The organism is Pseudoflavonifractor sp. (assembly GCF_050943825.1).
GTDB lineage: Bacteria > Bacillota > Clostridia > Oscillospirales > Oscillospiraceae > Pseudoflavonifractor.
Genome location: NZ_JBMNPX010000001.1, coordinates 1 through 55758, shown reverse-complemented (window position 1 = coordinate 55758; position 55758 = coordinate 1). Strand labels below are relative to the sequence as shown.

60 protein-coding genes and 2 tRNA genes (1 of these 62 only partly in view) are annotated in these 55758 nt (G+C 58.9%); 5 read left to right on the top strand and 57 right to left on the bottom strand.

Going from position 1 to position 55758, the window contains the following annotated elements; genetic code table 11:
* From rsmB to rplS, 43 genes are all read right to left on the bottom strand, one after another.
* On the bottom strand, nt 1-870 hold the 5' portion of the coding sequence (gene rsmB / locus ACOX7T_RS00310; RefSeq protein ID WP_433438753.1) for a 16S rRNA (cytosine(967)-C(5))-methyltransferase RsmB. 474 nt of this gene lie to the left of the window's left edge; 870 of the gene's 1344 nt are visible here — the first part of the coding sequence; it begins with the start codon at nt 868-870; its stop codon lies off the left edge, out of view.
* A gap of 36 nt (nt 871-906) precedes the next feature.
* Nucleotides 907-1842 carry a methionyl-tRNA formyltransferase gene (fmt, locus tag ACOX7T_RS00305; RefSeq protein WP_433438751.1) on the bottom strand — a complete coding sequence of 312 codons (936 nt, stop codon included), beginning with the start codon at nt 1840-1842 and terminating at the stop codon, nt 907-909.
* Nucleotides 1839-2333 (bottom strand): peptide deformylase, encoded by a 495-nt coding sequence (gene def, locus ACOX7T_RS00300; RefSeq protein ID WP_433438749.1) that lies wholly within the window; start codon nt 2331-2333, stop codon nt 1839-1841. Before def ends, fmt begins: the two co-directional genes overlap by 4 nt.
* Before the next feature lie 13 nt (nt 2334-2346).
* Nucleotides 2347-4821: a primosomal protein N' gene (priA, locus tag ACOX7T_RS00295; RefSeq protein ID WP_433438747.1), complete on the bottom strand. Its 2475-nt coding sequence runs from the start codon at nt 4819-4821 to the stop codon at nt 2347-2349.
* Nucleotides 4822-4926: 105 nt separating this feature from the next.
* Nucleotides 4927-5130, bottom strand: coding sequence for a DNA-directed RNA polymerase subunit omega (rpoZ, locus tag ACOX7T_RS00290; RefSeq protein WP_433438745.1), 204 nt, complete (start codon nt 5128-5130; stop codon nt 4927-4929).
* Nucleotides 5131-5205: 75 nt separating this feature from the next.
* A complete protein-coding gene (gmk, locus tag ACOX7T_RS00285) occupies nt 5206-5817 on the bottom strand; it encodes a guanylate kinase (protein ID WP_433438743.1) in 612 nt (203 codons plus the stop codon).
* Nucleotides 5814-6089 (bottom strand): extracellular matrix/biofilm regulator RemA, encoded by a 276-nt coding sequence (remA, locus tag ACOX7T_RS00280; RefSeq protein ID WP_006572496.1) that lies wholly within the window; start codon nt 6087-6089, stop codon nt 5814-5816. Before remA ends, gmk begins: the two co-directional genes overlap by 4 nt.
* A gap of 14 nt (nt 6090-6103) precedes the next feature.
* Entirely contained in the window at nt 6104-6970 is an 867-nt protein-coding gene (locus ACOX7T_RS00275; protein ID WP_433439564.1) for a YicC/YloC family endoribonuclease, read from the bottom strand.
* 82 nt (nt 6971-7052) lie between these two features.
* The gene (locus ACOX7T_RS00270) at nt 7053-7583 is read right to left on the bottom strand and encodes a hypothetical protein (protein ID WP_433438740.1); all 531 of its coding nucleotides are present in this window, start codon (nt 7581-7583) and stop codon (nt 7053-7055) included.
* Nucleotide 7584: 1 nt separating this feature from the next.
* A complete protein-coding gene (locus ACOX7T_RS00265; RefSeq protein WP_433438738.1) occupies nt 7585-8199 on the bottom strand; it encodes a DnaJ domain-containing protein in 615 nt (204 codons plus the stop codon).
* 33 nt (nt 8200-8232) lie between these two features.
* Nucleotides 8233-9132 (bottom strand): DUF5685 family protein, encoded by a 900-nt coding sequence (locus tag ACOX7T_RS00260; RefSeq protein WP_433438736.1) that lies wholly within the window; start codon nt 9130-9132, stop codon nt 8233-8235.
* Nucleotides 9133-9149: 17 nt separating this feature from the next.
* A complete protein-coding gene (locus tag ACOX7T_RS00255; protein ID WP_433438734.1) occupies nt 9150-10415 on the bottom strand; it encodes a CdaR family protein in 1266 nt (421 codons plus the stop codon).
* Nucleotides 10390-11283, bottom strand: coding sequence for a diadenylate cyclase CdaA (cdaA, locus tag ACOX7T_RS00250; RefSeq protein WP_433438732.1), 894 nt, complete (start codon nt 11281-11283; stop codon nt 10390-10392). The genes ACOX7T_RS00255 and cdaA overlap by 26 nt, the downstream gene beginning before the upstream one ends.
* Nucleotides 11284-11514: 231 nt before the next feature.
* A complete protein-coding gene (locus ACOX7T_RS00245) occupies nt 11515-12660 on the bottom strand; it encodes an aminotransferase class V-fold PLP-dependent enzyme (RefSeq protein ID WP_433438730.1) in 1146 nt (381 codons plus the stop codon).
* Nucleotides 12657-12914: a DUF3343 domain-containing protein gene (locus ACOX7T_RS00240; protein WP_433439562.1), complete on the bottom strand. Its 258-nt coding sequence runs from the start codon at nt 12912-12914 to the stop codon at nt 12657-12659. The genes ACOX7T_RS00245 and ACOX7T_RS00240 overlap by 4 nt, the downstream gene beginning before the upstream one ends.
* Nucleotides 12915-13125: 211 nt before the next feature.
* Nucleotides 13126-13599, bottom strand: a complete 474-nt coding sequence (gene ispF / locus ACOX7T_RS00235) for a 2-C-methyl-D-erythritol 2,4-cyclodiphosphate synthase (protein ID WP_433438728.1) — start codon at nt 13597-13599, stop codon at nt 13126-13128.
* A gap of 28 nt (nt 13600-13627) precedes the next feature.
* Nucleotides 13628-14266 carry a 2-C-methyl-D-erythritol 4-phosphate cytidylyltransferase gene (gene ispD, locus ACOX7T_RS00230; protein WP_433438726.1) on the bottom strand — a complete coding sequence of 213 codons (639 nt, stop codon included), beginning with the start codon at nt 14264-14266 and terminating at the stop codon, nt 13628-13630.
* 275 nt (nt 14267-14541) lie between these two features.
* The gene (locus tag ACOX7T_RS00225) at nt 14542-15018 is read right to left on the bottom strand and encodes a CarD family transcriptional regulator (protein ID WP_433438724.1); all 477 of its coding nucleotides are present in this window, start codon (nt 15016-15018) and stop codon (nt 14542-14544) included.
* A 175-nt stretch (nt 15019-15193) separates the two neighbouring features.
* Complete coding sequence (locus ACOX7T_RS00220; RefSeq protein ID WP_433438722.1) at nt 15194-17155, bottom strand: bifunctional 4-hydroxy-3-methylbut-2-enyl diphosphate reductase/30S ribosomal protein S1; 1962 nt, start codon at nt 17153-17155, stop codon at nt 15194-15196.
* Nucleotides 17152-17769, bottom strand: a complete 618-nt coding sequence (locus ACOX7T_RS00215; protein WP_433438720.1) for a lysophospholipid acyltransferase family protein — start codon at nt 17767-17769, stop codon at nt 17152-17154. Before ACOX7T_RS00215 ends, ACOX7T_RS00220 begins: the two co-directional genes overlap by 4 nt.
* The gene (gene cmk / locus ACOX7T_RS00210; RefSeq protein ID WP_433438718.1) at nt 17766-18443 is read right to left on the bottom strand and encodes a (d)CMP kinase; all 678 of its coding nucleotides are present in this window, start codon (nt 18441-18443) and stop codon (nt 17766-17768) included. Before cmk ends, ACOX7T_RS00215 begins: the two co-directional genes overlap by 4 nt.
* Nucleotides 18440-19702, bottom strand: a complete 1263-nt coding sequence (locus ACOX7T_RS00205) for an NAD(P)/FAD-dependent oxidoreductase (RefSeq protein ID WP_433438716.1) — start codon at nt 19700-19702, stop codon at nt 18440-18442. The genes cmk and ACOX7T_RS00205 overlap by 4 nt, the downstream gene beginning before the upstream one ends.
* The gene (locus ACOX7T_RS00200) at nt 19699-20586 is read right to left on the bottom strand and encodes a MurR/RpiR family transcriptional regulator (RefSeq protein WP_433438714.1); all 888 of its coding nucleotides are present in this window, start codon (nt 20584-20586) and stop codon (nt 19699-19701) included. The genes ACOX7T_RS00205 and ACOX7T_RS00200 overlap by 4 nt, the downstream gene beginning before the upstream one ends.
* A gap of 291 nt (nt 20587-20877) precedes the next feature.
* Complete coding sequence (locus ACOX7T_RS00195) at nt 20878-21603, bottom strand: pseudouridine synthase (RefSeq protein WP_433438712.1); 726 nt, start codon at nt 21601-21603, stop codon at nt 20878-20880.
* Nucleotides 21604-21614: 11 nt separating this feature from the next.
* The gene (locus ACOX7T_RS00190) at nt 21615-22787 is read right to left on the bottom strand and encodes a D-alanyl-D-alanine carboxypeptidase family protein (protein WP_433438711.1); all 1173 of its coding nucleotides are present in this window, start codon (nt 22785-22787) and stop codon (nt 21615-21617) included.
* Nucleotides 22788-22877: 90 nt separating this feature from the next.
* Entirely contained in the window at nt 22878-23294 is a 417-nt protein-coding gene (ytfJ, locus tag ACOX7T_RS00185; RefSeq protein WP_433438709.1) for a GerW family sporulation protein, read from the bottom strand.
* A gap of 65 nt (nt 23295-23359) precedes the next feature.
* On the bottom strand, nt 23360-23914 hold the full coding sequence (locus ACOX7T_RS00180) for a DUF2953 domain-containing protein (protein WP_433438707.1): 555 nt from the start codon (nt 23912-23914) through the stop codon (nt 23360-23362).
* Nucleotides 23915-23918: 4 nt separating this feature from the next.
* Nucleotides 23919-24554, bottom strand: coding sequence for an SMC-Scp complex subunit ScpB (gene scpB, locus ACOX7T_RS00175; protein ID WP_433438705.1), 636 nt, complete (start codon nt 24552-24554; stop codon nt 23919-23921).
* A 20-nt stretch (nt 24555-24574) separates the two neighbouring features.
* Complete coding sequence (locus ACOX7T_RS00170; protein WP_433438703.1) at nt 24575-25381, bottom strand: segregation and condensation protein A; 807 nt, start codon at nt 25379-25381, stop codon at nt 24575-24577.
* On the bottom strand, nt 25378-26088 hold the full coding sequence (locus tag ACOX7T_RS00165) for a site-2 protease family protein (protein WP_433438701.1): 711 nt from the start codon (nt 26086-26088) through the stop codon (nt 25378-25380). The genes ACOX7T_RS00170 and ACOX7T_RS00165 overlap by 4 nt, the downstream gene beginning before the upstream one ends.
* 226 nt (nt 26089-26314) lie before the next feature.
* Nucleotides 26315-27067 (bottom strand): fumarylacetoacetate hydrolase family protein, encoded by a 753-nt coding sequence (locus ACOX7T_RS00160; protein WP_433438699.1) that lies wholly within the window; start codon nt 27065-27067, stop codon nt 26315-26317.
* Nucleotides 27064-27663, bottom strand: a complete 600-nt coding sequence (gene yihA, locus ACOX7T_RS00155) for a ribosome biogenesis GTP-binding protein YihA/YsxC (RefSeq protein ID WP_433438697.1) — start codon at nt 27661-27663, stop codon at nt 27064-27066. The genes ACOX7T_RS00160 and yihA overlap by 4 nt, the downstream gene beginning before the upstream one ends.
* 15 nt (nt 27664-27678) lie before the next feature.
* Nucleotides 27679-30084: an endopeptidase La gene (lon, locus tag ACOX7T_RS00150; protein ID WP_433438695.1), complete on the bottom strand. Its 2406-nt coding sequence runs from the start codon at nt 30082-30084 to the stop codon at nt 27679-27681.
* A gap of 107 nt (nt 30085-30191) precedes the next feature.
* A complete protein-coding gene (gene clpX / locus ACOX7T_RS00145; RefSeq protein ID WP_433438693.1) occupies nt 30192-31508 on the bottom strand; it encodes an ATP-dependent Clp protease ATP-binding subunit ClpX in 1317 nt (438 codons plus the stop codon).
* A gap of 150 nt (nt 31509-31658) precedes the next feature.
* Entirely contained in the window at nt 31659-32240 is a 582-nt protein-coding gene (clpP, locus tag ACOX7T_RS00140; protein ID WP_433438691.1) for an ATP-dependent Clp endopeptidase proteolytic subunit ClpP, read from the bottom strand.
* Between the two features lie 149 nt (nt 32241-32389).
* Entirely contained in the window at nt 32390-33784 is a 1395-nt protein-coding gene (gene tig / locus ACOX7T_RS00135) for a trigger factor (RefSeq protein WP_433438689.1), read from the bottom strand.
* Nucleotides 33785-33899: 115 nt separating this feature from the next.
* On the bottom strand, nt 33900-34589 hold the full coding sequence (locus ACOX7T_RS00130) for a metallophosphoesterase (RefSeq protein ID WP_433438687.1): 690 nt from the start codon (nt 34587-34589) through the stop codon (nt 33900-33902).
* Between the two features lie 24 nt (nt 34590-34613).
* Complete coding sequence (gene thrC / locus ACOX7T_RS00125) at nt 34614-36101, bottom strand: threonine synthase (RefSeq protein ID WP_433438685.1); 1488 nt, start codon at nt 36099-36101, stop codon at nt 34614-34616.
* Nucleotides 36089-37042, bottom strand: a complete 954-nt coding sequence (locus ACOX7T_RS00120) for a dipeptidase (RefSeq protein ID WP_433438683.1) — start codon at nt 37040-37042, stop codon at nt 36089-36091. Before ACOX7T_RS00120 ends, thrC begins: the two co-directional genes overlap by 13 nt.
* A gap of 28 nt (nt 37043-37070) precedes the next feature.
* Nucleotides 37071-37430 (bottom strand): YraN family protein, encoded by a 360-nt coding sequence (locus tag ACOX7T_RS00115; RefSeq protein ID WP_433438681.1) that lies wholly within the window; start codon nt 37428-37430, stop codon nt 37071-37073.
* A gap of 40 nt (nt 37431-37470) precedes the next feature.
* A complete protein-coding gene (locus ACOX7T_RS00110) occupies nt 37471-38103 on the bottom strand; it encodes a ribonuclease HII (RefSeq protein ID WP_433438679.1) in 633 nt (210 codons plus the stop codon).
* Entirely contained in the window at nt 38100-38990 is an 891-nt protein-coding gene (ylqF, locus tag ACOX7T_RS00105; protein ID WP_433438677.1) for a ribosome biogenesis GTPase YlqF, read from the bottom strand. Before ylqF ends, ACOX7T_RS00110 begins: the two co-directional genes overlap by 4 nt.
* A 189-nt stretch (nt 38991-39179) precedes the next feature.
* A complete protein-coding gene (rplS, locus tag ACOX7T_RS00100) occupies nt 39180-39521 on the bottom strand; it encodes a 50S ribosomal protein L19 (protein ID WP_433438675.1) in 342 nt (113 codons plus the stop codon).
* 251 nt (nt 39522-39772) lie between these two features.
* Between rplS and ACOX7T_RS00095 the strand changes: the two genes are divergently transcribed.
* The 4 genes from ACOX7T_RS00095 (at nt 39773) to ACOX7T_RS00080 (ending at nt 42524) form a co-directional block, all read left to right on the top strand.
* Nucleotides 39773-40516, top strand: a complete 744-nt coding sequence (locus ACOX7T_RS00095; RefSeq protein WP_433438673.1) for an SH3 domain-containing protein — start codon at nt 39773-39775, stop codon at nt 40514-40516.
* Between the two features lie 15 nt (nt 40517-40531).
* The gene (locus ACOX7T_RS00090; RefSeq protein WP_433438671.1) at nt 40532-41812 is read left to right on the top strand and encodes a LysM peptidoglycan-binding domain-containing protein; all 1281 of its coding nucleotides are present in this window, start codon (nt 40532-40534) and stop codon (nt 41810-41812) included.
* Nucleotides 41813-42223: 411 nt separating this feature from the next.
* Nucleotides 42224-42300: transfer RNA gene (locus ACOX7T_RS00085), tRNA-Arg, on the top strand.
* Between the two features lie 147 nt (nt 42301-42447).
* Nucleotides 42448-42524: transfer RNA gene (locus tag ACOX7T_RS00080), tRNA-Arg, on the top strand.
* A gap of 88 nt (nt 42525-42612) precedes the next feature.
* On the opposite strand, the gene ACOX7T_RS00075 is transcribed toward ACOX7T_RS00080, so the two are convergent.
* Nucleotides 42613-44403, bottom strand: coding sequence for an ABC-F family ATP-binding cassette domain-containing protein (locus ACOX7T_RS00075; RefSeq protein ID WP_433438669.1), 1791 nt, complete (start codon nt 44401-44403; stop codon nt 42613-42615).
* Between the two features lie 29 nt (nt 44404-44432).
* Nucleotides 44433-46586 (bottom strand): ATP-dependent helicase, encoded by a 2154-nt coding sequence (locus ACOX7T_RS00070; protein ID WP_433438667.1) that lies wholly within the window; start codon nt 46584-46586, stop codon nt 44433-44435.
* A gap of 905 nt (nt 46587-47491) precedes the next feature.
* Here ACOX7T_RS00070 and ACOX7T_RS00065 point away from each other — a divergent pair.
* Nucleotides 47492-48061 (top strand): hypothetical protein, encoded by a 570-nt coding sequence (locus tag ACOX7T_RS00065; protein WP_433438665.1) that lies wholly within the window; start codon nt 47492-47494, stop codon nt 48059-48061.
* A gap of 345 nt (nt 48062-48406) precedes the next feature.
* On the opposite strand, the gene ACOX7T_RS00060 is transcribed toward ACOX7T_RS00065, so the two are convergent.
* The 12 genes from ACOX7T_RS00060 to ACOX7T_RS00005 all read right to left on the bottom strand — a co-directional run.
* Nucleotides 48407-49285 (bottom strand): DUF4261 domain-containing protein, encoded by an 879-nt coding sequence (locus ACOX7T_RS00060; RefSeq protein WP_433438663.1) that lies wholly within the window; start codon nt 49283-49285, stop codon nt 48407-48409.
* Nucleotides 49282-49995, bottom strand: coding sequence for a hypothetical protein (locus tag ACOX7T_RS00055; protein WP_433438661.1), 714 nt, complete (start codon nt 49993-49995; stop codon nt 49282-49284). Before ACOX7T_RS00055 ends, ACOX7T_RS00060 begins: the two co-directional genes overlap by 4 nt.
* An 11-nt stretch (nt 49996-50006) precedes the next feature.
* Nucleotides 50007-50786 carry a hypothetical protein gene (locus ACOX7T_RS00050; RefSeq protein ID WP_433438659.1) on the bottom strand — a complete coding sequence of 260 codons (780 nt, stop codon included), beginning with the start codon at nt 50784-50786 and terminating at the stop codon, nt 50007-50009.
* A 13-nt stretch (nt 50787-50799) separates the two neighbouring features.
* Complete coding sequence (locus ACOX7T_RS00045) at nt 50800-51159, bottom strand: hypothetical protein (RefSeq protein ID WP_433438657.1); 360 nt, start codon at nt 51157-51159, stop codon at nt 50800-50802.
* A gap of 12 nt (nt 51160-51171) precedes the next feature.
* Nucleotides 51172-51525 carry a hypothetical protein gene (locus tag ACOX7T_RS00040; RefSeq protein ID WP_148316830.1) on the bottom strand — a complete coding sequence of 118 codons (354 nt, stop codon included), beginning with the start codon at nt 51523-51525 and terminating at the stop codon, nt 51172-51174.
* Between the two features lie 51 nt (nt 51526-51576).
* Nucleotides 51577-51936, bottom strand: a complete 360-nt coding sequence (locus ACOX7T_RS00035; RefSeq protein ID WP_433438655.1) for a hypothetical protein — start codon at nt 51934-51936, stop codon at nt 51577-51579.
* An 18-nt stretch (nt 51937-51954) separates the two neighbouring features.
* Entirely contained in the window at nt 51955-52482 is a 528-nt protein-coding gene (locus tag ACOX7T_RS00030; protein WP_433438653.1) for an SF0329 family protein, read from the bottom strand.
* A 174-nt stretch (nt 52483-52656) separates the two neighbouring features.
* Entirely contained in the window at nt 52657-53175 is a 519-nt protein-coding gene (locus tag ACOX7T_RS00025) for a DNA alkylation repair protein (protein WP_433438651.1), read from the bottom strand.
* Between the two features lie 101 nt (nt 53176-53276).
* Complete coding sequence (locus ACOX7T_RS00020; protein ID WP_433438649.1) at nt 53277-54011, bottom strand: SMI1/KNR4 family protein; 735 nt, start codon at nt 54009-54011, stop codon at nt 53277-53279.
* Nucleotides 54012-54051: 40 nt separating this feature from the next.
* Nucleotides 54052-54486 (bottom strand): hypothetical protein, encoded by a 435-nt coding sequence (locus ACOX7T_RS00015; RefSeq protein ID WP_087336023.1) that lies wholly within the window; start codon nt 54484-54486, stop codon nt 54052-54054.
* 16 nt (nt 54487-54502) lie between these two features.
* Complete coding sequence (locus ACOX7T_RS00010; RefSeq protein ID WP_433438647.1) at nt 54503-55612, bottom strand: hypothetical protein; 1110 nt, start codon at nt 55610-55612, stop codon at nt 54503-54505.
* A gap of 19 nt (nt 55613-55631) precedes the next feature.
* Nucleotides 55632-55758, bottom strand: a 127-nt coding sequence (locus ACOX7T_RS00005) for a CbrC family protein (RefSeq protein WP_433439560.1), incomplete at its 5' end; no start/stop codon positions are given.

Here is a 55758-nt window from a genome sequence, read left to right as displayed (position 1 = left end):
GATGTCGCAGGACTGGATCTCCCCCTCGCCTTTCATCCGGATAGCAGAGGCAAAGGACTTGCCGCCGGGCGCGGCACAGGCATCCAGCACCTTCATCCCCGGCTTGGGGTCTGCCACCTCCACAGCCAGCCGGGCAGCGGGGTCCTGGATATAGAACAGTCCCTCCCTGAAGGCGGTGAGGTGCTCCAGGTTCCCCGTCCCAGACAGCACCAGGCAGTCGGGCAGCCAGGGATGGGGCTGGGCCTCCACGCCGGCCTCGGCCAGGCGCTCCAGCGTCTGCTCCATGGTAGCCCGGCAGGTATTGATCTGGGCGGTGATGGGCGGCTGGCCGTTGTCCGCCTCCAGCAGTGCCTCCGCCTCCTCGCTGCCCAGCAGAGCGGTAAATTCCCGCACCAGCCACAGGGGGTGACTGTAGCGGATGGAGAGGTACTCCTCCCTGCTGCCGCTCTCAATCACCGGCAGGCGGTCGATGTTCCGGGACACGTTCCGGAGCACCCCGTTGACCATGCCTGCGGCCCGGGGATTCTTGCAGTGCTTCTTGGTCAGCTCTACCGACTCGTTTACCGCCGCATTGTGGGGAATCTTGGTCATAAAGGCCATCTGATAGACCCCAAGGCGGAGGGCGTTGCGCACCTTGATCTCCATTTTCTCCGGCCGTGTGGTGGAGAATTTCCCGATATAGAAGTCCAGCAGCAGCCGGTTCTGGAGCACCCCGAAGCACAGCCGTGTGGCCAGCGCCGCGTCCCGGCTGTCCAGCCCGGCCTCCCGCAGTGTTTTTTTCAGAAATCCGTCGGACCAGGCCCCCTGCCGTTCACAGGCAGACAGCGCCAGCAACGCGGTCTCCCGGGCAGTTTGGTCGGTGCTTGGCATGGGTATTTCCCTCTTTCTCTCTTACGTTTCTCTCAATCAGTCCTGAGACTGGACGGCAATGGGGTGACCCCGCAGATAGTCCACCGCCTTCATCCGCTTCTTGCCAGGGGCCTGGAGCTCAGTGATACGGAGCACAGTCCCCTCGCCGCAGGCCACGTCGATGCCCTGCTTTCCGGCAGCCAGAACAGTGCCGGGCTGTGCCTGGGTCTTGTCGCCCGTCTCCTCCGTACGGTAGACCTTGATAGTCTCACCGGTCAGCTTATCCGTAGACGCCACCGGCCAGGGCAGCAGGCCCCGGACCTGGCAGTGGAGGGCGTGGGCGTTGCGGCTCCAGTCCATGGGCGAGAGCTCCTTGCCCAGCATGGGGGCCAAGGTGGCCTCCTCGCTGTTCTGAGGTGTCCGCTGGGCGATACCCGCCTCAATGGCGCTGACCGCCTGAACCAGAAGGTCGGCACCCAGAATGGACAGGCGGCGGTACAGCTCCTCAGCCGTCTCATCGGGTCCAATTTCCGTGGACTCCTGGGCAATGATATCACCTGCATCCAGCTCGGTTGCCATGTGCATGATGGTAACGCCGGACTCCGTATCACCGTTGATGACCGCCCAGTTGATGGGCGCCGCGCCCCGATACTTGGGCAGCAGCGAGGAGTGGACGTTGATGCACCCCTTGGGCGGACAGGCCAGGATGTCGTCAGGCAGGATTCTTCCGTAGGCCGCCACCACAATCAGCTCAGGCTCCAGTGCCTGAATCTGGGCCAGGGCGGTGCCGTCCCGCATCTTCACGGGCTGGAAAACCGGAATATTATGTGCAAGGGCACATTCCTTTACAGGCGTTGGCTGGAGCTTGTTCTGGTGCCGTCCCACCGGCTTATCCGGCTGGGAGAACACCCCGCAGATCTCATGCCCGGCGGCCACCAGGGCCTCCAGAGAGGGGACGGCAAATTCCGGGGTGCCCATGAAGAGAATTCTCACGCCTGCCCCTCCTGCTCCATCAGCTCCTCCAGCTCCTCGGAGGTGTAGAGCTTGTCGGTCAGCTCGGTGAAAAGGTGGCCGTCCAGGTGGTCCAGCTCATGGCAGAAGCACCGGGCGGTCAGCCCCTCGTCCTCCACCTCAAACCACTCGCCCTTCCGGTTCTGAGCCTTGACTCTGGCCTTCATGGGGCGCGTCACCCTGCCCCAGCGGCCGGGTACGGACAGGCAGCCCTCAAAGCCCACCTGTTCACCCTCAGTGGCGATGATCTCAGGGTTGACCAGCTCGATGACCTGGTTCTCGTCGTTGATAACCACCACCACCCGGCGGAGAATACCGATCTGAGGGGCAGCCAGGCCCACGCCGCCGGAGTCCCGCAGAGTCTCCACCATATCGTCCAGCAGAAGCGCCAGCTTCTCATCAAAATTGGTGACCAGGTGGGCCTTTTTATTCAGCACAGGGTCGCCTTTGGTAATAATGGTACGAAGTGCCATGGTATATTCCTCCTTAATCCATGGGGTTTACATCCGCAAACACGGATACCCCTCTCATTTCCTTGTCGTTGTGGGCGGCACAGAGCAGCGCCGCCACCAGAGTACGCAGGGTCTTTGAATTATGCCCGGATATGGTCAGCCGGTAACGGTACCGGTTGTTTACCTTGGCCACCGACGCAGGCGCCGGACCCAACAGCTGAACATCCAGGCCCTGATAGGCCGGGTCTGCAAACCAGCTCTCCAGCGTGCGGCGCAGCCGGACGCACATCCGCAGCACCCGGCTCTCCTCCGTCCCGGAGGCAGTGAGCACGAAGAGGTCCCGGAAGGGAGGGCAGCCCCGCACCCGGCGCATGGTAATCTCCTGCTGATAGAATGTGTCGTAATCCTGGGCCGCGGCGGTGGTAATGACCTCATTTTCCGGTGTAAAGGTCTGGATGATGGCCCGACCGGTCTTTTCGCCCCGGCCAGCCCGGCCCACCACCTGAGTAAGGAGAGAGAAGGTCCGCTCCCCCGCCCGGTAGTCGTCCACATACAACGAGAGGTCCGCTGAGACGACACCCACCAGGGTGACATTTTCAAAGTCCAGCCCCTTGGCCACCATCTGTGTTCCCACCAGGATGGGCACCTTCTCCTTCTCAAAGCGGGAGAGCAGCTTCTCATGGGACTGCACGGCAGACACGGTGTCCGTGTCCATCCGCATCACCTCAGTACCGGGAAACAGCGCCTCCAGCTCCTCCTGCACCTTCTGAGTTCCGGTGCCGATGAAGTGAAAGGAGCCGCCGCAGTGGGGGCAGGCGTCGGGCAGACGCTCCGAGTGGCCGCAGTAGTGGCACATCAGCCGCCCATTGGCCGAGTGATAGGTCAGATAGACCGAGCACCGGGGGCAGGACGGCACCTCACCGCACTCGCCGCAGGCGGCCATCCGGCTGTTGCCCCGGCGGTTGAGGAAAAGGATGCTCTGCTCTCCCCGCTCAAGATTGGCTTTGAGCTCCTCCCGGAGCTGCTGGCTGATATCGGAGCCGTTTCCGCCCCGCAGCTCCCGTTTCATGTCCACAATCCGCACCTGGGGCAGCGCCCTGGTGTTGTACCGGCTGCGGAGGGTGAAGAGATGATAGACTCCGGTTTTGGCCAGGTACATGCTCTCCACAGAGGGTGTGGCGGAACCCAGAAGGAGCACCGCACCGCTGCGGGCGCAGCGGAACTTGGCCACGTCACGGGCGTGGTACCGGGGGACGTTCTCCGATTTGTAGGTGTACTCCTGCTCCTCATCCAGCACGATGAGGCCCAAGTTCTGCAGGGGTGCAAACACCGCAGACCGGGTTCCGATGACCACTCTGGCCTTCCCGGCCCGCACCCGCTTCCACTCGTCGTACCGCTCCCCGGCCCGCAGGGAGCTGTGAAGCACGGCAATGGCGTCGCCGAAGTGGGAGGTGAAGATATGAAGCAGCTGAGGCGTCAGCGCAATCTCGGGCACCAGCACCATGGCGCTTCTTCCCCGCTTCAGGGTTTCCTGAATGAGGCGGATATAGACCTGGGTCTTGCCGCTTCCGGTGACGCCGTAGAGCAGGGCGGCGGCGGACTTTCCCGCCGCGCACAGCCTGTCAATGCCCTCAAAGGCCGCCGTCTGCTCCCCGTTGAGCACCACTGGAGGTGCAGGCTCCCCCTGCTCCGGCGCAGCGCGGCGGAACACCTCCCGCTTTTCCATGACGACCAGCCCGCTCTTCACGAGGGACCGCAGTGTGGCGGCCGACGCGCCGGTAAAGTAGCAAATCTCCTTGGAGGATGCCTGCCCAATGGCCGACAACAGCTCTACCACCGCATAGCGCAGGGGCGCGGTCTTACGCTTGGGGGCCGTCAGGGCCAGCGCCTCCTCCGGCGGGACGGCAAGGGACACCACCTGCTCGGTCTTGTCCCCCACACCCCGGGACGCGCTGGTCTCCAGGGTCAGGATGCCCCGCTCCGTCAGCAGCTTGATGGCCGGGTTGGGGTCTTTGGTCCCGAAGGCCCCGCGGATCTGTCCCATCTCGGCGGTTCCGCCGCAGGCGTAGGCCAGATCCAGAATCCGTCGGGCATAGTCGGACCGGCCTGCGGCTTCATAGGCCGCCTCCTTGTCCACGCCCTTGGCGATGTGGTACTGATCCTGGAGAGAGAAGTACAGTCCCGCCGGCAGCATGGCCCGGGCGGCCTCATACACGGTGCAGAAATACCGCTCCCGCATCCACAGCGCCAGCTGGATACTCTCGCTGTCCAGCACAGGGTTGTCGTCCAGCAGAGCAATTACCGCCTTCAGCTTTGCGTTCCTCTGCCCCTGGCCCAGGGCCAGAATAACGCCCTCAATCCGGCGGTTTCCCGCCCCGAAGGGCACCAGGACCCGCATGCCGGGCGCGGCGCTCTCCCGCAGCTCGTCGGGGAGCAGATAGTCGTAGGGCTTATCAATCGCAAAGGTGGCCGCACTGAGGGCTACTTTTGCCAGAATGACCTGTTCCACGCCGCTGCTCCCTCCGGTGATGATACTTGTCCAACTATCCCGCAAAAGGCAAGTGACAGGCGCTGCCGCCCTCTCACTTGCCTTCCGCAGAAACCTGTGTTCCGTTTACTCCTCGTCCGCAGCCTGGGGGGTATACTTCCCCTCGGCCACTTCCTGCAGGGCCAGAGTGACCGGCTTATCCTCCAGGGAGATGCCCTCCTCCTCTGCCTCGCTGGCAATCTGGCGGGCACGCTGGGCCACCACATTCACCAGCATGTAACGGCTGGGGACCTGGTCAAGCAGTTCGTTCATTGCGGGTTTCAGCATCATAAAGCATCGTTCCTTTCTTTGGGGCGCGTCCGCCTTCTGCGGCGGTGCGTATTATGACAGACAGCCCAAAGGCTGTTAAACTCCCTCTACCAGAGCCAGGCGGTTCCGGGTGCGGCAGTCCTCCGCCGTCAGGATGGAGATGATCTCCTCCGCAGCGGTGGACACCTTGTCGTTGACTACCAGATAGTCGTAGTTGGGAATCTGCTGGTACTCCTCCCGGGCCTTCTGGAGCCGGCCGGCAATCACGTCCTCATTGTCGGTGGCGCGGCCGTGGAGGCGGCGGGAGAGCTCCTCAAAGGAGGGCGGGATAATGAAGATCAGCACTGCCTCGGGGCACTTGCTCCGCACCTTGGCAGCGCCCTGGACCTCAATGTCCAGCAGCACGTCAATCCCGGCGGCCAGTTTGTCCTGGATGACCTTCAGAGAGGTGCCGTAGTAATTGCCTACGTACTGGGCGTATTCCAGCAGCTCGTCGGCGGCAATCATCCGCTCGAACTCCTCACGGCTGACGAAGTTGTAGTTCACGCCGTCCGCCTCGCCCACGCGGGGGCTGCGGGTGGTAAAGGAGACGGAGAAATAGATGTCCTTCCGCTCTCCCAGCAGCTCCGCAATCACCGTGCTCTTTCCAACCCCCGAAGGGCCGGAGAGCACAATCAGCTGGCCGCGGGTCTTTTTCTTTCGTATCATTCCTCGTCATCCTCCTCGGTTACCGGCTCCGGTGCGTCCTTACCGCTCAGGCGGCCCGCCACGGTCTCCGGCTGAATGGCCGAGAGGACGATATGGTCACTGTCCATAATCAGAACGGCGCGGGTTCTGCGGCCGTAAGTGGCATCAATCAGCATGCCCCTGTCTCTTGCTTCCTGGATCATGCGCTTGATGGGCGCGGATTCCGGGCTCACAATGGCGATGAGGCGTCCGGCGGAGACCATGTTGCCAAATCCGATGTTGATAAGCTTCACTGCGCTCCGCCCCCTTACTCGATGTTCTGGACCTGCTCCCGGATCTTCTCAATCTCCGCCTTGATGTCCACCACATGGCGGGCGGTCTCAATGTCGTTGCACTTGGAGCCGATGGTGTTGGCCTCCCGGTTGAACTCCTGAATCAGGAAGTCCAGCTTGCGGCCGATGGCGCCGCCCTGGTCCAGCATGTGGGAGAGCTGGTCCAGATGGCTGCGCAGGCGCACCGTCTCCTCGTCCACCGCCACCTTGTCCGCAAAAATGGCGGCCTCAGTGAGAATGCGGCTCTCATCGATCTGGGTGTTCTGAAGCACCTCTGCCATTTTGGTCTCCAGCCGGGCGCGGTAGTCCGCCACAATACCGGGCGAACGCTCCTCCACCAGAGAGGTCAGGTTTCCAATGGTAACGGCCCGGCTGCGGATGTCCTCCTCCAGCTTGCCGCCCTCGCGGGTGCGCATGGCGTCAAAGTCAGCCAGCGCCATATCCAGCACTTCGCAGATATCGGCGGCCACTGCCTCCAGATCCTCCGGGCTCTTCTCCACCAGGAACACATCCTGGAACCGGGAGAGCAGGGAGACCGAGATATCGTCCCGCAGGCCGTAAGTATCCCGCATCTGGCACAGCGCAGCGTAGTAGCCGTCCGCCACGCCCTTGTTCAGGGAGATGGACACGTCGCCGCTCTCGGACTGTCCAATGGTTACAAAGACGTCCACCTTACCCCGGGAGATGCTCTTCTGCACCCGGGCCTTGATGGCGTCTTCCGCAAATACATAAATACGGGGCAGCTTAATGGTGCAGTCGAGATAGCGGTTATTGACGGAACGGACCTCCACCGTAATGGTGCGTCCGTGGAGCGCCGCCTCACCTTTTCCATAGCCGGTCATGCTCTTCACCAAAGGGCTCGCTTCCCTTCTTTCAATTGTTTAGCAATATATTATATCAGATTTTTCCCGTTTTGAAAACCCTCTATCTCCGCCGTATTGCCTTGTCAATCCGGGCGGCATAGAACATTACAAGCTTGGAGAAGCCGTAGTCGTAGATCAGGAACACCACGTTCCCGCCCACATAGAGCACCCATAGCTGCTCAAACACAGCAGGAAGCCCGGCCAGCAGCACGTCCCGCAGCACAAACCAGCAGAAGGTCAGCACCACGTTGAAGAACGCCAGCTTGCACAGCCACTCCAGAGGGGCCTTGCGCAGCTGCTCAATCAGGCTCTTTACCATAGGGTACAGGCCGAAAAAGACCAGATAGAGCAGTACGTTTCCCTTGTCGGGCGAGAGAATCAGCCCCAGAATCCCGGCCACAGCCCAACATAAAAAGCCGGCGTGGAGACCACCTGATATTACGGCCGCGGCGTTGACCAGTCCGGCTACTGCCACAATTCCCATCCGTCCCGATGGGGAGACAGCTGCCAGCAGCAGGATCACCAGTGAGAGGGCCGCCAGAACACCTACCAGTGCCACCCGGCCGGCGCTGCCTGAATTTCGCTGTCTCATCTCAGTTGCAGCCTCCGCACAGGCACTGCATGCACATCAGCGTGGTGCAGCAGTCGCAGGCGTCCATACCCATCCCCGTATTGCCGTAGGGACGGTAGGCCTGTCCGCCCTGCTGCATCATGTTCAGGGCCTGACGGTACTCCATGTTGCCCGGATCGGCGTTGCAGGCAATCTGGTACTGCTGCCGGGCCTCGTCCAGCCAGCCCCGGCGGTAGGCGATGCAGCCGGAGAGGAAGTGCCACTCCGCATCCTGAGTGGGAGCCTCACGGAGCAGGCGCTCGGCGGCGTCAATATTGCCCACGTTGATGGCCTGCCTGACACGGCTGTACAGCGTGCTGGACGAGGAGGACTGGCGCTGCTGCTGATAGCCGTAGCCATAGCTGCTGCCGCTCTGCTGATAGGCGCTGCCGCCGTAGCTCCCGCCACCGCTGCGCATCTTGTTGATGGCATCGTAGGCCTCGTTGACTTCCTTCATCTTCTCCTCAGCCAGGTCGGCCAGAGGATTGTTCTGGTAATTGTCCGGATGATACTTCCGGGCCAGCTCGCGATATGCCTTCTTAATCTCTTCGTCGCTGGCGTTGGGGGATACCCCGAGAACGCTGTACGGATCGCTCATCTGTCACTGTCTCCTGTCATAAGTCATTGGCATTTATTTCTTTCGGGCTCCGCCCGCTCCAACGCCCAATATGGCCTGCCGCTTCATCTGCTTCCAGCAGCCGCGGAACACCAGTTCCTCCACCATGGGCATGCCCAAACAGAGAATATTGCCCAGCACCGGCTCCCAGCAGCCCCGTTTCAAAAGGGCAAAAGCCGAGAGGGCCAGATTGCGGGAGTGGAGCAGCGTGGTACGCAGATAGTCCCGCTCCTCCTCTTCCCGGCCGCCGAAGCGGGCATGAATGGGGTTGTACCGTCCTGCGGCCACATCCTCCTGCAGGTCGTCCCATGCGTCCAGCAAGTAGATCCAACGTCCCACATGGTAGAGCAGCTGCTCCAGCGCACGGTCTTCTGCCTCATTTCCCGTCTTGGGGGCCGCAGCCTGGAGAATCCGGGCAAAGGTGTCCGCCGTCCGGTCCAGCGAAGGCGTGCGCTCCTCCTCCAGCTGGTGCAGCTTCTCCAGCTGAAAGCGGACCTCCCACTCAAATTCCGGCCGGGCCGCAGCAGCCCTGCGGTAGCCCCGCCGGAGCAGCAGGGAGAGTATCCTGGCGCCCAGCCGCTCCCAGAAGCCGCCGTCCTCAATGCTGTCCCGCACCTTCCAGTAGCTGAGAATAACGCTCTCGTCCGCCGCCGCCTCCAGCCAGGGGCTGGAGACGCAGGAACATTTTTTGCGCAGAAAGAGCTTGGCGGGACAACGGCACATGCAGGTGGATGGCCGGGATTCCGGCTGAGAGAGCAGCATGGCCAGGAAGGTAAAATCGTAGTTGAGCAGCATCCGGGCTGTAAAGCCGCAGCGCTTGCCCATGACCTGGCACAGGCCGCAGTAAACTGCCTGATAATCCTCCAGCTCCCGGACCTTCAGTTCTTCCCGGCAGGGGCGAATATATCCAAACATGTCAGCTCCGCCCGCCGTTATTCTGCCAGGGTGAAGTTGACCAGGACGTCGTACTCGCCGCCCAGCACGCCTACCTCACTGCTGCCGTCAATGATGACCTGGGCCTGGACAGTCTGCCGCCCCGTGGCCAGCTGGGCCTGGGACAGGTCCACTACAATCCGCAGCTGAGACTGGAAGAGGGCGTTCACCGCGTCCTCAGGGCCGCGGACAGTCACCAGGCGGGACTCGGTCACCAGCTCGGCGTTATACCCATCCGGCTTGTTGATCATCTGAATGTTGTCTACGGTAAACTCACGGGTTGTCAGCCTGGTGTCGTCAATGGTGACCGTCACATCTACCGAGCTGATTCCGCTCTCGTTGGTAAAGTCCTCATTGAGTACCACCGGGAAGTTGAAGGTCTCCTGAGTATACACCTTGGAGAGGTCAATTTCACCCAGGACAATCTTGTCATAGGCCTCCAGCTCATCCTCCGGGCCAGAGATGGTGAGATACATGACCGTCTCCTGGTTGACACCGTAAGTGACATCCACATCATCCTCCGTGGCGCCGCCGCCGGGGATGATGTCAACGGTCACCGGGATCTGCTTGGTCTTGACAATGGGATACTCCACATGGACGGTGTCCACATTGGATGTCACATTCAGGTCTGTCAGCTCCGTGCCGTCCGCACTCACATATACAAAGGGCAAATCGCCCTCGTAGCTCTCGCTCATGTCCTCAATGGTGAGTACCACCTTCGCGTAGGCTACCTGGTTTACCAGCTCCTGCTGGCCGCTGATATTGATGGTACCGGGCGTAATGGTGGGCTTGCCTGCCATATAGTCCTCAGCATAGCTTCCCTTGAACTCCAGCCGGACAGGAATCTCCTTGCTCTCCAGCTCGGAGACGGTGAACTCCACATAGAGCTCAGACACATCGTTGTTTACTGTCACGTCCAGCTGGTTGACGTTGATGGGATAGCTGGGCTTTACCAGCAGACGGTAGTTACCCGGCTCGGAGATCTGAGACACATCCACGCTCAGGGTGATATTCTCCCGGCTCAGCTTGGAGAATACGTCCGACTTTGCCTCCAGACTCAGCGTCATGGTCTGGTCCGCGCCCTCCGCAATGATCAGATTGCGGGCCGCCAGGATTTCCGTCCCGGTAAAGGTGACAGGAATATTGGAAATGGAGCGCTCTATTGTGGGGTTTGCCTCCTTCACCACGTAAATCCACAGGACAGAGGCCATCAGAAGTGAGATAACGACGTAGAGCCACTTACTGTCCTTTATTTTTTTCCACATCGGTCTTCTCACCTCTTCTTGACTTAAAGATGATGTTGATGGGGTTGAATTTGGGCTTATCATTTTCATCGCTCTGAGGCAGAAGCTCGTTGCGCAGCAGGCGCTCCAGCGTCTCAGGCGCCAGATGGCGCTTCAGCATGCCGCCCACAGCCACGGAGATGGAGCCCGTCTCCTCCGAGACGATGGCCACCACTGCGTCCGAATGTTCACTGGCGCCGATACCGGCCCGATGGCGCATGCCCAAGTCGCGGGAGAGGTTCACATTTCCCGACAGCGGCAGCATACAGCCTGCGCCCACAATCCGGCCGCCCCGCACGATGACGGCACCGTCATGGAGAGGCGCCTTGTTCCAGAAAATATTCTTCAGCAGCTCGGCATTGACCACACAGTCCAGCGCCGTTCCGGTTTTTATGGCGTCATCCAGCTGGTTTTTCCGCTCAAAGACCATCAGGGCACCAGTCTTGGTCTTGGAGAGGTCCGTATAGGCCCGCACTGTCTGGGTGATGGCATTCTCCAGCTCGCCGGGCGCCTCCTCCCGGACAAACACGCTGCCGATGCTGCTGCGGCCCATCTGCTCCAGAAAGCGCCGTATTTCAGGCTGGAACAGGATGACCAGGGCCAGAACGCCCCACTCCAGCACCCTGCCCATCACATAGCTGAGCATCCGGAGATTAAACGCACTGACCAGCACAAAAGCCACTATGACAAGGAGGACACCCTTCATAACCTGACCGGAGCTGGTGCGGCGGACAATCATCAGCAGCTTATAGAAGATAAGCGCCATGATCAGGATATCCAAAATATCCGCTACACCAATGGCAGGAAAGCTCATAAAGGCCTCCTGAATCCACTGTATAATCTGTTCCATTCTTCCCTTCACCTGCACTTCTGCTGTCCGGGCGCTCATTTACAGGCCGTCTGGACCCATTGTTCTCATACTCTGCCTATTTTAAAGATTATACTTTATCACTGGGAAAATGGCAATACAGCAGAGATGAATTTTCTATAAATTCCCGCGGCCCCCTGAAACGGAAATTTTTGCTTTTCTGCAGCATGTGAAAACCCGCTATGCTTTGCAGCCCAAAGCATAGCGGGTTTTTTACCTGCTCTTTCCCTTCCCCGCTCCTGCGGCGATACATCCCACAGCGCGGACAAAGCGTTCGGTTTCACAGAGGCTGTTGAAGGCGGAAAAACTGGCTCGGATTGTACCATTTTCCAATGTGCCTGCCGACTGGTGTGCAAGTGGTGCGCAGTGCAATCCCGCACGGACTGCGATTCCCATCTCCCCCAGCGCGGCGCCGGCCTCCTCACAGTCCATTCCGGCAATCCGGAAGGACAGGACCCCCGCCTGGCGCGTCCCCTCTCCCGCGGCATACACGGTCACGCCGGGGATTCTGCTCAGTGCCCTGGCTGCTCGCCGTACAAGCGCTTCCTCATGGGTAAAAATTCTGTCGATGCCCACTCTGGACACATACCGGAGCCCCTCCAGCAGACCGGCAATGCCCGCTATGTTATGGGTCCCGGCTTCCAGCCGGTCAGGCAGAAAGTCCGGCATCTCCTGGAGCGCCGAAAGGCTCCCGGTTCCGCCCTCCAGCAGCGGCTGAGTCTCCGCGCCGCACAGAAGCAGTCCTGTCCCCTGGGGCCCGTACAGTCCCTTGTGTCCCGGCATGGCGATAAAAGCGGCCCCCAGTTCATCCATACACACTCTCAGGCAGCCGGCCGACTGGGACGCATCCAGAATAAAGGGGACGCCCCGCTCCCTGCACAGGGCGGCAATCCGGTCCACCGGGAGAATATAACCGAACACATTGGAAACATGAGTGCAGATCACCGCCCCCACCTCTCCGGTCAGCTGCTCCTCAAATTGCCGGAACAGCTGGTCCGGGCAGAACAGCGGACCGGTGGCCACTTTAATCTGTACATCTCGCATACAGTGGAGGGGGCGGGTCACCGCGTTGTGCTCATAGCCGGAGATGAGCACCGTATCGCCCGGACGGACCAGGGATTTGATGGCCAGATTGAGCCCGTGGGTGGCGTTCATGGTGAACACCACCTGTTCCGGATTTTCCACTCCGAACAATTCTGCGGCAGCCTGACGGCAGGCGAAGGCCGTGTCCGCTGCCAGCGCCGCCGGCCGGTGGCTCCCCCGCCCCGGACTGGCCATGTGGCCCATAGCATAGGCCGCCGCCCGGGCCACGGACGGCGGCTTCTGCATGGTAGTGGCGGCGCTGTCCAGATATATCATAACAGCCGCACCTCTTTATAGCTCCCATCAGCAGCCTGGATGAACACCCGCTTGGGTGTGAGCCCCACCCGTCCCAGAATCGCCAGCGCGTCCGCCAGGTTCCGCTCCGCCACCTTTACCGCGTGGCTGCATCCCTCGCCGGAAATGCTTCTGGGTGAGCGCAGAATATGAGCGGTTATACCAGCCCGCTCCAACGCCTGGGCCGTCCGCTGGGCATAGGTCAGCGAGCGGCAGATAATCAGGTAGTATACCATCAAAAATGACCATTCCTTTCCTGCGTGTTTCTCAATGGCCACAGCCGTCTGAGAGGAATGTCATCGTTCCGTACGCTCCTGCTCTGCCCCCGCCGGGCGCGGCGGTGCAAAACGCTCCTCTCGCCCCCAGTATATGCCGCCCGGCAGACCTCCGCCACGGGCTGTTCTCATAAAAAGAGGCGCCGCCTACCGGCAGCGCCTCTTGACAGACTTAATTCTCTTCCAGAAGGACAACCGCATGGGCGGCAATCCCGTCCCCACTGCCGGTAAAGCCCAGTCCTTCCTCGGTGGTGGCCTTTACATTGACCCGGTCTTCCAGGACATCCATATGCCGGGCCAGAAGCGTCCGCATGGCGGGGATATACCCTGCCAGCTTGGGGCGCTGGGCCAGAATGGTCATATCCGCGTTTCCAAGCCGGAACCCCCGCTCCTTCAGCCGCTCCATCACCCGGTCCAGCAGCACCAGGCTGGAAATGCCCTCATAGGCCGGGTCATTGTCGGGGAACAGCTTTCCAATGTCCCCCAGCGCCGCAGCGCCCAGAAGCGCATCCATCAGCGCATGGGTCAGCACGTCGGCGTCCGAGTGCCCCAGCAGGCCCCGCTCCCAGGGGATCTCCACCCCACCCAGAATCAGCTTTCGCTCCGGCACCAGACGGTGTACATCATATCCGTGTCCAATCCGCAATTCTGCTCGCTCCCTTTCCTGCGTCCAGCTACATATCCCGGCTCCGCAGGATGGCCTCTGCCACCAGCAGATCCGTGGGTGTTGTAATCTTTATGTTCTCATAAGAACCTGCCGTCAGGCTCACCTTCATGCCAATCCGCTCCACAGCGCCGCAGTCATCGGTGATGGGCGCGCTGTCCTCCACGGCCTTGCGCAGCGCCCCTAGCAGCATATCGCCGTCAAACACCTGGGGGGTCTGGATGGCAAAGAGCTGCGTCCGGTCGGGCGTCTCCACCACCATACCGTCCATAGCCCGCTTGACGGTATCCTTTACCGGAACCGCCGGAGCGGCAGCGCCGCACTCCGCGGCCTTTCGGATGGCCTCGTCAATTACCTCCACCGTCACCAGCGGACGTGCGCCGTCATGGACCGCAATCAGCTCCGCCCGGCCGCTCACCTCTTCCACGCCGGCCAGCACGGAGTCCGCCCTGGTGGCGCCGCCAATCAGCACCTTTGTCACCTTGTCCAGCGCGCAGTCCCGGCAGAGCTGTCCCACCGGTACAATCAAATCCTCCCGGGTGACCACCACAATCTCCTGAATATACTCCGAGGCGCTCAGCGCTCGCAGCGTATGTACCAGCACAGGGATATCGTCCAGAGGCAGCAGAATCTTGTCCTGTCCCTCCATCCTTCGGGAGGAACCCGCCGCAGGCACAACCGCTGCACACCGCGGCCCCCGGGGCTCCCGTTTTCTCTTCAGTCGTTTGAGCAGTCCCACGTCTTTTCTCCCTTCCGGGGCACGCGGCCCCTTGCTTGTTCCCGGCACGGCGCCTGGACACCGCGCAAAAAAGCATAACCTCCTCCCGGCCTTTGACGCCCCCGCGTCAGCCGAGGGGAAGTTATGCTTCCGGCATCTGCGGATATCACCACCGCAGCGTTATGCTTTTCTTTACTCCCAGTTTATTAGGCCATGGCGCCGTTTATACGCGCCTCTACGTCCTCATAGCTGGCATTCTGAGAGAGTACAATTTCGGAGATCAGAATCTGCTTGGCGGAGTGCAGCATCTTGCGCTCCCCGGTAGAGAGCCCCCGGTCCTCATCGCGGCGCATCAGCCCCTTGACCACCCGGGCCACCTCCAGCAGATCCCCGCTCTTCAGACGCATCATGTTTTCCCGGTAGCGGCGGTTCCAGTTCTGGGTCATATCCACCTCAATGTCAGGTATGGCGGCGAGAATTCTGTCCGCCTCATCCCGCTGGCAGACGGGACGCACGCCGATCTCCTCGCTGTTCTCCGTGGGAACCATGACCAGCATTCCGCCCACGGGCAGCTTGAGAATATAGTACTCCCGCACCACACCGTTTACCTTCTTGCGGACAATGCTGTCTACGATACCTGCGCCGTGCATTGGATGGACAATTTTGTCGCCTACCTGAAACATGTTGCACCTCCAGTTACCGTTCATACCTCCACTGCGCCTTATGTGTTCTATTATAGTCACTTTTTTCTCATTTTGCAAGGGAATCGCGGTAAAACACTTGTCCAAACCGTAAAATAACGTCAAAAAGCGGCCCATTCTCAAAGAGAACAGGCCGCTTTCAGTCGGCAGTGCGAAATTACTCCGCGTCGGTACCGGTCTCGTCGCCGGCATCCTCAGCACCCTGAGCATCCTCCAGCAGAGCGCGGATGGACAGGGAAACCTTCTTGCGGTCCATGTCGATGTCGGTGATCTTCACGTCCACCATCTGGCCCTCGCTGAGCACATCGCCGGGCTTCTCGATGCGGTGATCAGCAATCTGGGAGATGTGGATCAGGCCGTCCACGCCGGGAACGATCTCGGCAAAGGCGCCGAAGGTCATCAGCTTGACAACCTTGACGTTGGCGGTGTCGCCCACGCCGTACTTGCTGGTGAACACAGTCCAGGGATCCTGGCTGCGGTCCTTCATGCCCAGGGAGATCTTCTTCTTCTCCTTGTCGAAGGAGATGACGTACACCTCCACGGTGTCGCCCACCTTCACCACCTCGGAGGGGTGCTTGATGCGGCTCCAGGAGAGCTCGGAGATGTGGACCATGCCGTCCACGCCGCCGATGTCCACGAAGGTGCCGTAGGAAGTCAGGGACTTCACGGTACCGGTGTACTTCTTGCCCTCCTCGATGTTCTCCCACACCTCGGCGGCCTTGGCGGCGCGCTCCTCGGCGGTGACAGCGCGGATGGAGCCCACCACACGGCGGCGGGCGCGGTTGACCTCAGTGATGCGGAGACGGACATGCTTCTTCAGCAGCTCGCTCATGGGAGTCTCACGGGGCAGGCCGGTCTGGGAGGCGGGCACGAACACCCGGACGCCCTTGATGCTGACCACAATGCCGCCCTTGTTCTCCTCGGTGACAACGCCCTCGACAGTGGTGTGATCCTCACGGGCCTGCTCAATGTCGTCCCAGCTCTTGACGGTGTCGAGACGCTTCTTGGACAGGGTAACAACACCCTCCTGATCGTTGACGCGCATGACGTAGGTCTCGATCTCGTCGCCTACGTGGACCAGATCTTCAACCTTTACAGTGGGATCGTCGGTCAGCTCAGACACCGGTATGTAACCGGCGTGCTTGGTGCCGAGATCAACATAGATCTCAGTGGGCGTAATGCCAGTGACAACGCCTGTAACCTTCTCCCCTGTATTTAAAGTTTTGATCGATTTCTCCAGCATTTCGGCGAAGGATTCCTCGATCTCCATGGTTTCGTCGCTCATTTTGTCATAGACCTCCTTTATAATCCACCCGGGCGTGGACGCACCCGCGGTGATTCCAATAGAAGCCTTCCCGTACAGGTTGGAAGGTTCCAGATCCCCTGCCCCTTCGATCCAGAGGACCTGAGGGCAGAGCGCTGCGCACAGCTCCGCGAGCCGTTTTGTATTGGAGCTTTTGCGGTCCCCAATGACAATCATGGCATCGCTTTTCGCGGCCAGAGCCTGAGCCGCTTCTTGGCGCTTGCACGTAGTACTACATATTGTATCAAAAACTTTTAAATTTGTACACTCTTTTTTTGCTTTTTCTACGCACAAATCCCAACTTTTTCTGGCAGCGGTGGTTTGGGAAACCAGAGTAAGGGGTTTTTTCCGGTTTTCGGAATCTTTCGCCAGCCATTTTTCCAGTGCTGACACATCGGCCAGAACCACCGGATGGAGACACCATCCGGCAATGGCGATGACCTCAGGGTGATCCGGCGTTCCGATAATAACGGGCTGCCTTCCCTCCTGCTCCGCCTGGGCCACAATCTTATGAATGCGGGACACGTTGGGACAGGTGGCGTCCAGAATCTCCCCCCGGGCACGCAGCGCCTCATGGACCGCTTTGGGTTCGCCGTGGGAGCGGATGATGACCACTGCGCCCTCCGGAACCTCCTCTGGACGCGCCACGCTGGTCAGCCCCATGGACTCCAGGCGGCGCACCACACTGTCGTTGTGGATCAGGCTGCCCAGCATCACACACCGCTTCCCGGAGGCCGCCGCCTGCTCTGCCATCTCCACAGCCCGCTTGACACCGTAGCAAAAGCCGGCGTGCTCCGCCATCGTCACACTGCTCATGCCGCCTTGGCCCCCAGGGCGCGGATACGCTCCATCAGATCCTCCGCGATCACCTTATATTCCTCTGCGGTTCCCTTCTTGCTCTCCACCTGAGGATAGTATGGCTCACCGATGATGATATTAGTAAAGCGGAACCAATTCTTTTTTTCCGGGATGTAGACCGGCACAATAGGCACACCGGTGCGGACGGCCAGCATAGCCGCGCCGCTCTTGGCCTCGCTCTCATGGCCGTGCTTATCCACGCCGTCCTTCACACGGGTTCCTTCGGGAAACAGCAACACTTTTTCGCCGCTCTTGAGGTACTTGATGGCGGTCTTGATGGCGGTCACGTCGGACTTACCGCGGTCAACGGCAAAGACTCCGGCCTTTTTCAGCAGCCAGCCCAGCACCGGGATGTTCATAAACTCCGACTTGGCCATGGGCCGCAGCTGGTACTTCCGCCCCACCGCCATCACCAGACAGACCGGGTCATTCAGACAGGAGTGGTTTGCGCAGAACAGGGCACCGCCCTCAGGCAGGTGCTCCTTTCCAATGGCCCGGCAGGGATGGCACAGGCTGAAAAAGGGCCAGATAATGGTCCAAAGGATGGAATACACGGTATATATGCTTTTCATGAGTCCAGACGCTCCTTAATGGTTTTCAGCAGCACCTCAAAGCTCTCCTCCAGAGAGTTGCCGGTGGTATCTACCGGTATGGCGTCCTCCGCCTGGCGCAGAGGGGCGGCAGCCCGCTGGGTGTCCTTCTCATCCCGGGCCACAATCTCAGACAGTACAGTGTTGTAATCGCTGTCCACGCCCCGCTCCTTCAGCTCCGCGTAACGGCGGCGGGCCCGATCCTCAGAAGTGGCCGTGAGGAAAATCTTCACATCCGCCTCCGGCAGCACCACAGTGCCGATATCCCGGCCGTCCATAATTACGTTCTGCCGCCGGGCCAACTCCCGCTGCATATCCATCAGGAATGCCCGCACCTCGGGGACTGCGGACACCATGGAGGCATACCGGGAGATCTCGGGCAGGCGGATCTCCTCGCTCACGTCCTCCTCATCCAGATACATATGCTGAAGGCCATCCGCGCCGTGGCGCAGGTCGATGGACAGCCCGGGCAGCATTCCAATCACGGCGCCGCTGTCCTCGGGCGAAATGCCGCTGCGGTAAGCGGCCAGCCCAACTGTGCGGTAAATGGCCCCTGTGTCCACATAGAGATACCCAAGGGATTTGGCCAGCATTCTGGCCAGTGTGCTCTTCCCCGCGCCGGACGGTCCGTCCACCGCGATACTTCTGTACTTCAACCCAAATCTCCTCCCGCCTGTAATACGGCCTCTGCGGCGGATTCCCCCGCCGCATGGCCGGTGGACCATGCAATCTGAAGATTAAAGCCACCGGTGTAGGCGTCGGCATCCAGCACCTCGCCTGCGAAGTAAACTCCCTTTACAAGCTTTGACTGCATTGTCTTCGGGTCCACTTCGGTGACCTTGATACCGCCGGAGGTTACAATGGCCTCCTCTACCGGCCGTGGGCCGGTAATTTCTACCGGGACCCCCTTGAGCAGCTCCAGCAGACGCCGGCGGCCCTCCCGTGTGACCGAATTGGCCTTTGTCTCCGCCGGAATACCGGTCAGCTCCACCAGCACCGGCGCCATCAGACGGGGCACCAGCCCATCCAGTACATTGTGGAACTCCCGGTTGGGGTTCTCACCCAAGTCCCGCAGAAGACGGGCATCCAGGGTCTTCTCGTCCAGTGCCGGCTTCATGTCAATCCAGACCGTGTAGTGGTCCTTGTCAAAGTCCCGCATATGGGCGCTGGCACTGAGAATCAGAGGGCCGGAGAGACCGAAGTGGGTGAACAGCATCTCCCCCTGCTCCTGGTAAATGACCTTTTTCTTGCTGTTTTTCACCTTAATTGCCACATTTCGCAGGGACAGTCCCTGCATTCTGCGGCACAGGTCTCCCTCCGCAACCAGAGGCACCAGGGAAGGCTTAGGCGGAACAATGGTGTGTCCCAGCGCCGCCGCCATCTGATAGCCGTCGCCGGTGGAGCCGGTCAGCGGATAGGAAACGCCGCCGGTGGCAAGGATAGCCGCCTTACAGCGATATTCCCCCCGCTCTGTGCGCACCTTCAGCCCTTCTCCGGCGGTGCAGATGTCCACCGCCCGCTCCTCCCGGATCTCCACTCCGGCGCGGCGCAGCCCCATCAGCAGGGCGTCGATGATATCCGCCGCCTTGTCAGACTGGGGGAACACCCGGTTCCCCCGCTCCGTCTTGAGCTTCACCCCCAAGGAGGAAAAGAGCTCTTTTACCGACGCGGGCGGAAAACGGGTCACCGAACTGGTGAGAAACCGGCTGTTGTGGGGAATATTCTTCAATACCTCGTCAGGGGCGCAGTCGTTGGTGACATTGCAGCGGCCCTTTCCGGTGATGTACAGCTTGCGGCCCAGCTTCTGGTTGCGCTCCAGCAGAATGACGGATGCGCCCCTCCGTGCCGCGGTCAGGGCGGCCATGCAGCCCGCCGCGCCGCCGCCAATGACAACAATATCTGTCTCTATGGTCAAGTTTCCGCGCTCCTATCTGTCCCATCTTCAATTTTTTCGTAGACCTCGTACTCGTCCCAGATCTTCTCCAGCTTCCCGAAGGTCTCGGAGAGGTCGTCGTTCTTCTTCCGGCCCACCGCTACAATCAAGGCGTTGACCAGGGAGAGGGGCGCCACAAGAGAGTCCACAAAGGAGGCCATATCGCTCTTGGCCAGCAGAGAATGGTCGGCAATGGCAGTCAGCGGAGATGCCTCGCTGTCTGTAATGGCCAGCACCGTAGCTCCCTGCTTCTGGGCAAACTCCATGGCGCGCACCGTCCGCCGGGAGTAACGCGGGAAGCTGACGCCGATAACCACGTCTCCCTCCCCCACCCGGAGCAACTGCTCAAAGAGCTCACTGGCAGCAGAGGTGTGCACCACGACCACATTATCGAAAATCAGGTTGAAGTAGAAGCCCAAAAAGCTGGTAATGGCCGAGGCAGAGCGGATACCCATAATATAGATCCGTCTGGCCGACACAATGGCATCCACAGAGGCGGTAAAGGCCTCCCGGCTGGTCTCCTCCATGGTCAGACGGATTTTCTCCATATCCGCCTGCATCACCATGGAGAGGATATCGTGGTCCCCGATGCGGTCATTTGACACCTCAATCCGCTGGATGCTGGTGAGCTTGTTGCGGATCATCTCCTGAAGCGCTTTCTGCATGGCGGGATATCCGTCATACCCCAGCTCCGCTGCAAAGCGGACCACGGTGGACTCGCTGACGTTCACCGTCTTGCCCAGCTTGCTGGCCGTCATGAAAGCAGCCTTGTCGTAGGACTCCAGGATGAAATTGGCAATGAGCTTCTGACCTTTGGAGAAGGTGCTCATATTGGACTGAATGGATGCTAAAACATCTCTCGGCATGAATGCAACCTCCTGCGTTGGCACAATGAAACCGCCCCATCCGGCCTTCTGCCTGCTGCGTCCAGGTCATGGGGCAAAGATACCGCGCATCAGCCGTACTTTTGGGCTGATGCGCGGGCAAGCCGAACTGCGGCTCACAAAATGCAGGCGGCTTTCCGCCTGTACATGATGTCTCGGAAAAATACGGCGCGGCTTTTATGCCGCGCAGGGCGCTGAATCAAAAAGAACTCAACTGACACTATGATAGCGGCTATCTGCGAGAAAATCAACTGTCTTTTCCCAAACGGACCGTTATGGCTCCTTTTCGCTCTCTGCGAGAGCCAGCCGTATCTCCTCTGCTGTCAGCAGCCGCCATTCTCCGGGGCGCAGCCGTCCCAGCATCAGGCGGCCCTCCCGCACCCGCTTGAGGCGCTTGACCTCCAGCCCCGCCAGGGCGCACATTCTGCGCACCTGCCGGTTGCGTCCCTCATGGATGACCACGGACAGTCTGGCCCGGTCAGCCCCCTCCCGGCTGAGCACACTAATCCGCGCGGGAGAAAGCGGCACGCCGTCCAGCTCCATGGGACCGGACAGGACAGGGATGGCCCGGTCCACATCCCCCGCCACCGTCACCAGGTACTCCTTTTCCACCTGGTGGCTGGGGTGAATCAGCCGCTGGGTAAAGTCTCCGTCGTCTGTCATCAGCAGCAGGCCCTCCGAGTCCAGGTCCAGCCGTCCCACCGGCCAGACCCGGGCGCCGCAGCCCGACACCAGCTGAGCCACGGTCCTGCGCCCCCGCTCATCGGAGAGGGTGGTCACATAGCCCCTGGGCTTGTAAAGCATCAGGTATGTATGGGCGGACACCGGGCGGACGGGCTTTCCGTCCAGCCGGATGTCATCCCGCTCGGGATCCGCCTTTTCCCCCAGTCCGGCGGTGCGGCCGTTGACCGTCACCCTGCCCGCCGTGAGGTACTCCTCCGCCCGCCGGCGGGAGGCCAGGCCGGCGGCGGACAATATTTTCTGGATTCTCTCTTCCATAGCTGCCTCCGTCAATCCCACTGTCGTTCACTGTATGAGGGCAGCGTCCGGGCATAAAATGCCGCCTGTACACCCTCACCGCGAAACAGGGAGAAAATTCGCTCCAAAATACTCTGGGACTGGACCGTGTTGCACTCCACACTGTGGGAGTACACCAGATAGGTGCTGCCCACCTCTCTGCCGTCCACATAATAGGTCAGGCTCCCGGCGATATCGCCTTCCTTCACCGGCGCTTCCACCTGATCCGGCAGGTCAATTTTGGCCGTCACCCGCTCTTCTTCTGCCAGCGGATAGCGGACGTCCCGCTCCACCTGGACCGGCACAAACCGGACCAGGCTCCCGGTAACGGGCAGCGTCCGGAAGTCCCGTCCGGCGGACGCAAGCAGGATGGACGGCCACTGGGAGAAGCCGTAGTCAAACATAGCCGCATGGTCCGCCCAGTCATTGGGGGCGTTCAAGGTGACGGCAATGAGCCGCTGCCCATCCCGCTCGGCACAGGACACCAAGGTCCGGCCCGCCGCGTCGGTATAGCCTGTCTTCATGCCCACACAGCCCTCGTACCGCCACAGCAGCTTGTTATGGTTGGTCATGGTCCGCCCCGCCATGGTGACGGACTTTGTGCTCACGATTTCGGCCAGGTCCGGCTGCTCCATGACCACAATGGCCAGCTTGGCCATGTCCGCAGCGGTGGAGTAATGTCCCTCTGCCGGCAGGCCGTTGGGGTTGACGAAGTAAGTGTGCTCCATGCCCAGCTCCTGGGCACGCAGGTTCATCCACTCCACAAAGGTGTCCGTATCCCCGGCGCAGAAGCCGGCAATGGCCAGAGCGGCGTCGTTGCCCGACACCAGCAGCAGGCCGTACAGCAGCTCCCGCAGGGTCAACTCCTCCCCTTCCCGCAGGTACATGGAGGAGCCCTCCGCCAGCGTCCACTCCTTTTCAATGGTCACGGTTCTGTCCAGGTCAGAGGTGGACTCCACGGCCACCAGGGCGGTCATCAGCTTGGTAATACTGGCAATGGCCCGCTCCTCGTCCGCATTTTTCTCCATCAGCACCCGTCCGCTCTCCGCATCCACCAGAATGGCGCAGGAGGCCGAGACGCCCGGCGCTCCGGCAGCTCCGGCGGACAGCGGGAACCAGGTCAGGCACAGTACAGCGGCCGTTACAGCCGCGAAAACCCGCTTCATACAGCATCACCTCAGAGCGCCCGTCGGCAGCACGCCCCAGACGCAAGTTGATGCTAGTATGAGCCAAATCGGGCCGGAGCATACCTGAAATCAGAAGGTATCCGTTGTCTCCGCCTTCTTCTCCTGCTGCTTCTCGATGAAGCCGGTCACCTTGTCGATGACTTCGGGCACCATCTCCACCACCCGGTCCACCGTGGTTCCGGGAGGCGGCGCGATGGGCAGCATGCGTACCGTATCCCCCTTGACAATGAGGAAGGCAATGGGCATGATGTTCACGCCGGCGCCGCTGCCGCCGCCAAAGGAGTTGTCAGCCTCGGGCTTCTGGTTCTTGGTGGTAAAATCGCTGCCGCCGGAGGCAAAGCCGAAGCTCACCTTGGACACAGGGATAATGGTCACGTCTCCCGCTACAATGGGCTTGCCCACGATGGTATTCACGTCCACCATCTCGCGGATCTTCTGCATGGTGGTGCTCATCAGGTCGCCGATGGGATGCTGCTTGTTTTCCATAGTCAGACCGCCTCTTTCTTTGTTTGCTCTTGGTTCCGTCCGGACCACAGTTTCAGAAATTTCATTCACAACGTCAGGGCCAGTACAACCGCCTGCCCCAGCCGCAGGGAGAAGGATGCGTAGAGATAGGCCTCCGGCTCGGTCAGATTGAAGTCCACCTTCGTCCTGATGCGCCGGTCGCCAATATTGAAATTATTCTCCAGCAAGGGCCAGATCATACCGATTGCCGCGTTTACGCCGCCAAAGCCCAAGGCCGCCATGGCCGGGTCGGGGGCTGCCGCCGTCACATCCAGCAGGAGCCTGTCCACCCGTACCTTGCGCCGCAGCTGTCCCGCCGCGTCCGCCACAAGGGGGAGCATGGCCTTCAGTGTGTCCAGCTGTCCGCCCAGCTTTGGCTCCGGCTGCTCCTCCTGGGGCTTGGCACTCTTTTTTGCACGCTTGGGCTTTTTCTCCCCGCTCTTTTTCCTGGGCTTGGGCGGGTACACCTGAATGCGCAGCGGTCCCGCGCGCAGATGGACCAGCGTACCGGAACGGCTGTACTCCACCGTACCGCCCACCCGGATCAGAGAGAGCAGCACCAGCGCAGCGACGATTGCCCCCAGGACAATCCATACCGTCATGCGCTCACGCCTCCGTCCCTTCGCCGCCGGGCTGCTCTTCGCCCTCTGTCTGCGCTGCGGCCTCTTGCTCCGCCTTCAGCCGCTCCAGATTAGCCTGCATCTCCATGGTGATCTGTCCGTCCTCCGGGCTGGCACTGGGAAGCTCGGGCAGCTCCTCCAGACTGCTCAGGCCGAAGGACCGCAGGAAGGTCTGGGTGGTGCGGTAGAGAATGGGGCGTCCGGGCACAGCCAGGCGTCCGCACTCTTCAATCAGGTCCCGCTCCAGCAGCAGGCCCACGGTATAGGCGCTGTCCACACCGCGGATCTGGTCCACATAGGCTCGGGTGGTGGGCTGATAGTAGGCAATGATGGCCAGCACCTCCAGGGCGGGCTGGGACAGCCGGGCGGGCCGGCGGCTCTCAAAGGCCCGGCGGATGCAGTCGGCGTGCTCCGGCGCGGAGCAGAGCTGATAGCTGTTCTCCAGCCGCAGCAGACGCACACCCCGGCGCTCGTAGCTGTAATAGTCGGCCAGCCGCTGGCAGACGGCGTCCACGGTGGCCCGATCCAGGTCCAGCGCCATGCACAGCCGCTCCACGCCCACCGGGTCACCGGCGGCAAAGAGAATCCCCTCAATGGCGGACTCTATCTCCTTTACTTCCATGCGCAGTCCTCCGTGTGTCGTCAGTTCACGTCCGTGGTAAATTCAAAATCCTCCGCCGCCTCGTCGGTGCAGGTCACCGTGCAGTCGGTCTCCGTACCCGCCAGACGCACCCGCCGGGCACGGCACAGCTCCAGCACGGCGATAAAGGTGGCCACAATCTCACTGCGGCTGCGGTTGCCCTTGAACAGCGCCCGGAACCGGGTCACGCCGAAGCGGATGAGCTGCCGGAGAATCTCCCCCGCCTTGTCGGCCACCGGGTAGGGCTCCCGGCCCACAATGCCCTCAAAGGCTGCCATGGGCGGCGGAAGCCGGTTGTCCGACCGCTCCAGCACCGCCAGCATGGCCCGCCGCAGGTCCTCCGGCTTGTGGACATAGCGGTAAATTTTATTGGTGGGAATCATCTCGGGAGTCTTGGTGATATAATCCCGGCCCACCTCGTTGCGGTCGGCCAGGGTGGGAATCACCGCCTTGATGCGGTTGAAGCTCTCATGGCGCTGGTGCTCCTCCAGGGAGGCGATGAGCTGCTCCATCTCAGAGAGGGCCTCCTCATCGTGGATGGAGAGGAGCATTCTGGTCTTGATGAACACCAGCTGGGCCGCCATGGCCACAAACTCGCTGGCCACCTCCAGGTCCATCTCCTTGCGCTTGTTCATCCAGTCCATGTACTGGTCCAGAATCACTGCGATCTGGATGTCCTTGATCTCCATCTTATTCTTGGCCAGAAGGCTGAGGATCAGGTCCAGGGGGCCGGTAAAGTCCTCCATGTCCTCTGTCTTTGCCTTGACCACCTTTTCCAGATGAAAAATCGGCGTCTCTATGTCACTCACCCCAGAAAATCCAGAATCTGCGAGCCGATCACCAGCGCCTCCCAGGGCAGCCCGGTGACCCGGCAGAGAAATTGCAGCACGCCGTTGATGCAGAAGGACAGCGGGCCGTCCAGCACATTGAAGAACACCAGAGCTATGACCGCAATCATGATATAGCGCTCATAGCGCAGGATGGTGTAGTACGCCCGGTCGGGCAGAAAAGAAAAGAGCACCTTGGAGCCGTCCAGGGGCGAGATGGGGATCAGGTTGAACAACCCAAGGCCCACACTCAGAATAGCCACATTGCACAGAAAATAAAACACAACCAGCAACACCATGCTGTCTGTAGGCAGCAGAAAACGGTACACCAGAGAGCAGATCAGCATGGTCACAATGGCCATCAGGAAGTTGGAGACAGGCCCCGCCAGGGCGGTGATGGCCATGCCCCGCTTGGGGTTCCTGAAGTAGCGCATATCCACCGGCACCGGTTTGGCCCAGCCCACGCCCGCAAAGATCATCATCAGAAAGCCGATGGGATCCAGGTGTTTGATGGGGTTGATGGTAAGCCGCCCCATCTGCTTGGCAGTGGGGTCCCCCAGACGGTAGGCCACATAGCCGTGGGAGAGCTCATGGAAGGTGATGCACACCAGCGCCGCCGCCGCGCTCACCAGCAGGGAGAGCAGCCCCATCCAGTTCATATTCGCCATGTAGTCCATTACTCTGTGCACAAAAAAATCCCCTTTCGCGGGTCACCGCCGCCCCACAGCAGGGGCGTCACCCTGGGAACCGCTCCAAAGCAGGATGCGGAATCAATCATAGAGAAAATATTATATCAAAGATGGAGGAAAAACACAAGGAGAAGCCCTTTCCTGTCACTCTCACAAATTCCGCTAGATGTCACACAGGGAGAAAAACCGGCCCGAAAACTCCTTTCGTTTTCGGGCCGGCCGAGATTTACCGGATATAGGTACGGAGGGTACCGATGCCCTCAATCTCCACCTCTACCACGTCGCCGGGCTGCATGGCCCCGATACCCGCGGGGGTACCGGTGGTGACCACGTCGCCGGGCTCCAGGGTCATGGAGGCGGTGATGAACTCCATCAGCGCCGGGATTTTGGTCATAAACAGAGATGTGCGGGAGCTCTGTACGGTCTTGCCGTTGAGCCGGGTCTCGATTTTCAGGTCAGAGCCATCCACCTCGTCGGCCACCAGAGGACCAATGGGTGCAAAGCCGTCCATGCTCTTGCCCCGGCTCCACTGGCCGTCCGACTTCTGGATATCACGGGCCGTCACGTCGTTGAGGCAGGTGTAGCCCAGTATGTAGTCTCCATACTCCTCTGCCTTCACATTCTTGGCCCGCTTTTTCACTACAAAGGCCAGCTCACCCTCATAGTCCAGCCGCTCCACAAAGCCGGGTGCAGACACCTCGCCTTCGGGGTGGTTGACCGTGTTGGGCGCCTTGATGAAGAGGATGGGCCGGTCGGGCACACCCTCCCCCATCTCCATGGCGTGGTCGTAGTAGTTCTTGCCCACGCAGATAATCTTGGTGGGCTCGCAGGGCGCCAGCAGACGGCACTGCTCCAGGGGCAGGCGCCCGCCGTCAAAGGCCAGCTCCTCATAGGGCGCCTTGGCCAGGGTGAGAACTTCATCCCCCTTCAGCACGCCCCAAATCGCCTTTCTATCCCGTTCAATCCGTACCAGCTTCATTCCGACTCCCCCATGCTCTTCAGGATTTCACTCAGAAGCTCCTGCCGTCCCTCTCCCTTCTCAGCCGAGAAGGGAATCACCTTTACATCATCAGGCAGACCAAGGGTTTCCCGAATACGGGCCAGGTTGGGCTCAATCTCGCTCTTGCGGAGCTTGTCCAGCTTATTGGCCACCACCAGGAAGGGCTTCCCACACTGCTTGAACCACTCGGCCATGGTGCAGTCGTCCGCCGTGGGCTTGTGGCGGGCGTCCACCACCATGATGCCCAGAGTCATCAGGGCGTTGTCCGCAAACCAGTTCTCAATCAGCCGGCCCCAGCGGTCCCGCTCCGCCTGGGACACCTTGGCATAGCCGTAGCCCGGCAGATCCACCAGATAGAGCTTCTCGTCAATGAGGAAATAGTTGATGTGGGTGGTCTTGCCGGGAGCCGCGCCTACACGGGCCAGGTTCTTCCGCAGCAAAATCTTGTTGATCACCGAGGACTTGCCCACGTTGGACCGGCCGGCAAAGACTACCTGAGGCAGGCCGTCCCGGGGAAAATCCGCCGATTTGGCGGCTGAACGGACAAATTTTGCCCGCTGCAAATTCAAAGCCATGGTGCCGCGCCTCCTTTACTGCTTGATGCGGACATCGTTATCCGTGCGGCGGGGCTCCGCCAACGGAGCCGCCGGGGTCACTTCCCCGCCCGTGCACTCCTGACACAGCGCCTCAGCCAGAGCCTGGTCCGCCTCCTCAATGGGAACAAAGTGGAGCGCCGAGCGGACGGTCTGGTCGATCTCCTCCAGGTCCTTCACGTTGTCCGCCGGAATAAGCACCGTGCGGATGCCATTGCGCAGGGCGGCCATGGTCTTTTCCTTCAGGCCGCCGATGGCCAAGGCTCTTCCGCGTAAAGTGATTTCGCCTGTCATAGCTACATCCTGCCGGACCGGCGTACCGGTCAGGGCGGACACCATGGCCACGGTGATGGCAATGCCGGCGGAGGGGCCGTCCTTGGGCACCGCACCCTCAGGGAAATGGACGTGGATGTCCTTTGTCTTATAGAAATCAGGCTCAACGCCCAGCCGGGCCGCCCGGCTGCGAATATAGGTGAGGGCCGCGTGGGCAGACTCCTTCATCACGTCGCCCAGGTTGCCGGTCAGCTCAATCTTGCCGCTGCCGGGCACCACATTGGCCTCCACCTCCAGCAGCTCGCCGCCCACCTGGGTCCAGGCCAGGCCGTTGACCACGCCCACCAGAGCCTGAGTGGGACGCTTCTCCGGCTGATAGCGGCGCACTCCCAGCAGGCTCTCCAGGTTATCTCCTGTAACGTTTACAGACTTTACACTATCTGTCACAACACGCATTGCCGCCTTGCGGCACACAGCGGCCAGCTGCCGCTCCAGCACGCGGACGCCGGACTCCCGGGTATACCCGGAGATAATCTCCCGGATGGCATCGTCGGTGATGCGCAGCTGCGTCTTCTTCAGGCCGTGGCGCTTGAGCTCCTTGGGCAGAAGGTGCCGCTTGGCAATCTGCAGCTTCTCCTCGTCGGTATAGCTGGTCAGCTCAATGACCTCCATCCGGTCCAGCAGAGGCCGGGGGATGGTGTCCGTGGTGTTGGCAGTGGTGATGAAGAGCACATCGGACAGGTCAAAGGGCAGCTCCAGGAAGTTATCCCGGAAGGTCCCATTCTGCTCCCCGTCCAGCACCTCCAGCAGCGCCGAGGATGGGTCGCCGTGGATGTCGGAGGCCAACTTGTCTATCTCGTCCAACAGCAGTAAAGGATTATTACTTCCCGCCTGCTTGATGGCAGAGATGATGCGTCCGGGCATTGCGCCCACGTATGTCTTGCGGTGGCCGCGGATTTCCGCCTCGTCGTGGACGCCGCCCAGGGAGATGCGGGCGAGCTTGCGGTTGGTGGCTCTGGCCACGGACATGGCGATGGAGGTCTTGCCCACGCCGGGCGGGCCTACCAGGCAGAGCACCTGCCCCTTCAGCTCGGGGGCCAGCTGCTTGACAGCCAGGAACTCCAGAATCCGCTCCTTCACCTTCTCCAGGCCGAAGTGGTCCCCGTCCAGCACCTTCCGGGCGGCGGCCACGTCCACCCGCTCTTTGGTCTTCTTGTTCCAGGGCAGTTCCAGGCATACATCCAGATAATTGCGCAGCACAGTGGCCTCGGCGGAGCCAAAGGGCTGCTTCTCCAGCCGCCCCAGCTCCTTGTGCAGCTTCTCCTCCACCTCGGCGGGCAGCTTGGCCTGGGCAATTTTCTGCCGGTACTCCTCTATCTCGCTGTCGCCGTCAGGGTCCTCGCCCAGCTCCTGGCGGATGACCTTCAGCTGCTCCCGCAGTACAAAGTCCCGCTGGCTCCGGCTCAGTCCCTCCCGCACCTTGTTCTGCATGGACTGCTCCAGCTCCAGAATCTCAACCTCCCGGCGGAGCATCTGCTGGAGCTTTTCCAGCCGTCGGACAGGGCGCAGCTCCTCCAGGATGACCTGCTTGTCCTCCCCGCGCATGACGATGTTCTGGGCGATATAGTCGGCAATATAGCCAGGGTCGTCGCTGGCCATTACGCTCAGGAGCACATCCGGCGTCATTCTGGGCGCCAGCTCGGCATATGCCTCAAACAGGTCATAGGTCTGACGGATCAGGGCCTCGGTTCTGGCGGAATTCTTCACCGCCTCCCCCGTTTCAATCTCCTCCACCTGTGCCTGGAGATAGGGCGCGGTCTGGGTCAGGGTCTCCAGGCGGCCCCGGGCCAAACCCTCCACCATGACGCGCACATTGTCCCCCGGCATCCGAAGGATCTGCCGCACCGTGGACACGGTGCCGATGGTGTACAGGTCATTCTGCCGGGGATTCTCCACCATCAAGTCCCGCTGGGCCACCAGGAAGATGGGCTGGCTGTTGGTCATAGCCTCGTCCAGCGCCTTGATGGAGGCCTCCCGGCCCACATCGAAGTGCATCAGCATATTGGGGAAAATGGTCAGGCCCCGCAGTGCCAGGGCGGGCATAACGGAGGATATCTTCTGTTCAGACATGGATTTCACTTCCTTCTCAGGGAATGCGAAAGGGGCGGGAGCCACAATCCCCCGCCCCTCAGAATGTTACAGCTGTCTCCCCGTGAGGACGGACGCTTTTTTCAATCTCAGGACACGTTGCCCTGAGCCGGCATGCCGCCCCGCTCCGCCCGAAGCGCGGCGCCGCCAAGGCGGGGCCGTTCGGTCCGGTTGGGGTCGCGCTCGATGATGGGCTGGGCGTGGTCCCGGATGGTCTCCGCCGTGATGGTCACACCGGTAATGGTGGGATCGGAGGGCACGTCATACATAATCTGGGTCACGCTCTCCTCCAGCACGGCGCGCAGACCGCGGGCACCAATCTCCCGCTCAATGGCCTTGTCAGCCGCGGCCTCCAAGGCTGCGGGCTCAAAGCGCAGGGCCACATTGTCGTACTCCAGCAGCTTTTCGTACTGCTTCACCAGAGCGTTCTTGGGCTCGGTGAGAATCTGCACCAGCTGCTCCTTGTTCAGGGCCCGCAGGGTGGTCACCACAGGCAGACGGCCCACCAGCTCGGGGATGATACCGAACTTGATGAGGTCATGGGGCTGGACATCCTTGAGCACGGCGGAGCGGTCCAGCTCCTTCTTGCTCTTGATCTCCGCACCAAAGCCCATGGTCTTGCGGTCCTGACGCTGCTCGATGATCTTCTCCAGACCGTCAAAGGCGCCGCCGCAGATAAAGAGGATGTTCTTGGTGTTGAGCTGAATGAACTCCTGGTGGGGGTGCTTGCGGCCGCCCTGGGGCGGGACATTGGCCACCGTGCCCTCCAGGATCTTCAGCAGTGCCTGCTGGACGCCCTCGCCGGACACATCGCGGGTGATGGAGGTATTCTCGCTCTTGCGGGCGATTTTGTCCATCTCGTCGATGTAGATGATGCCGCGCTCGGCCAGCTCAATGTCGAAGTCAGCGGCCTGGACCAGACGCAGGAGGATGTTCTCCACGTCATCGCCCACATAGCCGGCCTCGGTCAGGGTGGTGGCGTCGGCAATGGCGAAGGGCACCTTCAGAATCCGGGCCAGGGTCTGGGCGAAGAGGGTCTTGCCGCTGCCGGTGGGGCCCACCAGCAGGATGTTGCTCTTCTGGAGCTCCACGTCCTCCCCGCCGCCGAAGTAGATCCGCTTGTAGTGGTTGTACACCGCCACCGAGAGGGCCACCTTGGCCTCCTCCTGGCCGATGATGTACTGGTCCAGCACATCACGAATCTCCCTGGGAGTGGGAATGACATCGGGGATGTCGGGGCTCACCTGCTCCTCGGGATCATAGGTGTCGTCCAGGATGCTCATGCACAGGTGGACGCACTCATTGCAGATATAGGCACCGGGTCCCGCGATGATACGGTTGACCTGCTCCTGATGCTTGCCGCAGAAGGAGCAGCGAACCGATTTCTTTTCGTCGTTTTTTGCCATATCATTACCTCTTGACTCTCTGTTCGATTGCGGCGGCGCCGGGCGGAGCCTGCCCGGCCCTTAGCTGCCGCGGCCTTTCCGCCGCGGGCCGCCGCCGAAGCAATGCTGGAACAGCGCGGGGGCACAGAATGCTCCCGCGCTGTCTTGGGGTTATCTCTGGTAGATGACCTTGTCGATCAGGCCATACTCACAGGCTTCCTCCGCGGACATGAAGTTGTCGCGCTCGCAGTCGGCCGTGACTACCTCCACCGGCTTGCCGGTGTTGTCAGCCAGGATCTTGTTCATCCGCTTCTTGATGATCTCCAGGCGCTTGAGGTGGATTGCCATGTCGGTAATCTGACCCTGAGTGCCGGCAGAGGGCTGGTGAATCATAATCTCCGCATTGGGGAGGGCCAGCCGCTTGCCCTTGGTGCCCGAGGACAGCAGGAACGCGCCCATGCTGGCCGCCATGCCGATGCAGATGGTGGACACGTCGCACTTGACATACTGCATGGTGTCATAGATGGCCATGCCGTCGGTTACAGAGCCGCCGGGGCTGTTGATATAGAACTGGATGTCCTTGTCCGGGTCCTGGGCCTCCAGATAGAGCATCTGGGCCACGACCAGGCTGGCGGTGGTGGCGTTGACCTCCTCGCCCAGGAAAATGATACGATCATTCAGCAGGCGGGAAAAAATGTCATAGGAGCGCTCACCGCGGTTGGTCTGCTCCACTACATAGGGTACTAAGCTCATGGTTCATGATCTCCTTTGTTGGATGTAGGGACGCGGGAAGAGGCATGCTTCCCCGTCCGGCACGTCCGCTCCCATCTCACCCCAGGGCACACACACCTGGCGGAGCGGCGGGCAGTCATACTGCTAAAGTATACCCGCCGATTGGAATCTTATTCCTCGGTCTTGGGCTCCTCGCCCTCAGCCTTGGGCTCCTCAGCCTCGGCCTTCTTGGTGGTTCTCTTGCGGGGAGCGGCCTTCTTCTTGGGCTTCTCCTCAGTCTCGGCCTTCTCAGCCTCGCCCACCTTGCCGTTGCTGTACACAACCTCGGCGGCCTTCTTGGTCTTGAGCTCCTTGACCAGCTCGCTCTCCACCACGGCGGCCTTCACCTGCTCCACAGGCATGCTGTACTGCTCGGCCAGGCGGTTGAACTCGGCCTCCTTCTCCTCGTCGGAGATCTCGATGTTCTCGGCGGCGGCGATGGCGTCCAGAGCCAGCTCCACCTGGATCTGATGCAGGGCGCCGTCCTTGGCCTGCTCACGCATGGCCTCCTTGGTCATGCCCATCATCTGCAGATAGCTCTCGAAGGGGATGCCCTGGGAGGTGATACGGCGGGCATAGTCGTCCATCATCTGGTCGGCACGGTAGTCCACCATGGCCTCGGGGATCTCAACCTCCATGTTGGCCACAACCTGCTCCAGCAGAGCGTTCTCGAAGTTCTCCTGAGCCTGCTTCTCGCGGCGCTCAGTCACCTTCTTGCTCAGGTCAGCCTTGAAGTCGGCCAGAGTCTCAAACTCGGACACGTCCTTGGCGAACTCGTCGTCCACGGTGGGGACCTTCTTCTCCTTGACTTCGTTGATCTTCACGTGGAAGACAACGGGCTTGCCGGCCAGGTCGGCGTGATAGTCCTCGGGGAAGGTGATGTCGATGTCCTTCTCCTCGCCGGCCTTCATGCCCACCAGCTGATCCTCGAAGCCGGGAACAAAGGCGCCGGAGCCCAGCTCCAGGCTGTGACCCTCGGCCTTGCCGCCCTCAAAGGGCACGCCGTTGTCAAAGCCCTCGAAGTCCAGCACCACGGTGTCGCCCAGCTGAGCCTCGCGGTCCACGGCCACCAGGCTGGTAGCGCGCTGGATGTAGGGCTTGAGCTCGTTCTCGATGTCCTCGTCGGTGACGTTGACCTCAGCCTTGGGGGCGGTGAGACCCTTGTACTCGCCCAGCTTCACCTCGGGGCGCACAGTGACGGTAGCCTTGAAGGAGAAGCCGCCCTTGCCGGCGTCCAGGATCTCCATGTCGGGCCAGGCCACAACGTCCAGGTTCTCCTGCTCAATGGCCTGGCTGTAGGCCTGGGGATAGATCTCATTGATGGCATCTTCGTAGAACACGCCGGAGCCGTACATGCCCTCGATGATCTTGCGGGGGGCGTGGCCCTTGCGGAAGCCGGGGACAGCGATCTTGCCGCGCTGCTTCTTATAGACCTTGTCGATGGCGGCCTCGAACTCCTCGCCGCTCACCTCGATGATGAGCTCAACCTTGCTCTTCTCCTGCTTCTCTACGCTTTTGACATTCATCTTGTTATTTCCTCCTGTCAGCACCGGGACAAAAAATTGTACCATCCGGGTGCCTATTTGCGTTATCCGATTTATACTACCAGATCTTTTTCTAAATTACCAGTCTTTTTTCGAATTATTCACAGATTCTTTGCGGCTCGAAGTTGAGATAATCCGCAGACACCAAGTGATACTCCACCGCGCCGCACCTTCCCTCGATGGCCAGCCGGTGGCTGCCGCCGTGGAGATGGCCGTAGTAGCACCCCTGTACGCCGTAGCGTTCCAGCAGGGCGATGATCTCCGGGCAGGTGTATCCCTGGTAGCGGGGCGGGTAGTGGAGAAAGCAGAGCTTCTCCCTCTCCCCCGCCGCCTTCAGCGACGCCTCCAGCCGGATGAGCTCCCGGTTGAACACCTTCTCATTGTGGCCGTTCTGGTCCTCCTCGTAGAACCAGCCCCGGGTGCCGCAGAGGGCCAGGTCGCCGTATTCCCCGCAGTTGTTGTGAAGAATCGTCAGGGTGTTAAAGCCGTTCTCTGCGAAAAACTTGTTCATCTTGGCGGCGGTGGTCCACCAGTAGTCGTGGTTTCCCTTCAAAATATATTTCCTTTTTCCGGGAAGGCCGTCCAGAAAGGCGAAGTCCTCCCTGGCCTGCTGGAGGCTCATGCCCCAGGAGATGTCCCCGCAGAGCACCACGGTATCCTCCGGCCCAACCCGCTCAAAGCCCCGCTTCAGCTTGTCCACATACCCGGTCCAGTTGCCGCCGAACACGTCCATGGGCTTGTCCACGGCCAGGGACAGGTGGGTATCTCCGATTGCGTAAAGGGCCATGCCATACCTCCAGGCAAAATTTCTTCAGCGGAGCATGTCCAGGACTGCATCCACCATATGGTCCTTGGTGACAGTCTTGTCAAACCGCAGAGCCTTGCCGGCCAGCCCGGCCAGAGGCGCGGGGGCCGCTACGCCGGTCTTCTCGGCCAGCTGGGCAATGATGTCGGTGCCGGAGGCCAGCTCCGTCACACCCAGCGCGCCCAGGACGGTGTCGCAGAACTTGAAGGGGCTGGCGGTAGACACCACGATGGCGGGGGTGGTATCCCCGCTCTCCTTCCGGTACTGCTCCAGCACATCGTAGGCCACGGCGGTGTGGGGGTCGATGAGATAGTGATACTTGTTCCACACCTTGGAGATGACCTTCTGAGTCTCGGCGTCGTCGCAGAAGCCGGCGGCGAAGAGCCCGCTCATCTTCTTCTTGATCTCCTCGCTGACTTCATAGCGGCCCTCGGCGGCCAGATGGGCCATGTAGCCCCTGACCTCCTCGTCGTTGTTGTTGGTCAGCTCAAAGAGCATCCGCTCCAGATTGGAGGAGATGAGGATGTCCATGGAGGGGGACATGGTGTTGTAGAACTGCCGGTTGCGGTCGTACACGCCGGTGTTCAGGAAGTCGGTCAGCACGTTGTTGCTGTTGGACGCGCAGATCAGCTTCTGGATGGGCACGCCCATCTGCTTGGCGTAGTAGGCGGCCAGAATATTGCCGAAGTTGCCGGTGGGCACACAGACGTTCACCGGGTCGCCCAGGGCGATCTTCTCCTCCCGCACCAGGTCGCAGTAGGCGGAGGCGTAGTAGACGATCTGAGGCAGCACCCGGCCCCAGTTGATGGAGTTGGCGCTGGAGAGGAAATACCCCCGCTCCGCCAGCTCCGCGCGCAGCTTCTCATCGGAGAAGAGGCGCTTGACACCGGTCTGGGCATCGTCAAAGTTGCCCACCACGGAGCAGACCCCTACGTTCTCGCCCTCCTGGGTATTCATCTGCAGCTCCTGGATGGCGGAGACGCCATCCTTGGGGTAGAACACCAGAATCTTGGTGCCGTCCACGTCCCGGAAGCCCTCCAGGGCGCCCTTGCCGGTGTCGCCGGAGGTGGCCACCAGAATGCAGGCGGTCTTCTTCTCGTCGTTCTTCTTCAGGGAGGCGGTCAGCAGATGGGGCAGCATCTGCAGCGCCATGTCCTTGAAGGCACAGGTGGGGCCATGCCACAGCTCCAGGCAGTAAGTATTCTCGTCCACCTTGCGGACAGGGGCCACCTCACGGACGTCGAACTTGTCCTTGCCGTAGGCCTTGGCGGCAAAGGAGGAGAGCTCAGAGGCGGTAAAGTCGTCCAGATAGGGCTTCATGATGTACACGGCCCGCTGCTGGTAGGACATATCGGTGAGGGTTTTCAGCCCGTTCTGGGACAGCTTGGGAAACACCTCGGGGGTCAGCAGACCGCCGTCCTCTGCAAGCCCCTGTGCGATAGCCTGAGAAGCGGCAAGCCGCATCTGCTTGTTTCTTGTGCTCACATAGTACATACTTCACTCACAACCCTCATCAGATTATTGAAGAACACATCGCGCACCAGCGCTTCTGAATAATTGCGCCGCAGGAGCCGCTCATACAGCTCCGCCATATCCTGAATGCCGGACATTCCCCGGGGCATTTTGGAAATTCCATCCCAGTCCCCGCCAATGGCCACGCTCTTCTCTCCACCCAGGGAGAGAAAATGTTCCAGATGGGAAATCACCGTGTCATAATCCGGGTCCTCCCCCAGGAAGTCGGCAAACATGTTCAGCCCTGCCACACCATGATGTTCTATTATGGCAGTAAATTGCCCGTCGGTCAAGTTTCTTGGGGCAGAAAATACGGCGCGGGCATTGGAATGGCTGGCAATGAAGGGACCTTTACACAGCTCCGCCACATCCCAGAAGCCGGGATCGGACAGGTGGGACACATCCACCAGCATGCCAAGCTGGTTCATTTTGCGGACAAATCCCTTTCCTTGCTCGGACAGTCCTCTGTCCTTCTCCTCTGCGTTGGAGCCGGACAGGACGTTGGCGTGGTTCCAGGTGATGTTTACCACCCGGACCCCCAGGCGGAAGGCCTCCTCCAGACGCTCCGGGTCGCAGTCCAGCAGATCCGCTCCCTCTACCGAGAGAAAGGCGGCACACTTTCCCGCCCGGAAGGCGGCATCCGCCTCCTTAGCCGTGCGGCAATGGACTGCCAAGTCGCCGTTGGCCGCCATCTCCCGTTGAAAAATATCATATTCCTTTTGGAACAGCCGCCACAGCGGCAGGCCGGGTTCTGTGGTGGCATCCCCGAAAATAGCAAAGAACTGAGCGTAAGGCCCAAAGGACGCCGTCCGCTCCAGGTCCAGGTGGCCCCCGCTCCTGCGGAAACCGCCGCCATGCTCAAAGCAATGGAGAATGGTGTCGCAATGACCGTCAAACAGACATACTCGCTCCGTTGAAATCACTTCCCTCTCCGTCCCGGCAGGGGACGCGCTAAAATGCGTTCTCAAGATAGACAATCTGGGGCTGGGCGGTAGCCGTCCCCTGGGGTGCGTAGACCTCCGCTACATCAAACCGGGGTTGGCGCTCTGTGGGATTCTGGGCCAGATATAATTCCGCTGTGGTGCGGATGCGCTCCTGTTTCCCCCGGTCCACAAAGGCCCGGCCCGGAGCAAAGCGGTCGCTTTTACGCAGCTTGACCTCTACAAAAAGGAGATAAGGGCCGTCCTCCGCAATGAGGTCGATCTCTCCGAAGCGGGTCCGGTAGCCCGCGGCCACCACACGGCACCCCCGCCGCCGCAGCTCCTCCGCCACCAGGGACTCCCCCCAGCGGCCCAGCAGGCTGGTATTCATACGTCCCATCCCCCTGTTTTCTGTAAAGTTGTTTTCCTGTTCAGTCTTTGTTTTGAGCGGCCTCCAGCTTTTTCAGGAAGCTTCTTCTGTGGATGGGACAGGGGCCGTACTTCCTCAGCAGCTCAAAATGCAGCTTTGTGCCGTAGCCCTTGTGCCGCTCAAACTCATACTCCGGGTACAGCTTCGCCATCTCCTCCATGTAGCGGTCCCGGCTCACCTTGGCCAGGATGGAGGCGGCGGCAATGTTGGCGCTCCGCCCGTCCCCTTTGACCACAGTCTCGTGGGCGATGGTGATGCCCTTGTCCCGGTTTCCGTCAATCAGAGCGTAGTCCGGAGCCGGTTTCAGGGCCTGGATGGCCAGCTCCATGGCCTTCATACGGGCATTCAGGATATTGATGGCGTCAATCTCCTTCTCGTCCACCGACACCACAGCCCAGGCCACGGCCTTCTCCTGAATCTCATCAAAAAGCCGGTCCCGCCGCTTGGGCGTCACCTTCTTGGAGTCGTTCAGCCCCTCCAGAACCAGGCCCTCAGGGAGGATAACCGCTCCGGCGTACACCGGACCGGCCAGCGGTCCGGCTCCCGCCTCGTCGGCGCCGCAGATGAGCTGATACCCCCGCTCCTTACAGGAGCGTTCAATCTCCCACAGGTCAACCTGCACTGTCTGCTTCATTCCGTCTCCTCCGAAACCGCCTGGGGTTTCTCGAGGGTAAAGCGTCCCAGCTTGCCAGCTCGGAACTCATCCAGAAGCACCTTGCCCATCCGCTCCGTGTCCGGTTCGCCGCCGGAGATGAGGAAACCCCGCTTCCGGGCCGCCTGCTCCAGGAGGGCATAGCCGTAGGCAAGGCCCTCTTCCTCCTCACTCCGCTCCGGCACCCCAATCTTGTAGCGCTCCGTCAGGGCGGCGGGATAGGCGGCCGCCAGCTCCTCCAGCAGGTGGCAGGCCAGGGTCTCGGTGTCCATAATCTCATCCTTTACCGCGCCGGTAAAGGCCAGGTGCAGGCCGGTCTGAGGGTCCTCAAACTTGGGCCACAGGATACCCGGCGTGTCCAGCAGGTCCAGGCCGGCGTCCACCGCCACCCACTGCTTGCCCCGGGTGACACCCGGCTTGTCGCTGGCCTTGGCCGACTTCCGGCGGGCTACCTTATTGATAAAGGTAGACTTGCCCACGTTGGGCACGCCCACAATCATGGCGCGGATGGGCCGTCCCACCTGACCCTTGGCCTGCCACTGCTGAATTTTGTCCTTCAGGACCTCCTTGACCACGGGAGAGAACTGGTTGATTCCCTTTCCCTCCTTGGCGTCGGTCTCCAGTACGGACCAGCCGCGGCTCCTGAACCAGTCTCCCCAAAGGCGGTTGCCCGCAGGGTCGGCCTGGTCGGCCCGGTTGAGCACGATAAGACGGGGCTTCTCCCCCACCAGAGTGTCAATATCCGGGTTACGGCTGGAGACCGGAATGCGGGCGTCAATCACCTCGGCCACAATGTCCACGTACTTCAGGTTCTCGGCGATCATCCGCTGGGTCTTTTTCATATGGCCGGGAAACCACTGAATATCCATCTTTTTTCCTCCGTATTTCCGCCGGCCGCCCGTTGAGCGTCAATGGGCGGCCGCAAACTCTGATTTTATTACGGTTCAGCAAGCTCCATTATACACAACTCTGCCGGAAAATGGAACCCTGTCCGCTTTGTTTTGTGGAAATGCAAACGGGGAGCCGCCTTCCGGCGGCTCCCCTTCTGCGGTTTTGGATTAGAGCTTCTCCTTGATCTTGGCGCTCTTGCCCACGCGGTCGCGCAGGTAGTAGAGCTTGGCACGGCGGACCTTGCCGTGACGGACAACCTCGATCTTCTCAGTGGAGGGAGCATGGATGGGGAAAACCTTCTCCACGCCAACGCCGTAGGAGACGCGGCGAACCGTGACAGTCTCCTCAATGCCGCCGTGCTTCTTGGCAATCACGGTACCCTCGAACACCTGGGTACGCTCACGGTTGCCTTCCTTGACGCGGATGGACACGCGGACGGTGTCGCCCACGTCGCACTTGGGGGGTTCAGCCTTGAGGTGCTTCTCGGTAAATGCCTTCATCAGATCCATTATAATTTCCTCCTAATTTATAGGCGTTCATGCCCGCTTTTTGACGCCGGATACAGTTCCCGGCAGCGGCAGAGGATCACCCTTTATTCAGACTGAGATATGATATCACATACTTTTCCAAAATGCAAGGAAAACTTCTGCTTCCGCTGTCTTTTCTCCCTCAATTCTGTCCTGTTGGACAGTCTGAACCGAGTTTGTGCTGGCACCTTGCCCGCCCGCTGCATAGGATGGGGCAAAAAGGAGGTATTCCCATGCCGAAAATCTATCTCTCACCCTCTACCCAGGAAAATAATCTCTATGTCAACGGCGGCACAGAGGAGGAGTGGATGAACCGCTTGGCCGACGCTATGGTCCCCTACCTCATCTCCAGCGGCATCCAGTTCAGCCGCAACACACCGGACATGACCGCCGCTTCCTCCATCGCCGCCTCCAACGCCGGACAGTATGATCTCCACCTGGCCCTCCACTCCAACGCGGCCCCCGACGGGCAGTACGGGCAGCTCCGGGGCATCATTGTCTTCTACTACCCCACCTCTGCCAAGGGACGGTGGGCGGCCGTCATCATGGCCGACAACCTGAAGACCATCTATCCCCTCCCCAACAACGTCCGGGCGGAGGGTACCACCTCCATCGGCGAAGTGCGCCGGGTGCGGGCGCCGTCGGCCTTTCTGGAGCTGGGCTACCACGACAATCCGGACGATGCAAGCTGGATTAAAAACAACCTGGAGCCAATCGCCCGCAATCTGGTTCTCTCCCTCACGGAGTACTTCGGCATTCCCTTCCTCACCCCCGTTCCGGCGCGGCAGGGCGTGGTGGATGTGAGCTGGGGCTACCTCAACATCCGCAGCCGTCCCGACACCTCCGCCCAGGTGATTGCCAAGGCCTACGACGGCGCCCGGCTCACGGTGATAAACCAGTGGCAGGGATGGTATCTGGTGCAGTTTGACGGCGTTGTAGGCTACGCCAGCAGCGACTTCATTACCCTGCTCTCCTGAACGGAGGGGCGCGTCATGGTTATCCATGTGGTCGCCCCCGGCGACACTCTCTTCTCCATCGCCCAGTCCTACGGCGTCCCTCTCTCTCTCCTGGCCATCGACAACGGCTTCTCCGCCCCCTACCGCCTGGCGGTAGGGCAGGCGCTGGTGGTCCAGTTCCCCCGGCTGACCCACACCGTCCGCCCCGGCGAAACGCTCTCCGCCATTGCCGCCCGGTACGACATTTCTCTCCGGCAGCTGCTCCGAAACAATCCGGTGCTGGGCGGTGGCTCCCTCATCTATCCCGGTCAGACGCTGATCATCGCCTTCCAGGGCGAGAAACTGGGCGCCCTGACCGTCAACGGCTATGCCTATCCCTTCATCGGACAGAGCGAGCTTCAGGCCCTTCTGCCCTATCTCACCTATCTCACCCCCTTTACATATGGTATCACCCCCCAAGGTGGACTGATTCCTCCGGATGACAGTCGGCTCATCTCCATGGCTCTTCAGAGCGGCACAGCCCCGCTCCTCCATCTCTCCACGCTTACGGAGGAGGGCAGCTTTTCCAACGAGCTGGCCAGTCTGGTGCTCAACGATATGGCTGTGCAGGATGCGCTGATAGACAATCTGGAGCGGACTGTGCTGGAGCAGGGCTACCGTGGGCTGGACGTGGACTTTGAATTTGTCTTTCCCCAGGAGGCCGGAGCCTACGCCGACTTTCTCGGGCGCCTCTCCGCCCACTTCAACCCCATGGGCTACCCGGTCATCGCGGCGCTGGCCCCCAAGACCTCCGCTGATCAGAAAGGCCTCCTCTATGAGGGGCACAAGTACCGCGCCATCGGCGAGGCCGTCAACCGGGCGTTTCTCATGACCTATGAGTGGGGCTATACCTACGGCCCGCCCATGGCGGTGGCTCCCCTGCCCAACGTGCGTCAGGTGGTGGAGTATGCACTGACGGAGATTCCGGCGGAAAAGCTGTGGCTGGGTATCCCCAATTACGGCTACAACTGGACCCTCCCCTTTGTCCAGGGCGAAAGCCGGGCCCAGTCCCTCTCTAGCCAGGAGGCAGTATCGCTGGCCATCCGGTACGGCGCGGAAATTCAGTACTCGACCCAGGCGCAGTCCCCCTTCTTCTACTACACCGACGAAAACGGCGCCGCCCATGAAGTCTGGTTTGAGGACGCCCGCAGCATCCGGGCCAAGCTGGCCCTTGTGCCCCGATACGGTCTGAGCGGTGTGGGTTACTGGAATCTGATGCGCTCCTTTCCCCAGAACTGGCGGGTACTCAACGCGCTGTACGATATTCTGGACCCATAGTCCGTGCGAAAGAGAGGGGAATCTGTCATTCACAATTTGTTCATTCAGTGTTCTCAAACTGTCCATCACTTTCTTTCAAAACGTGGTATCCTTACAGTTGTCAGGAACCCATACGACTGACCTCCTCCCTCTCTTTTTCCAGGAACCTACACTGTCTCCCCGCAGAGCGGCAACCGCTCTCTGCGGGGATGACAGACCAAAACTTCAGCGTCCCTGTGGCGCTTTCTATATGGATATCATGTTGAGACACAGCGTAGCTGTGTCTCATTTTATTTCCTCTCACACCTCCATTTTTTATCTGAGGAAATTTTTCGTGGAAATTGAAATTTCCTCTTGCATTTTGTTTTTTGCTGTGGTATTATAATCAAGTCGTCAGCGAGCGGTTGATTAAAACAGCGAGCAAAACGATATGCGGCTGTAGCTCAGTTGGATAGAGTGACTGGCTACGAACCAGTAGGTCGGGGGTTCGAATCCCTTCAGCCGTACCAATAGGCTTCTGAAATCAATAGATTTCAGAAGCCTATTGTTTTATGCTCACACTTCTCTTTCATTAATTTTTTTATTTTTTACTTGCATTCTGTCTTTCTCTGTGGTATTATAGGTAAGCTGTCAGCGAGAGACATGCAAAACAATATGCGGCTGTAGCTCAGTTGGATAGAGTGACTGGCTACGAACCAGTAGGTCGGGGGTTCGAATCCCTTCAGCCGTACCAATAAAGCCCTGAAATCGAATGATTTCAGGGCTTTATTGTTTTTATTTGAAGCAAGCGGCGCTCCCACTGGCAGGGAGCGCCGCTGTATTTACTGCTGATTCTGCTTTTCTATCTGTTCTGCCAGGTCGTTGAGATAGACCCACCGGTCCATCTTCTCCTCCAGCTCCCCTTCCAGCTGGGCCTGCTCCTCCTGGAGCTGCTGGAGCGCCACATAGTCGCTGGCACACTCCTCCTGCCGCCGCTTCACATCGGCCATCTTCTCCTCCAGAGCGGCGATCTCACCATCGATGGACTCATACTCCCGCTGCTCCTTGTAGCTGAATTTCAACTTCTTGGGGCCCTGGGGCCGCTCCTGCTTTTTCTCAGCCGTCGGAGCCTTGGGCGCTTTGGCCTTCTCCTCCGCCTGCCGGGCGGCCAGGTACTCGGTGTACCCACCCGGATAGGCCCGGACCACGCCGTCCGCCTCCACGGCGAACACCCGGCGCACCACCTTATCCAGGAAAAACCGGTCGTGGGAGACGGTGATAACCGCTCCCGGGAAGGTCTCCAGATAGTCCTCCAGAATGGCCAGGGTCTGGATGTCCAGGTCGTTGGTGGGCTCGTCCAGCAGCAACACGTTGGGTGCGGAGGCCAGCACCGCCATCAAGAACAGACGCCGCTTCTCTCCGCCGGACAGCTTGGAGATAGGGCTGTACTGGATATCCCCCGGAAACAGGAACTTGTCCAGCAGCTGGGTGGCGGTGAGGGTGCCCTCAGGCGTCTCGATATAGTTGCCGATCTCTTTGACGTAGTCGATGACCCGGGTCTCCGGAGGCATGACGGGGTTCTCCTGGCTGAAGTAGCCGATGCGCACCGTCTCTCCCCGCTCTATCTCTCCCCTGTCCGGGGTCAGCCGGCCGGCGATCAGGTTGAGCAGGGTGGATTTGCCGCTGCCGTTGGTGCCCACAATACCAATCCGGTCGTCCCGCAGGAGCATGCAGTCAAAGTCCCGCAGCACCGTCCGGCCCTCAAAGGCCTTGGTGACGCCCCGCAGCTCAATGGTCTTTTTCCCAAGGCGGCTGGAGATGGCCGACAGGGTCAGCTCGGCTCGCTGCTCCGGGCCCTTCTGCTCCTTCAGGGCCTCATAACGTTCCAGACGCTCCCGGCTCTTGGTACCCCGGGCGGTGGGGCCCTGCATCACCCACTGGTACTCACGGCGGAGGATGGACTGCCGCTTGCGCTCGCTGGCCTGGGCCATCTCCTCCCGCTCCGCCCGGATGCGGAGATAGTCCTCATAGTTGCCCTCGTAGAAATAGAGCTTGCCCCGCTCCACCTCCGCCATCCGGGTGACCACCCGCTCCAGGAAGTACCGGTCGTGGGTCACCATGGCCAGAGCGCCCTTGTACTGGCGGAGATAGTCCTCCAGCCAGCGGACCATCTCGCTGTCCAGGTGGTTGGTGGGCTCGTCCAGAATGAGCACGTCACTCTCATGGACCAGGGCGGAAGCCATGGCCACCCGCTTCCGCTGGCCGCCGGACAGGGTACCCACCCGCTGCTCAAAGTCTGTGATGCCCAGCCGGGTGAGGATGGTCTTGGCCTCATACTCTGCCAGTTCCCGGGCCTCGGGCGAGAGTCCGGCAAACACCTGCTCCAGCACGGTTCTGCTCCCCTCAAAGGCCGGGTTCTGGGGCAGGTACTCCACCCGGACATTGGGGTCCAGAGAGACAGTGCCCTCGTCCGGCTCCTCTGCCCCCGCCAGAATCTTCAGCAGGGTGGATTTTCCCGTGCCGTTGATGCCGATGACACCCACCTTGTCCCCCTGGTTCAGGTAGAGGGATACCCCGTCCAGCAGCACCTTGGTGCCGTATGCCTTTTTGATGTGCTCTGCCGACAAGAGCATATGTCATTCCCCTTTCTGGGTCTTTTGTATTACAGTTTTTCCAGCTTGGCCCGGAAGGAGATCCGCCTGGGCGTGGCCATCTCATCAAACTGGACCACGTGGGCGCCCCGCTCCCTGTCCACCTCCAGAATCGTGCCAAGGCCGAACATCTGGTGCCGCACCCGCTGGCCGACAGAAAAGACGATTGCGCTGTCATCCTCCGGCAGGTACCGCTCACTGCTGGCAATGGCGTATCTGGCCTCCCGGATGAGTCCCTCCTCCGGCGGTCTGGTGTAGGTGAGCAGCTCCTGGTCAATATCCAGCAGGAACCGGGACGGATAGCGGGGCGAGCCGTCAAAATTGCGTCCGTCCGCCTCGGAGAGATAGAGCCCCTTCTCCGCACGGGTCAGGGCCACGAAGGCCAGCCGCCGCTCCTCCTCCATGCCCTGGAGGGTGCGCACCTTTCGGGAGGGGAAAATCCCCTCGTTCATGCCGCACAGGAACACATAGGGAAACTCCAGGCCCTTGGCCGCGTGGACGGTCATCAACTTCACCTTGTCCCCCTGGTCCCCGGTGTCGCTGTTGCTGAACAGGGCGATGTGAGCCAGGTAGTGCTCCAGGGTGGTCTCCTCGCCGCAGGTGGTCTCGTACTCGTACACCGACTGCTTCAGCTCCGCCAGATTGTCCAGCCGCTCCTGGCTGCCCTCGGTGCGGAGCATCCGTTCATAGCCGCTCTCGTTGAGAATGGCGGAGAGCACCTCCGAGATGGGGCGGCCCTCATATCCGGCGGCAAAGGTCTCTATTAAAGATACAAAGGCCTGGGCCCTGGTGCCCTTGAACACCGGGTCCTCCAGGTTGTCCAGCAGGCTCTGGTAGAGGGTGCGGCCGTTTTTCTCCGCGTACTCCTCCAAAAAGGCCATCCGCCGCTTGCCCAGGTTCCGCTTGGGCACGTTGGCAATCCGCCGGAAGGACAGGTCATCCTTGTAGACGATCATCCTCAGGTAGGACAGGGCGTCCTTAATCTCCATGCGGCCGAAAAACTGCACGCCGCTGTAAATGGTATAGGGGATTTTGCTCTGGAGCAGAACCTCCTCCACCGACCGGGACACATAGTGCGCACGGTAGAGCACCGTCATGTCCCGGTATGGGACCCCCTGGCTGTGGAGCTGCTCCATCTCTCCCGCCATCCATTTGGCCTCCGCCTCCTGGGTCTCCCCCAGGTGGCACAGCACCGGGGCGCCCGGCGGCAGGGTGGGTATCAGCGCCTTTGGGATGCGGTATTTGTTCTTGTCAATCAGCGCGTTGGCCGCCGCCAGAATCTCCGGCGTGGAGCGGTAGTTCTCCATCATCATAATGGTCTTTACGCCGGGAAAGCGCTGGTCAAATTCCAGCAGGTACTTCACGTCGGCGCCGCGCCAGGTGTAGATGGTCTGGTCCGGGTCCCCCACGATGAACAAATTTTTATGGTAGCCGCAGAGCACCTCCATCAGCTGGTACTGGAGCTGGTCGATATCCTGGAACTCGTCGATCATGATGTACTCCAGCCGCTGCTGCCACTTGAGCTTGATGTCCTCGTGCTCCTGAAATATGTAGAGGGAGAATTTGATGAGGTCGTTGTAGTCCAGGCCGAAGCACTTCTTCTCCTGGTAGAGGTAGCCGTAGAAGATGATGTCCCCTGTCTGGACGGCATTGAGATACTTCTCCTTCAGGTTGTCCAGGGACAGGTTGATCAGGTCCTCATAATACTCCGGTTTCCGGAACAGCTTGTAGTCCTCAATCAGGTGCCGGGCCGCAGAGAAGGTCATATCCCGCAGGGTCAGCCCCCGCTCCTCATAGATAATCTGGAGCATGGCGTCAATGTCGGAATTGTCCAGCACCAGAAAGCTCTTGGGATACTGGACCGCATGGCTGTCCTCCTGGAGGATGGAGACACAGAAGCCGTGGAAGGTGTTGATGTACCCGGTGTCGTTGTCCCCGGTGAGCTGATGGATGCGCTGGCGCATCTCGTTGGCGGATTTGTTGGTAAAGGTGACGCAGAGGATATTGCCCGGCAGGATGCCCAGCTCGTTGACCAGATAGGCAAAGCGGTTGGTCAGCGCCCGGGTCTTGCCCGAACCCGCGCCGGCAATGACCCGGACAAAGCCCTCGGTAGACGTGACCGCCTCCCGCTGGGCGTTGTTCAGGCCCTCCAGAAGATCCGTCATCCAGCTCCCTCCTTATTAGAACAGTTGTTTTCTATTATAGCAGGAATCCTTTTGCGCCTCAAGAGAGAATGGAGTGCTTGATGGCCGTCTATGAAAAAAGGGCCCGCGGCAGCTGCCGCGAGCCCTTTTCAATCGGTTTGAGGAAGAAGCCGATTCTCTCCCGTCAAGCGCTAACGGCAATTTGTGGTCATCCCATCCAAAACAGTCGTTTGTCCAACCATTTTGACCACAAGCTGCTGGCCCCATCTTTTTCGAAAAAAGTTCCAAATTAGTTCCAAATCAATCCAAAGCCCGGGCTAAAAACAGAAAAGAAATAAAAAAAGAGCCCGGGGAAACGAATTTCCTCGGACTCTTTTGTGAGTCATTATTTCGGGACAATGTGCTTGTTTGCGGGGGACAAGTACAAGGTGCCTAAGGAGATTCGTTTCAGTTAAGACGATTATAGCAGGACCTGTCTTGCTTTGCAAGTTATAAGTGGTATGGGATAGTAAAGAAACATCCTGCCAATAGAATTAAGTTGCTTTGCTTATAATCAATCCGCAACTTGAATCTATTGTGTTGGAGGCAGATAATCAATGTATCCACCTAATCCACCCACAGATGCTACTTACAGAGTAAAACTTCTTTCCGCCGAGCAAGACTGTACAGCCTATTATATCCGCTATGACATATCGGTTGGCCCATGTGTGGGATGGGCTACCTATATATATCAGCAGACCGGCAAGTGGCCTCTGATCTGGAGACTGGATAAGCGCAGAGGTACCACTGTCATCCGGTGTGCACTGGACGCACTCCACCTCAGTGGCTGCGCCAATGTACAATCATTGGCGCAGGCAGCCGGACATCATATATGTCTGGAGCTACATCGCCGGACGGGCACCAGATATATAGATGTAAGGAGATCGTTGCCAGCATCCGCCGCTCAAATTACTCCAGATGATATCCGTATTGGCACCACAGGTGGCTGGCGGCAGGGTGATCCTAACTGGCGGCACGCATTGCTACTGGCAAACCTTTCTGGGCTTCCTGTGCTTAATGCTGACAGTCGCGAAGGCCACTCCCCCATGGTCGATTGGTGCGCAGAGCATGGTGTTATCATCCTACCACAGTACTTACCTGTTGGAGATTATACCACATCAAATAGCAATGTCATTGTAGACCGCAAAGATAATATCCTAGAACTCTATAAGGACTTTGCAGGCTCAAGAAACAGGAAGTCTTATGAAAACGCTGCGCTCCTTGCACAGGTTGTCGGTAAACAACTGGTATATGTGATTGGTACTGACCCAAGCGATCATGTAGAACTAATTTCTGATTTAGCCCAGTGGCAGTGTACAGTCAAAAATCAAACTTTTGTTGGAACCTACTTACACGAACAGATATTGCGACATCAGGCCATGTATCCACATATAAGCTTTACTTTTGTAAAGCGAGAAGAGGTCTGTCAGACAATTTGGGACACGCTCTCAGTGTGAGGCCTGTGATGAGATGTTGCCTATCCGTACAGTAAAGTCATAAGTATTATATGCGGTATCACAAACTCATATTTTAGGTCCTCTGAGAGTAACCATTTTGATGTATAAAAGCAGATCTTTTTCACAAAAAGCATCATTAAGGTGGGAGACAGTGCCACATACAACAGCTTGATTGGTTTGGCTCAATGTTGTGAGCAGCGAGAAGTCTGTCTGCTGTTTTTAACAACAGGTCACAACTGCATGAGCCAAAAATACGCAGCATGATGGCGCAAGTCAAAAAGCAATATGCCCCTACTCTTTTGTATATAAGAAAAGCATCCCTATCTGCTCCAAACACACTATATTTTACCGCTGCCCAGCAGCAAATTCTCCCATATGGATATCCAGCACCCCTCTGGGCGGCTGGATCAGGGCATCCTCATACTGGCACTTCCACTGGATTTCCCGACTCATTTGACCATCCGCTACGCCGTCTACCGTTTCCCCATCCTTAATAGGGTTGTCATGCTCCAGAACATAGGACGCCACATTGTAGGCGTGGTTTACCACCCAGTTGGGGTTCATATCGTGGAAATGGTACTGGAGATCCGGCAGGAACAGGGTACTCATGCCCACTGTATCAATGAGCATATCCTCGGTACCCTCAATGTTGAAGAAGCGGACATTGACGCCAAAACGGATGAAACGATCCGAGCCTTCGATCTGGTGGGAACGCACATCCTCCGCCAGTAGGAGCTTGCCGCAGTTCTGGAAATAGAACGCCTCACAGGTGGGGTACAGCTCCGCAAGGGCCTCCACAAAGTCGGCGTCCAAGTTGGCCCGCTCCAGCGCCGGAAGCGCCGCAGCCAGCATATCGGTGGCCACCACCTGATACCGGCACTCCCGGAAAATCCGCTCTCGGTCCTCCTGGCAGTCCCACATCTGACTCATCAGGAAGGCGTCAAAGCCTTTACCCTTGAATTTATCGCATTTCATTACCATCAGCTGCACCGGGCATTTGCCATCCTGAAATTCCGCGATATGATCCAGGGCGGCAAAGCCGGCCATCTTTTTATCACGGCAGAAACACTCTACAGCGCCAATGTGCTTTTCCATTACAGCGGTCATTTCGTCCTTGTCCGGCATGTCCACCGGCTCTTTGAACAGCATCTGAATGAGATAGGGGCCACCGGGCTGGGGGCCTTTTTTGTCATTCAGGTTTTGCTGGAACACTTTATTGCTCATACTTGTCCCTCACTTCTCCTGATGGCATCCTCGATCTGCCTGCTGGCGGCATCCATGTAGAGATACACCCCATCCCGGTCGCAGTGGTACAGGTTTGAGTAGCTCGTACTCTCATTGGGGCGGATAGGGTTAGGTTCCACCACCTCAGTGGCTTCCAGCAGACCGACACCCAATTCTGCCGCAGCGACAAGTGCCTTTTTCAGCACCGCAAGCTGCCCATCGCTCCAAACTCCCTCCAGATCTTCCAGCACCTTTGGTTCCTGCTCCAGATTCCGGAGGAGCTGTGTGACCTGATCCCGAGACAGGTACACACCGGAGCAGTAGTTTTCGATGATCTGATTTTCTGCCGGAGTGGGAAAGGCTGTTGGCACCACCTGCGCCCATGGGGTGAAGTACCGGACATATTCCGGCTTCTCCTCCATCAGAAGGGAAAAACTGCTCCCTCTAGTGTAATAGTAGTCCCGGAAGAAGCCTTGGATCACCGCAATGTAAAAGCCATGGCTCTTATCAAATAACTCATCAGGCTCTGTCTCCGCCCCGACTCGCAGGGTGTCCAGATATTTTTCCGCGTAGAAATCCTCCATTCCGTGCTGCGCGGCAAGGGCCAGCACCTTTTCCTCCTGCCCCTGCTGTATCCAGGTAAGCGGGGTGAAATACCATTCCCGCATTTCTTCCGGTGAAATCGGGTGAAAACTTACATCATATCCCATAAAATCCCTCCTCAGTAATCCAGCAAAATGGGTACCTGCTGTTCCTCGGCAAACCGCATGGCACGCCAGAACATGGAGAAGGCAAACTTGGCAAGGGATTGGGTGTCATACTGGGTGTGTTCCGGGATGTCCGCCTTGCTATACTGTCCATCTGCATCTATAATTCCGTCTACCGGGTATCCCTCCGTGTCTGCCCAATCAAGGATGGTATCCTCATCGGCCTGCCACGCCAGCTGGTTCAGCTTCTCCAGCTCCTTCCGCAGTCCGCCCAGGGTGGCGATCATCGCCTGATCATCGGTGGGCAGAGGCGCCTGAAAGAAGAAGGCATCCGCCAGAGGCAGCCACCAGGTTGCCCCACGGAACAGGGACCACACCCGCTCCTCATCCGATCCAAGGCGGGCTACCAGAGGATGCTCTCCGAAGTTCCAGTCCTTCTCCACAGTGGGGGGCACCGGCTCATCGTATGTATGGCAGGCGGCCACCAGCAACATAGCGCCGAAGGCATCCCAATCCGGCTTGTCGGTGTAATAGGGCTTCTCATTGTCCTCCGTCCAGGGAGTGTAGGGGGGCTGGCCCGGCTGAGAAATGGCGCTCAAGATCTGATCCCGCCAGTTCTCCACCGCCGTCTGGATCTCAGCCGGGGACATTTCTTCCTCGTTATCAGCAGCTTCTCCATCCGGCGTGATCCGGTTAAAGGCGTATCCGTTTTCCTCCGCCCACTGCTGAACAACGGTTTTCCAATTGTGAGCATAGTACCGTGTCAGTGTTCCGGCGTAAATATCAAGTCCCATGGCAATACCTCCCTCAAAGTTCCCCGCAAGGTATCCTTGCATTTTCATAGCAGGAAATCAGCTTCTCCAGCCATTTGTCCGAGTAGCCCAGCCGTTTGCTGTCTGCAATCAGTCCAAAGTCGTCAGAGATGTACCCTGCCAACTCATCATTCTCCGATTTTTCGTAGACGGTGATGTATGCTTTCTTCTCTATTTCTCGGGTATCAGCAACTGTTTTTCCCTTTTTCAGTTCTTCGAGAGCCTGATAAACCCTGACCCATTCACTGTCAAAAGGATCACTGTCTCTTTGATCTAAGAAATCGTCTATATCGAGTTCTTCATAATTGATTTGGCTCAGTTTATCAAGCAGCTCATACATTTGCTTCTCCCACATAAATTTCACCTCTTATTCCCACTCAAAGGGTTCCTTTAAGTCATATTTCTCCATGATCTTATTTTCCAGAGCTTCATAGGCATCCATATCCTCTGGCTGCGCCGGAATACCCCTTTTCCACCAATAACCGTTCCCATAGTAGAAAAACATAGCCCAGTAATAAGGCAGGTCATGGCTGAATATCGCCACTCCCAAGGCATCGGCCACTGGCTCTGCCAGCGGTGAGCGTTCCACTATCTGAGATGCTTCCTCATAGGAGATCCCCACCAGCTCCACCAGCAGGTGCTTCACCAGTTCACAGAAGCTGTACTGGTTGAATATGACCTGACCACCCTCATCTTTGAACACAAGTCCATCTCTCACCATGGTATTTCTCTCCGTTTCTTAACCTGTATCCTTGTCATGGGCATAGTCTCGTCAAGTCATTTCATACAGCAGGGCAGCGTCTCCCTGCACCAGTTCCAGATGGGAGCGCAGCGTTTCAAGTCCGCTTTGTACCGCCTCGGTGAGTAGATCCCAGTCTGGGGCAATTTTAGCGGCCAGCTCCGGGAGGTTCTGCTCCCGCAGAGCTGCCAGCAGTTTAGACGCCAGCTCTCCCTCCAGCAGAGCGCAGTCCAGGGTGTCCTCCGTCTGGGGAGCAGGAAAACGGACATCCAAATCCAGCTCGCTCTCACACCAGTCCCAGATGGCCATATAAACCGCGCCAGAGCAGTCGCCATTGGACAGTTCCTGCCGCCGGCCGTCTTTGAGAAGATAAAAGGATGCGATCTGTGACATGGCAGTTCCTCCTGAATGTTATTCCTTTTCCATTAACCCTTCGGCCTGCATCCGGATCACATAGAAGGCCCGCACCCAGTCCAGTTCTTGCTCCATGGATTTCTCCAAAGGCAGCAGGCGGCGCTTTCCCAGCCTGCGGTCCAGGAGGGCAAAGATGCGGACAAGAGGATTCTTGCTGACAAGGCTTTTCTCGATGCTCTGGTTGTCAAATTCGTGAAACGCCTCATAGAAAAAACCGTTGTCAAAACAGCCGTCGCTCAGCGTCCCTTCATGGGCCAGCCGGAAGGGGGCCTTCGGGTCGACCTCTCCGACACCCTCCCGCCGCAGGGCCTGATATCTGTTCCAATAATGCTGTTCATAGGCATAGTAGTTGCTTCGCAGCACCTCCACGCCGTCCAATCGAATGGCCGCCCGGCCTGTTTGGTCATGGCTTTCCCAGTAGCTGGTGGCAAAATACTGGATGCGGTCCCGGAGCGCCGGGCACAGGTAGTCATTCTCCAGTTTGTTTCGGATTCCGCTCCAAGTGGCTACCCGGCTGTTTGACATGGGGATTGTCTCCTCTCTGCGGTTGTTAGTATCCTTGACTTTGGCAGAAGCGTCTCTCAAACAAAATGGAATTCGCTACTTAATAAATTTGATTGCCAATTTATATACTTGATTGATTTCTTTCCTATCCAATTTCCAACGATTTAGTTCAGCCTCAATTAAATCTGGAAATTTTTAGCTTATATCTCTCAAGGCATTACCTACCGACTTCCTGACATATTCACTGGAATCCTCTCTCAAACCAGCTAACCGTTTAATCGCTTCCATAGGGTTCTCTTTGAAATATGGTCTGCTCGTCCAAATCCGCAGACCTTCTGTAACAGCCCTCCGGGTATTGGGATTGCTGCTTTTCATCCATTCATCAATCGTTGGAAGAGCATTTTGATATCCTTTTCGCTTACAGAACTCATCAAACGACTTTGCTAATATCTCCTGAACTCTCCAGTCATCGTCTTTCGAGACCTCATCTCTCATGAATACTAAAATGTCATCATCTTCTGATAAGTAGCCCAAAAGGAATACGCCATACATTCTTACCTGATATACTTCAGATTTGTACGCCAAAAGCGCCAACTCTTTGATGTATTCACGATCATGAGCCTTATAATCATCCAAAGCTCTTTTTTCTTCAACCTTAAAGCCGTTTTCTATCAAGGAAAAGTCGTGCTCTAAGCTCTCAATGTCTTCTCTCAAGTGAACTCACCGTCTTTTAAAGTCAGTTTTTTGGTCAACATTATACCGCATTTATATACTGCACCCGCCAGTCCCGATAGCGTTTTTCATGGGCGATATTTTCAGTGCTCATTGGGATACCTCGCCAGTTTCTTCTCCAGCAGTTCTGCCATATCATTGCAGAGGCGCTTTACCTTGTCCTGCTCATGGGCGTAGTACCAGATGGTTTCCTCTCCGGGGCGGAGCAGGAGCTGGTCGCCATCCGCTTCTTTCCAGAACTCGCCCAGCACACAATACCGCTCTCCATGGATGGTCAGATCAAACATCCCGGAAAGGGTAAGGATCACGCCTGTGGATACATTGATGCCTGCGGTCAGCAGGAAAAACTCCCGCACCTGGGACGGGAGCGTGAAGTCCAGCGTCCTTTCTCGGCCTGCGATTTGCTCCTCCGTGGCGGCAGGCTGGATCTCATCAGTGGGGTCCAGCACCTTTGCCAACGCCTTGGAGAACTTGGGGTAGCGTCGAAACAGCTCCGGGTTGTCGGCCTTGAATTTCGCTTGCTTTTCCCGCTGTACTTGCTTCTGTTCCTCGCAGAAAGCGTCCAGCTCCGCCAGATACCGCTCCTGGTAGAGATTGCTGGCCTCAAATGCTGTGCCGCTCTTTTCCAGAATGGCGATGGCTCCCTTTTGGCTGCCAAACACCGGGACCCACTGGAAACCATGTCGGCAGGGCTTCAGCTTCAGAAATTCACCCCGACTCAGCAGGGCTTCCAACTCCGTCTCATGTTCGTCCCACCAGCTCCTCCAGGTTTCGGGAGTTTCCCGCCCCTCGACCAAGTCCAGGAGTTTTTCAGTCAATGATTCTTTGTTCATAGGTGTCCACGCTCTTTCTCCGCCATCACGATACTTGTGATTCCATGACTTCGCCATCATCGTTAATATAAGTGTAATGAATAAAATCCTCGTCCACAAGCAACAGGTATGGACTGAAAACTTCCCATGCATCATGATCGCTCATGATGTCAGAATATTTGCCAAATACATAAATCTCAAATAAGGCGTCTGTTCCCATTAAAAAGCACAAGTAGGCATTTCCATGAGGATATGGGCAAACTTCTTGGATCGCCAGCTGCCCCGGCTGCTCAAAATTGAGTTTTGAGATAAAGGTTTCAATTTTGAGTGCTTCCGCTTCATCCGCATATCGATATTTTTGAGAAAAATGTTCGATACTTTTTGTGAGACGGTCCTTGTATTGCTGTATCTCTGCTCTTTTCTGTTTTATCTTGAGCTGCGCTTTTTTCTGAGCCAATAGATTTTTCCTCTCATGATCCATAGGTCACTTCTCCGTTTTAGAGGGCGCAGGAATAGATGCTCATGGCCCCGTAATCAGTGTGCAGGACAAGTCCGCTCTTGGTAAAGGCAAAATTCACCTGCCGCACCACAAAGGGGTCATCAATGGTAGCCAGCAGTTGGCCGCTGCCGGTATCCCACACCTCTATGGGGGAGCTGCCACGATCCTGCTGAACGGCCATCAGGCTGTCCCTTGTCCGTACCATACAGGTGTCTGAAAAACTCAGCCCCTGCCGGACAGAAAACGGGAAAGGATTGGCTATCTCCTCTCCGGTCTGGGTCAGATAGAACTTGCCGCCCACAGAGAAGCACTGGTCATCTGGAGAGAAGAAGGGATGCCAGCCCTCATTGGGAATCACTACTTTTTGGGCGGACTTCAAATCGACCAGCACATACTCACCCTCGGTGACGCGGTAGGCCGCTTTGCTCTGCCGGGGAGAGAGCATTCCGAAGCAGTAATAGGCAAAATTCGGGTCTTTTGACTTCTTGCATTTTACCGTTTCCCGCCACACCTCTGTGTTGCTGCCAAAGTCACAGGCGACGATCTCCTCGCCTGTGTACCACAGGGCCAGGTCACCGCTGGCATCCAGCATGGCCTTCATGCTGTTTTTCTTGTTGACAAAGGGCGTGACCTCATGGGTGCGGAGTGAGAACTGCTCCAAAAGATAGCTGTTGTTCAGAAGAAGGGTGTCATTGGGGCAGAGAACCTGCTCATAGGTCATTCTCTTTGCACCCAGGGAAACTGTTTCGAGGATCTCCCCGCTACCATCGAAGTGATAGAGGGTCTCGTCCTCAAAATCTCCGACCACCCTCGTCAGGAAGAAGTCGTCCCGTGTGAGGGCGGTAGCCAGAGGCATAAAACCGTTGCTGTCCTTACCGACAAACCGATGGCACCGCGCCTGCCCAACAGCGGCATCCCGATTCTGATAGACAAATCCTTTCCTCATCTGGCTCATCATGGCGCTGGCCGCCTTGCTCTTGACCTGGAAGGCGGAGTCGCACAGGATCTCCTTGACCTTCCCGCCATTCAAGCAGGTTCGGATGGTATGTCCGTCAATTTCAATTCGCCACTGCTTATTTGTGGCGGGGTTGAGGAAGGTTTTTTCCATTGGCGCAGGCACCTCCTTATCAATCAAAATCCATCCAGACCAGGTGTTTTCCGCAGTGGAGGCACTGGAACAGATAGCATTGCAGATGCCCGCCATTGACGGATTCCTGAATCATTTCCCTCTGCTCATCGTCCCACATGGGATCG

What these genes read in the sequence shown, in the direction of transcription:
- def (WP_433438749.1), bottom strand. Translation starts at nt 2,333, where the DNA reads ATGGCACTTCGTACCATTATTACCAAAGGCGACCCTGTGCTGAATAAA.
- rpoZ (WP_433438745.1), bottom strand. Translation starts at nt 5,130, where the DNA reads ATGATGCTGAAACCCGCAATGAACGAACTGCTTGACCAGGTCCCCAGC.
- gmk (WP_433438743.1), bottom strand. Translation starts at nt 5,817, where the DNA reads ATGATACGAAAGAAAAAGACCCGCGGCCAGCTGATTGTGCTCTCCGGC.
- ACOX7T_RS00275 (WP_433439564.1), bottom strand. Translation starts at nt 6,970, where the DNA reads ATGACCGGCTATGGAAAAGGTGAGGCGGCGCTCCACGGACGCACCATT.
- ACOX7T_RS00270 (WP_433438740.1), bottom strand. Translation starts at nt 7,583, where the DNA reads ATGAGACAGCGAAATTCAGGCAGCGCCGGCCGGGTGGCACTGGTAGGT.
- ACOX7T_RS00265 (WP_433438738.1), bottom strand. Translation starts at nt 8,199, where the DNA reads ATGAGCGATCCGTACAGCGTTCTCGGGGTATCCCCCAACGCCAGCGAC.
- ACOX7T_RS00260 (WP_433438736.1), bottom strand. Translation starts at nt 9,132, where the DNA reads ATGTTTGGATATATTCGCCCCTGCCGGGAAGAACTGAAGGTCCGGGAG.
- ACOX7T_RS00255 (WP_433438734.1), bottom strand. Translation starts at nt 10,415, where the DNA reads ATGTGGAAAAAAATAAAGGACAGTAAGTGGCTCTACGTCGTTATCTCA.
- cdaA (WP_433438732.1), bottom strand. Translation starts at nt 11,283, where the DNA reads ATGGAACAGATTATACAGTGGATTCAGGAGGCCTTTATGAGCTTTCCT.
- ACOX7T_RS00245 (WP_433438730.1), bottom strand. Translation starts at nt 12,660, where the DNA reads ATGATATATCTGGACAGCGCCGCCACTACCATGCAGAAGCCGCCGTCC.
- ACOX7T_RS00240 (WP_433439562.1), bottom strand. Translation starts at nt 12,914, where the DNA reads ATGGTATACTACCTGATTATCTGCCGCTCGCTGACCTATGCCCAGCGG.
- ispD (WP_433438726.1), bottom strand. Translation starts at nt 14,266, where the DNA reads ATGGAGGGACAGGACAAGATTCTGCTGCCTCTGGACGATATCCCTGTG.
- ACOX7T_RS00225 (WP_433438724.1), bottom strand. Translation starts at nt 15,018, where the DNA reads ATGTTTCAGGTAGGCGACAAAATTGTCCATCCAATGCACGGCGCAGGT.
- ACOX7T_RS00220 (WP_433438722.1), bottom strand. Translation starts at nt 17,155, where the DNA reads ATGAGCAGTGTGACGATGGCGGAGCACGCCGGCTTTTGCTACGGTGTC.
- ACOX7T_RS00215 (WP_433438720.1), bottom strand. Translation starts at nt 17,769, where the DNA reads ATGAAAAGCATATATACCGTGTATTCCATCCTTTGGACCATTATCTGG.
- ACOX7T_RS00200 (WP_433438714.1), bottom strand. Translation starts at nt 20,586, where the DNA reads ATGCCGAGAGATGTTTTAGCATCCATTCAGTCCAATATGAGCACCTTC.
- ACOX7T_RS00195 (WP_433438712.1), bottom strand. Translation starts at nt 21,603, where the DNA reads ATGGAAGAGAGAATCCAGAAAATATTGTCCGCCGCCGGCCTGGCCTCC.
- ACOX7T_RS00190 (WP_433438711.1), bottom strand. Translation starts at nt 22,787, where the DNA reads ATGAAGCGGGTTTTCGCGGCTGTAACGGCCGCTGTACTGTGCCTGACC.
- ytfJ (WP_433438709.1), bottom strand. Translation starts at nt 23,294, where the DNA reads ATGGAAAACAAGCAGCATCCCATCGGCGACCTGATGAGCACCACCATG.
- ACOX7T_RS00180 (WP_433438707.1), bottom strand. Translation starts at nt 23,914, where the DNA reads ATGACGGTATGGATTGTCCTGGGGGCAATCGTCGCTGCGCTGGTGCTG.
- scpB (WP_433438705.1), bottom strand. Translation starts at nt 24,554, where the DNA reads ATGGAAGTAAAGGAGATAGAGTCCGCCATTGAGGGGATTCTCTTTGCC.
- ACOX7T_RS00160 (WP_433438699.1), bottom strand. Translation starts at nt 27,067, where the DNA reads ATGAAGCTGGTACGGATTGAACGGGATAGAAAGGCGATTTGGGGCGTG.
- yihA (WP_433438697.1), bottom strand. Translation starts at nt 27,663, where the DNA reads ATGGCTTTGAATTTGCAGCGGGCAAAATTTGTCCGTTCAGCCGCCAAA.
- lon (WP_433438695.1), bottom strand. Translation starts at nt 30,084, where the DNA reads ATGTCTGAACAGAAGATATCCTCCGTTATGCCCGCCCTGGCACTGCGG.
- clpX (WP_433438693.1), bottom strand. Translation starts at nt 31,508, where the DNA reads ATGGCAAAAAACGACGAAAAGAAATCGGTTCGCTGCTCCTTCTGCGGC.
- clpP (WP_433438691.1), bottom strand. Translation starts at nt 32,240, where the DNA reads ATGAGCTTAGTACCCTATGTAGTGGAGCAGACCAACCGCGGTGAGCGC.
- tig (WP_433438689.1), bottom strand. Translation starts at nt 33,784, where the DNA reads ATGAATGTCAAAAGCGTAGAGAAGCAGGAGAAGAGCAAGGTTGAGCTC.
- ACOX7T_RS00130 (WP_433438687.1), bottom strand. Translation starts at nt 34,589, where the DNA reads ATGGCCCTTTACGCAATCGGAGATACCCACCTGTCCCTGGCCGTGGAC.
- thrC (WP_433438685.1), bottom strand. Translation starts at nt 36,101, where the DNA reads ATGTACTATGTGAGCACAAGAAACAAGCAGATGCGGCTTGCCGCTTCT.
- ACOX7T_RS00115 (WP_433438681.1), bottom strand. Translation starts at nt 37,430, where the DNA reads ATGAATACCAGCCTGCTGGGCCGCTGGGGGGAGTCCCTGGTGGCGGAG.
- ACOX7T_RS00110 (WP_433438679.1), bottom strand. Translation starts at nt 38,103, where the DNA reads ATGAAGCAGACAGTGCAGGTTGACCTGTGGGAGATTGAACGCTCCTGT.
- ylqF (WP_433438677.1), bottom strand. Translation starts at nt 38,990, where the DNA reads ATGGATATTCAGTGGTTTCCCGGCCATATGAAAAAGACCCAGCGGATG.
- rplS (WP_433438675.1), bottom strand. Translation starts at nt 39,521, where the DNA reads ATGGATCTGATGAAGGCATTTACCGAGAAGCACCTCAAGGCTGAACCC.
- ACOX7T_RS00095 (WP_433438673.1), top strand. Translation starts at nt 39,773, where the DNA reads ATGCCGAAAATCTATCTCTCACCCTCTACCCAGGAAAATAATCTCTAT.
- ACOX7T_RS00090 (WP_433438671.1), top strand. Translation starts at nt 40,532, where the DNA reads ATGGTTATCCATGTGGTCGCCCCCGGCGACACTCTCTTCTCCATCGCC.
- ACOX7T_RS00075 (WP_433438669.1), bottom strand. Translation starts at nt 44,403, where the DNA reads ATGCTCTTGTCGGCAGAGCACATCAAAAAGGCATACGGCACCAAGGTG.
- ACOX7T_RS00070 (WP_433438667.1), bottom strand. Translation starts at nt 46,586, where the DNA reads ATGACGGATCTTCTGGAGGGCCTGAACAACGCCCAGCGGGAGGCGGTC.
- ACOX7T_RS00060 (WP_433438663.1), bottom strand. Translation starts at nt 49,285, where the DNA reads ATGAGCAATAAAGTGTTCCAGCAAAACCTGAATGACAAAAAAGGCCCC.
- ACOX7T_RS00055 (WP_433438661.1), bottom strand. Translation starts at nt 49,995, where the DNA reads ATGGGATATGATGTAAGTTTTCACCCGATTTCACCGGAAGAAATGCGG.
- ACOX7T_RS00050 (WP_433438659.1), bottom strand. Translation starts at nt 50,786, where the DNA reads ATGGGACTTGATATTTACGCCGGAACACTGACACGGTACTATGCTCAC.
- ACOX7T_RS00045 (WP_433438657.1), bottom strand. Translation starts at nt 51,159, where the DNA reads ATGTGGGAGAAGCAAATGTATGAGCTGCTTGATAAACTGAGCCAAATC.
- ACOX7T_RS00040 (WP_148316830.1), bottom strand. Translation starts at nt 51,525, where the DNA reads ATGGTGAGAGATGGACTTGTGTTCAAAGATGAGGGTGGTCAGGTCATA.
- ACOX7T_RS00035 (WP_433438655.1), bottom strand. Translation starts at nt 51,936, where the DNA reads ATGTCACAGATCGCATCCTTTTATCTTCTCAAAGACGGCCGGCGGCAG.
- ACOX7T_RS00030 (WP_433438653.1), bottom strand. Translation starts at nt 52,482, where the DNA reads ATGTCAAACAGCCGGGTAGCCACTTGGAGCGGAATCCGAAACAAACTG.
- ACOX7T_RS00015 (WP_087336023.1), bottom strand. Translation starts at nt 54,486, where the DNA reads ATGGATCATGAGAGGAAAAATCTATTGGCTCAGAAAAAAGCGCAGCTC.
- ACOX7T_RS00010 (WP_433438647.1), bottom strand. Translation starts at nt 55,612, where the DNA reads ATGGAAAAAACCTTCCTCAACCCCGCCACAAATAAGCAGTGGCGAATT.